The organism is Azospirillum sp. (assembly GCF_050789165.1).
Genome location: NZ_JBOZRT010000021.1, coordinates 1 through 55,721, shown reverse-complemented (window position 1 = coordinate 55,721; position 55,721 = coordinate 1). Strand labels below are relative to the sequence as shown.

53 protein-coding genes (1 of these 53 running past the window's edge) are annotated in these 55,721 nt (G+C 70.4%); 22 read left to right on the top strand and 31 right to left on the bottom strand.

The annotated features are described in order from the left end of the window. Window positions 1-93, top strand: the 3' end of a protein-coding gene (locus tag ACRWK7_RS04080) for an acetyltransferase (RefSeq protein ID WP_431854907.1). It extends 546 nt beyond the left edge of the window; 93 of the gene's 639 nt are visible here — the last part of the coding sequence; the start codon falls outside the window, past its left edge; its stop codon occupies window positions 91-93. A gap of 56 nt (window positions 94-149) precedes the next feature. Beyond that, the gene (locus tag ACRWK7_RS04075) at window positions 150-401 is read left to right on the top strand and encodes an acyl carrier protein (protein ID WP_431854906.1); all 252 of its coding nucleotides are present in this window, start codon (window positions 150-152) and stop codon (window positions 399-401) included. Between the two features lie 58 nt (window positions 402-459). Here the strand turns inward: ACRWK7_RS04075 and ACRWK7_RS04070 are convergent, their stop codons facing one another. From ACRWK7_RS04070 to ACRWK7_RS04060, 3 genes are read right to left on the bottom strand one after another with little or no spacing between them, the layout of a single operon-like run. Then, the gene (locus tag ACRWK7_RS04070) at window positions 460-2,895 is read right to left on the bottom strand and encodes a hypothetical protein (protein WP_431854905.1); all 2,436 of its coding nucleotides are present in this window, start codon (window positions 2,893-2,895) and stop codon (window positions 460-462) included. Next, entirely contained in the window at window positions 2,892-3,665 is a 774-nt protein-coding gene (locus tag ACRWK7_RS04065) for a hypothetical protein (RefSeq protein ID WP_431854904.1), read from the bottom strand. Before ACRWK7_RS04065 ends, ACRWK7_RS04070 begins: the two co-directional genes overlap by 4 nt. Beyond that, on the bottom strand, window positions 3,662-4,972 hold the full coding sequence (locus ACRWK7_RS04060; RefSeq protein ID WP_431854903.1) for a hypothetical protein: 1,311 nt from the start codon (window positions 4,970-4,972) through the stop codon (window positions 3,662-3,664). Before ACRWK7_RS04060 ends, ACRWK7_RS04065 begins: the two co-directional genes overlap by 4 nt. 110 nt (window positions 4,973-5,082) lie before the next feature. Between ACRWK7_RS04060 and ACRWK7_RS04055 the strand changes: the two genes are divergently transcribed. The 9 genes from ACRWK7_RS04055 (at window position 5,083) to ACRWK7_RS04015 (ending at window position 15,672) form a co-directional block, all read left to right on the top strand. Next, entirely contained in the window at window positions 5,083-5,745 is a 663-nt protein-coding gene (locus ACRWK7_RS04055) for a LamG-like jellyroll fold domain-containing protein (protein ID WP_431854902.1), read from the top strand. Window positions 5,746-5,748: 3 nt separating this feature from the next. Next, window positions 5,749-8,253 carry a hypothetical protein gene (locus ACRWK7_RS04050; protein WP_431854901.1) on the top strand — a complete coding sequence of 835 codons (2,505 nt, stop codon included), beginning with the start codon at window positions 5,749-5,751 and terminating at the stop codon, window positions 8,251-8,253. After that, window positions 8,253-9,575 (top strand): glycosyltransferase family 4 protein, encoded by a 1,323-nt coding sequence (locus ACRWK7_RS04045; RefSeq protein WP_431854900.1) that lies wholly within the window; start codon window positions 8,253-8,255, stop codon window positions 9,573-9,575. Before ACRWK7_RS04050 ends, ACRWK7_RS04045 begins: the two co-directional genes overlap by 1 nt. Next, the gene (locus ACRWK7_RS04040; protein ID WP_431854899.1) at window positions 9,572-9,988 is read left to right on the top strand and encodes a hypothetical protein; all 417 of its coding nucleotides are present in this window, start codon (window positions 9,572-9,574) and stop codon (window positions 9,986-9,988) included. The genes ACRWK7_RS04045 and ACRWK7_RS04040 overlap by 4 nt, the downstream gene beginning before the upstream one ends. Continuing rightward, complete coding sequence (locus ACRWK7_RS04035; protein WP_431854898.1) at window positions 9,985-11,091, top strand: DegT/DnrJ/EryC1/StrS family aminotransferase; 1,107 nt, start codon at window positions 9,985-9,987, stop codon at window positions 11,089-11,091. Before ACRWK7_RS04040 ends, ACRWK7_RS04035 begins: the two co-directional genes overlap by 4 nt. After that, window positions 11,088-11,858, top strand: coding sequence for a class I SAM-dependent DNA methyltransferase (locus tag ACRWK7_RS04030; protein ID WP_431854897.1), 771 nt, complete (start codon window positions 11,088-11,090; stop codon window positions 11,856-11,858). The genes ACRWK7_RS04035 and ACRWK7_RS04030 overlap by 4 nt, the downstream gene beginning before the upstream one ends. Beyond that, window positions 11,855-12,655: a sulfotransferase domain-containing protein gene (locus tag ACRWK7_RS04025; protein WP_431854896.1), complete on the top strand. Its 801-nt coding sequence runs from the start codon at window positions 11,855-11,857 to the stop codon at window positions 12,653-12,655. Before ACRWK7_RS04030 ends, ACRWK7_RS04025 begins: the two co-directional genes overlap by 4 nt. 4 nt (window positions 12,656-12,659) lie before the next feature. Further along, on the top strand, window positions 12,660-13,421 hold the full coding sequence (locus ACRWK7_RS04020; protein ID WP_431854895.1) for a methyltransferase, TIGR04325 family: 762 nt from the start codon (window positions 12,660-12,662) through the stop codon (window positions 13,419-13,421). A 67-nt stretch (window positions 13,422-13,488) separates the two neighbouring features. Next, window positions 13,489-15,672, top strand: a complete 2,184-nt coding sequence (locus ACRWK7_RS04015) for a tetratricopeptide repeat protein (RefSeq protein ID WP_431854894.1) — start codon at window positions 13,489-13,491, stop codon at window positions 15,670-15,672. Here ACRWK7_RS04015 and ACRWK7_RS04010 read toward each other — a convergent pair. The 9 genes from ACRWK7_RS04010 to ACRWK7_RS03970 form a co-directional block, all read right to left on the bottom strand. After that, entirely contained in the window at window positions 15,656-16,594 is a 939-nt protein-coding gene (locus tag ACRWK7_RS04010; protein WP_431854892.1) for a radical SAM/SPASM domain-containing protein, read from the bottom strand. The genes ACRWK7_RS04015 and ACRWK7_RS04010 overlap by 17 nt on opposite strands. Before the next feature lie 157 nt (window positions 16,595-16,751). Beyond that, window positions 16,752-17,705, bottom strand: a complete 954-nt coding sequence (locus tag ACRWK7_RS04005; protein ID WP_431854891.1) for a hypothetical protein — start codon at window positions 17,703-17,705, stop codon at window positions 16,752-16,754. A gap of 340 nt (window positions 17,706-18,045) precedes the next feature. Continuing rightward, window positions 18,046-19,092 (bottom strand): ABC transporter substrate-binding protein, encoded by a 1,047-nt coding sequence (locus ACRWK7_RS04000; RefSeq protein WP_431854890.1) that lies wholly within the window; start codon window positions 19,090-19,092, stop codon window positions 18,046-18,048. Then, window positions 19,089-20,228, bottom strand: coding sequence for an NAD(P)/FAD-dependent oxidoreductase (locus ACRWK7_RS03995; protein WP_431854889.1), 1,140 nt, complete (start codon window positions 20,226-20,228; stop codon window positions 19,089-19,091). Before ACRWK7_RS03995 ends, ACRWK7_RS04000 begins: the two co-directional genes overlap by 4 nt. Next, on the bottom strand, window positions 20,225-21,607 hold the full coding sequence (locus ACRWK7_RS03990) for an FAD-dependent oxidoreductase (RefSeq protein WP_431854888.1): 1,383 nt from the start codon (window positions 21,605-21,607) through the stop codon (window positions 20,225-20,227). Before ACRWK7_RS03990 ends, ACRWK7_RS03995 begins: the two co-directional genes overlap by 4 nt. After that, window positions 21,604-21,897, bottom strand: a complete 294-nt coding sequence (locus ACRWK7_RS03985; RefSeq protein WP_431854887.1) for a (2Fe-2S)-binding protein — start codon at window positions 21,895-21,897, stop codon at window positions 21,604-21,606. The genes ACRWK7_RS03990 and ACRWK7_RS03985 overlap by 4 nt, the downstream gene beginning before the upstream one ends. 8 nt (window positions 21,898-21,905) lie before the next feature. Then, entirely contained in the window at window positions 21,906-22,700 is a 795-nt protein-coding gene (locus tag ACRWK7_RS03980) for an ABC transporter permease (RefSeq protein ID WP_109120578.1), read from the bottom strand. A gap of 4 nt (window positions 22,701-22,704) precedes the next feature. After that, window positions 22,705-23,598, bottom strand: coding sequence for an ABC transporter permease (locus ACRWK7_RS03975; RefSeq protein WP_431854886.1), 894 nt, complete (start codon window positions 23,596-23,598; stop codon window positions 22,705-22,707). Continuing rightward, window positions 23,595-24,686, bottom strand: a complete 1,092-nt coding sequence (locus ACRWK7_RS03970) for an ABC transporter ATP-binding protein (protein WP_431854885.1) — start codon at window positions 24,684-24,686, stop codon at window positions 23,595-23,597. Before ACRWK7_RS03970 ends, ACRWK7_RS03975 begins: the two co-directional genes overlap by 4 nt. A 167-nt stretch (window positions 24,687-24,853) precedes the next feature. Here ACRWK7_RS03970 and ACRWK7_RS03965 point away from each other — a divergent pair, with 167 nt between their 5' ends. Further along, window positions 24,854-25,675: an IclR family transcriptional regulator gene (locus ACRWK7_RS03965; protein ID WP_431854884.1), complete on the top strand. Its 822-nt coding sequence runs from the start codon at window positions 24,854-24,856 to the stop codon at window positions 25,673-25,675. A 3-nt stretch (window positions 25,676-25,678) separates the two neighbouring features. Here ACRWK7_RS03965 and ACRWK7_RS03960 read toward each other — a convergent pair whose 3' ends face one another. The 4 genes from ACRWK7_RS03960 to ACRWK7_RS03945 all read right to left on the bottom strand — a co-directional run bounded on the left by ACRWK7_RS03960 (window position 25,679) and on the right by ACRWK7_RS03945 (window position 29,133). After that, window positions 25,679-26,755, bottom strand: coding sequence for a TAXI family TRAP transporter solute-binding subunit (locus ACRWK7_RS03960; protein WP_431854883.1), 1,077 nt, complete (start codon window positions 26,753-26,755; stop codon window positions 25,679-25,681). Next, window positions 26,752-27,687, bottom strand: coding sequence for a hypothetical protein (locus ACRWK7_RS03955; RefSeq protein WP_431854882.1), 936 nt, complete (start codon window positions 27,685-27,687; stop codon window positions 26,752-26,754). Before ACRWK7_RS03955 ends, ACRWK7_RS03960 begins: the two co-directional genes overlap by 4 nt. Window positions 27,688-28,113: 426 nt before the next feature. After that, window positions 28,114-28,302 (bottom strand): 4-oxalocrotonate tautomerase, encoded by a 189-nt coding sequence (locus ACRWK7_RS03950; protein ID WP_431854880.1) that lies wholly within the window; start codon window positions 28,300-28,302, stop codon window positions 28,114-28,116. 45 nt (window positions 28,303-28,347) lie between these two features. Continuing rightward, entirely contained in the window at window positions 28,348-29,133 is a 786-nt protein-coding gene (locus ACRWK7_RS03945) for a class II aldolase/adducin family protein (RefSeq protein WP_431854879.1), read from the bottom strand. A 370-nt stretch (window positions 29,134-29,503) separates the two neighbouring features. Here ACRWK7_RS03945 and ACRWK7_RS03940 point away from each other — a divergent pair, with 370 nt between their 5' ends. Beyond that, window positions 29,504-30,394 carry a LysR family transcriptional regulator gene (locus ACRWK7_RS03940; RefSeq protein WP_431854978.1) on the top strand — a complete coding sequence of 297 codons (891 nt, stop codon included), beginning with the start codon at window positions 29,504-29,506 and terminating at the stop codon, window positions 30,392-30,394. Window positions 30,395-30,555: 161 nt separating this feature from the next. Here the strand turns inward: ACRWK7_RS03940 and ACRWK7_RS03935 are convergent, their stop codons facing one another. The 3 genes from ACRWK7_RS03935 to ACRWK7_RS03925 are packed head-to-tail and all read right to left on the bottom strand — an operon-like array spanning window position 30,556 to window position 33,424. Then, window positions 30,556-31,329, bottom strand: a complete 774-nt coding sequence (locus tag ACRWK7_RS03935) for a hypothetical protein (RefSeq protein WP_431854878.1) — start codon at window positions 31,327-31,329, stop codon at window positions 30,556-30,558. Between the two features lie 26 nt (window positions 31,330-31,355). Continuing rightward, window positions 31,356-31,781 (bottom strand): DUF350 domain-containing protein, encoded by a 426-nt coding sequence (locus ACRWK7_RS03930; protein ID WP_431854877.1) that lies wholly within the window; start codon window positions 31,779-31,781, stop codon window positions 31,356-31,358. A gap of 23 nt (window positions 31,782-31,804) precedes the next feature. Next, window positions 31,805-33,424 carry a DUF2491 family protein gene (locus ACRWK7_RS03925; RefSeq protein ID WP_431854876.1) on the bottom strand — a complete coding sequence of 540 codons (1,620 nt, stop codon included), beginning with the start codon at window positions 33,422-33,424 and terminating at the stop codon, window positions 31,805-31,807. Between the two features lie 185 nt (window positions 33,425-33,609). Between ACRWK7_RS03925 and ACRWK7_RS03920 the strand changes: the two genes are divergently transcribed. Continuing rightward, window positions 33,610-34,014, top strand: coding sequence for a CoA transferase (locus tag ACRWK7_RS03920; protein WP_431854875.1), 405 nt, complete (start codon window positions 33,610-33,612; stop codon window positions 34,012-34,014). A 162-nt stretch (window positions 34,015-34,176) separates the two neighbouring features. On the opposite strand, the gene ACRWK7_RS03915 is transcribed toward ACRWK7_RS03920, so the two are convergent. Next, window positions 34,177-35,025, bottom strand: a complete 849-nt coding sequence (locus ACRWK7_RS03915; RefSeq protein WP_431854874.1) for an inositol monophosphatase family protein — start codon at window positions 35,023-35,025, stop codon at window positions 34,177-34,179. 272 nt (window positions 35,026-35,297) lie between these two features. Between ACRWK7_RS03915 and ACRWK7_RS03910 the strand changes: the two genes are divergently transcribed. Next, entirely contained in the window at window positions 35,298-36,422 is a 1,125-nt protein-coding gene (locus ACRWK7_RS03910) for an AbrB family transcriptional regulator (RefSeq protein WP_431854873.1), read from the top strand. An 81-nt stretch (window positions 36,423-36,503) separates the two neighbouring features. On the opposite strand, the gene ACRWK7_RS03905 is transcribed toward ACRWK7_RS03910, so the two are convergent. Further along, entirely contained in the window at window positions 36,504-37,196 is a 693-nt protein-coding gene (locus ACRWK7_RS03905) for a metallophosphoesterase family protein (protein ID WP_431854872.1), read from the bottom strand. Window positions 37,197-37,690: 494 nt separating this feature from the next. Here ACRWK7_RS03905 and ACRWK7_RS03900 point away from each other — a divergent pair, with 494 nt between their 5' ends. From ACRWK7_RS03900 to ACRWK7_RS03890, 3 genes are read left to right on the top strand one after another with little or no spacing between them, the layout of a single operon-like run. Next, a complete protein-coding gene (locus ACRWK7_RS03900; RefSeq protein ID WP_431854871.1) occupies window positions 37,691-38,947 on the top strand; it encodes a cytochrome c in 1,257 nt (418 codons plus the stop codon). Further along, entirely contained in the window at window positions 38,947-39,441 is a 495-nt protein-coding gene (locus ACRWK7_RS03895) for a (2Fe-2S)-binding protein (RefSeq protein ID WP_431854870.1), read from the top strand. The genes ACRWK7_RS03900 and ACRWK7_RS03895 overlap by 1 nt, the downstream gene beginning before the upstream one ends. Then, entirely contained in the window at window positions 39,438-41,690 is a 2,253-nt protein-coding gene (locus ACRWK7_RS03890; protein ID WP_431854869.1) for a molybdopterin cofactor-binding domain-containing protein, read from the top strand. Before ACRWK7_RS03895 ends, ACRWK7_RS03890 begins: the two co-directional genes overlap by 4 nt. 43 nt (window positions 41,691-41,733) lie before the next feature. Here ACRWK7_RS03890 and ACRWK7_RS03885 read toward each other — a convergent pair whose 3' ends face one another. Further along, a complete protein-coding gene (locus ACRWK7_RS03885; RefSeq protein WP_431854867.1) occupies window positions 41,734-42,033 on the bottom strand; it encodes a cupin domain-containing protein in 300 nt (99 codons plus the stop codon). Between the two features lie 475 nt (window positions 42,034-42,508). On the opposite strand from ACRWK7_RS03885, the gene ACRWK7_RS03880 reads away from it, so the two are divergent. Next, complete coding sequence (locus ACRWK7_RS03880) at window positions 42,509-44,218, top strand: hybrid sensor histidine kinase/response regulator (RefSeq protein WP_431854866.1); 1,710 nt, start codon at window positions 42,509-42,511, stop codon at window positions 44,216-44,218. A gap of 214 nt (window positions 44,219-44,432) precedes the next feature. Here the strand turns inward: ACRWK7_RS03880 and ACRWK7_RS03875 are convergent, their stop codons facing one another. From ACRWK7_RS03875 to ACRWK7_RS03845, 7 genes are all read right to left on the bottom strand, one after another. Next, window positions 44,433-45,101 carry a DsbA family protein gene (locus tag ACRWK7_RS03875; protein ID WP_431854865.1) on the bottom strand — a complete coding sequence of 223 codons (669 nt, stop codon included), beginning with the start codon at window positions 45,099-45,101 and terminating at the stop codon, window positions 44,433-44,435. Then, window positions 45,098-45,592, bottom strand: a complete 495-nt coding sequence (locus tag ACRWK7_RS03870) for a disulfide bond formation protein B (protein ID WP_431854864.1) — start codon at window positions 45,590-45,592, stop codon at window positions 45,098-45,100. Before ACRWK7_RS03870 ends, ACRWK7_RS03875 begins: the two co-directional genes overlap by 4 nt. Window positions 45,593-45,617: 25 nt before the next feature. Continuing rightward, window positions 45,618-47,006, bottom strand: coding sequence for a 4Fe-4S binding protein (locus tag ACRWK7_RS03865; protein WP_431854863.1), 1,389 nt, complete (start codon window positions 47,004-47,006; stop codon window positions 45,618-45,620). Window positions 47,007-47,013: 7 nt separating this feature from the next. Further along, window positions 47,014-47,763, bottom strand: a complete 750-nt coding sequence (locus ACRWK7_RS03860; RefSeq protein ID WP_431854862.1) for a c-type cytochrome — start codon at window positions 47,761-47,763, stop codon at window positions 47,014-47,016. A gap of 86 nt (window positions 47,764-47,849) precedes the next feature. Then, window positions 47,850-48,248, bottom strand: a complete 399-nt coding sequence (locus tag ACRWK7_RS03855) for a hypothetical protein (RefSeq protein WP_431854861.1) — start codon at window positions 48,246-48,248, stop codon at window positions 47,850-47,852. 189 nt (window positions 48,249-48,437) lie between these two features. Continuing rightward, the gene (locus tag ACRWK7_RS03850) at window positions 48,438-49,481 is read right to left on the bottom strand and encodes a hypothetical protein (protein ID WP_431854860.1); all 1,044 of its coding nucleotides are present in this window, start codon (window positions 49,479-49,481) and stop codon (window positions 48,438-48,440) included. Between the two features lie 24 nt (window positions 49,482-49,505). After that, window positions 49,506-49,697 carry a hypothetical protein gene (locus ACRWK7_RS03845; RefSeq protein ID WP_431854859.1) on the bottom strand — a complete coding sequence of 64 codons (192 nt, stop codon included), beginning with the start codon at window positions 49,695-49,697 and terminating at the stop codon, window positions 49,506-49,508. A 169-nt stretch (window positions 49,698-49,866) separates the two neighbouring features. On the opposite strand from ACRWK7_RS03845, the gene ACRWK7_RS03840 reads away from it, so the two are divergent. Continuing rightward, entirely contained in the window at window positions 49,867-50,427 is a 561-nt protein-coding gene (locus tag ACRWK7_RS03840; RefSeq protein ID WP_431854858.1) for a cytochrome b, read from the top strand. A 28-nt stretch (window positions 50,428-50,455) separates the two neighbouring features. Here ACRWK7_RS03840 and ACRWK7_RS03835 read toward each other — a convergent pair whose 3' ends face one another. Together ACRWK7_RS03835 and ACRWK7_RS03830 are read right to left on the bottom strand one after the other, a co-directional pair. Further along, window positions 50,456-51,553, bottom strand: a complete 1,098-nt coding sequence (locus ACRWK7_RS03835) for a sensor histidine kinase (protein ID WP_431854857.1) — start codon at window positions 51,551-51,553, stop codon at window positions 50,456-50,458. Window positions 51,554-51,886: 333 nt separating this feature from the next. After that, the gene (locus ACRWK7_RS03830) at window positions 51,887-53,197 is read right to left on the bottom strand and encodes a D-amino acid dehydrogenase (protein ID WP_431854856.1); all 1,311 of its coding nucleotides are present in this window, start codon (window positions 53,195-53,197) and stop codon (window positions 51,887-51,889) included. A 273-nt stretch (window positions 53,198-53,470) separates the two neighbouring features. Between ACRWK7_RS03830 and ACRWK7_RS03825 the strand changes: the two genes are divergently transcribed. Together ACRWK7_RS03825 and ACRWK7_RS03820 are read left to right on the top strand one after the other, a co-directional pair. Next, entirely contained in the window at window positions 53,471-55,009 is a 1,539-nt protein-coding gene (locus ACRWK7_RS03825) for a sigma-54-dependent transcriptional regulator (protein WP_431854855.1), read from the top strand. Window positions 55,010-55,204: 195 nt separating this feature from the next. After that, window positions 55,205-55,721: Ldh family oxidoreductase (locus ACRWK7_RS03820; protein WP_431854854.1), on the top strand; the 517-nt coding region annotated here is incomplete at its 3' end.

Sequence of the window (55,721 nt, the reverse complement as noted above, 5' to 3'; positions counted from 1 at the left end):
GGCGCGCGCGTGGCTCCCGGCGCGGTGGTTCACAGCGCTGTGCCGGCCGGTGTTCTGGCGCTCGGCAATCCGGCGTCGTGGCGGCGGAATTAACGGGAGCTTCACCGTACGCATGCGAACGTCGCAACCGGCCGACGGGAGAGAAGCTCTTGGCACTGGAACAAAGGTTGCGGCGCGTCTTCGCCGAAGTGTTCGAGATACCCGAGGACGAGGTCACGGCGGAGCTCGCCTACCGTGGGATCCCGCAATGGGACTCGGTGGCTCACATGGCCCTGGTCGCCGCCATCGACAGCGAGTTCGGCACGCTCCTCGAGACCGACGACGTCCTCGACCTGTCCAGCTTCGCCATGGCGGTCGGCATTCTCAGGGACCGGCATGGGATCGGCGATGGGGAGCGCTGATACGGCCGGCGCACGGATGCTGCCCTGACCGGCCGGCCGGGGCGCAGGCGGGGGCGGGTTACTGGGAGACGCAGCCGGTTCCCTGATCCTCGAACGCTACGGCCAGCGTGGTGATGGCGCCATCGGCCGCCACGGCCAGGAAATGCGGCAGACCTGCGGACTCACCCGGCCACAGGGCGCTGTCCACGGTGGCGGTGCTGAGGGCTGCCCCGGCCGGCAGCCGCACCGCCGGATCGGCCTGGGCATCGACCCGGGCCCGCTCGACGCGCACAACCAAGCCCTGCGGCGCCACCGGCGGAGCCTCCATGCCCGCCTCCAGCAGAACGACGGCGTCGAACGGTCCGCTGTCCGGCGCGGCGCCGACGAACAGGCGTCGGGGATCGCGGATACCCGCCGACGGCGGGCACGGCCGCGACGGCAGCAGGTGGACGCAACCGCCCAGAGTGGACAGCACGTCGGCCAGAGGATCGAATCCGTCGGCGACCACCGCAATGCGCGTACCGGCACCGGCCAATCCCCGCCGAAGCAGCCCCTGCAGCACGCGGACGCGGCTCCACCGCAGGGCTGAGCGCCGTGTCAGGTTGGTGGCCAACGGACCGTCGAAATGCCGGCGGGCCAGTTCGGCGAACTCCTCCTCCTCCCAATCCTCCAGCGTCGCCATACGCCAGGGACCGTCCGGCGGCGGTCCAGCCAGCACCGGCACCCCGATCCGCCCCGCCAGCCGCACCGACCCGCGCGCCGACGCGACCGCCCGGCGGGCTTTTCCCAGCCCCTCCGGCGGCGCGCCGCGGGCAAGACCCGGGTGGTCGAGCAGCGCCAGAAGGGCCTGCGCGTTGCGCGCGGCCTCCATCAGGCGGGCGGGCGGCAGGTCGTCGGCCAGGAGGCGGTCGGCCCAGCCCATCAGCCGCACCGCCTCGCTGACCGGGACGGGTTGCCGCCGCGCCAGCCGCCGCTCCAGCCAGACGGCGACGGCCGGCGCGGCGTAGGGCGCGAACTCTGGCGGCGGTGCCAGCGCATAGCCGTGCCGCAGCCGCGTGGCGAAGGGGATGCGCGCAGCGCCAATCAGGTCGAGGACCAGGGGCTCGAAACGGTTGTGCACGGCGTTGACGGCAATCAGCAGGCGCGGCGCACCGCCGCCGGCCATCGCCCGCCGCTCCGCCTCGGTGACCGTCAGCAGCGCGTCGCGCACGGGCGCCAGCGCCCGCAGGTCGTCGTCGCTCCAGGCACCGGGGCGGGACGAGTGCAGCGCCGGATCATCCTGGCTGCGGCAGCCGAACTCGAACACGACGACATCCGCGCGCTCGACCAGCCGGGGCAGCGCCACCGGCTCGACCCCGGTCGGCCCGACGCAGGTTTCGGGCACCTGCACCGCCCCGGTCCGGCCGAGCGCCCGCCATGCCGCCACGAACGCCCCGAGCATGCGGGGCCGCGCGCCGCACCAGCCGACGACGGTGTCCTCGGCGCGCTCGGCCAGCAGGTCCAGCAGATGTGCCAGCACCTGGTCCACCGGATAGTGGGGTTCGTCGGCGCTGTCCGGGTTGTAGACCGCCTCGACGGGCCGCGGATCGGCGCCGGCAAGGGCGCCCAGCCAGCGCCGCCGCCGGGCGCCGTCTAGGCGGATCTCCTCCAGCTCCGCGCCGGCGAACCCCCAGGTGTCGGCCTGATTGGGCAGGTCCGCGCGCTCGACGTCGCGGTAGAAGCGCTGGTAGTCGTTCTCGCTGCGGTCGTGGCGGTGCAGCCGCGACACCGCGCGGTGGTGCGCGCAATGGAAGGCGTCGATCTCACCCGCCAGCGACCCGACACGGCCCAGCCGCATCAGCAGGCGCAGCGACAGGTTGGAATCGACGGCCCAGCCGTTCAGCATCCGCTCGTCGAAGCCGTGCACGGCGAACAGGTCGTCGCGCCGCGTGAGCTGGAAGTCGCCGTGATTGTCGAACACCGCCGGCCCGGCCCCCCGCACGATCTCCCGCAGCGGCAGCTGGCTGGCCAGATCGGCCAGCTCGGCCATGGCGGCGTCCGGATCGGTGCGATCGAGCCCCTGCCACACCGCCTCGGGGAGTTCGTAGCGCGGCACATGCCAGCAGCCGGGCTCCAGGCCGGCGCACAGCGCCGACAGGCTCCGCGACCGGCCCGGCAGCGGAATCACGTCGGTGTTGGTGCTCAACACCCAGGAATTGGCCGGGTTGGTCCGCCGCAGGCCGGCGTTGCGCGCCAGCGGCTCCGGCACCGGCAGGTGGGTGCGGTGGCGCCAGGGCCCATGGTGGCGCGGGCGGACGCGGACGACGCGCAGGCGGCGGCGCGCCTCGCCGGTCAGGGTGTCGGCGATGGCCTCGGGAAAGGTCGGCAGTTCGTCGGGGGTGTTGTAATCGACGAAGACAATCTCGTCGTCCGGGTCGTCCAGCAGGCGGGCGAAGCCGTTGAGGCTGAGCGCCGCCCGCTTCTGGATTCCGGGGCTGTGGTCGTCGTTGCGGCCGTAGCAGAGAACCGAGATCATGGCACTGCCCCTTCCAGCCAGCCGCGGCGCGCCAGACGCCAGCGCACCCAGGCGGCCCGCGCCGCCCGCGCCGCGCGCCAGGGTGCCGGGCGCGGCAGATGCAGCGCCCGGCATCCCGCCGCCAGCGCCCGCGCCACGTCGTTCACGGGGTCGTCGCCGACGTGCAGCATGGCCGCGGGCGCCACGGCCTCGGCCGCCGCCACCGCGGCGAACAGGTCACCGCGCCGCTTGCTGGCCCCCACCTCGGAACTGACGTGCAGCGGTATGCCGGCCAGATCCGGAGCGGTCCAGGCGATCAGCCGCCCCACCTGCGCCGCCGACAGGTACATGTCGCTGGCGATGACAACGCGACGCCGGGCGCGCAGTTGATACAGCACAGCCAGCAGCGGCCGGTTCGGACGCAAGGCGCGGCGCTCGTGGTCCAACTCGGCCTCGGCCAGGATCGCGGCGGCGTCGGGCGTGAGGGCGCACAGCCGGCAGACCTCCGCCAGAATGTCGGCGTGGCGAACCTCTCCCGCGCCGGTCCGCCGGACCCGGTCGTAGGCCGCCTTGTGAGCCCGCAGCCGGCCCCGGTACAGGGCCTCCGCCCCCGGAGACGCCAGCCCGGCCGCCGTCAGCGCCGCGTGCTGAGCCCGTGCGGCGTCGCCGAAGCGCTGCAGTTCCGGCCGCGTGCCTCGCAGCAGCAGCGTGTCGAACAGGTCGAAGGACACCACCGGGCACCCCGCGTCCAGGATCGCCGCCAGCGTGCGCCGCTGCCCGGCGGGGGTCACCGGAACGCCTCCGCGCCGGGCCACAGAGTGACGTCGCCGGTCGTCGCGGCCAGAGGCTGCGGCCGGGCGACGGTCAGGTGGTCCTGATAGAGCCAGCCACCGAAGTGCCTGACCTCCTCCGCGGTCGGCGCCATGAGCAGCCGGGCCAGCCGGCGGCGGACCTCGGCGCGCCCCGCCGGACGGGCGTTGGCGAGAGCAGCGTCCTGCATCCGCAGCGTCGCTTCCCGCTGCCCGGCCGGGTAGTCCGGCGGCGAAAGCCGCGGCGCGGCGCGGTCATAGCCGGCCAGCGGCCCCAGCGGTGCCCCGAGCAGAAGTTCCAGCACGGCCCGCGCCCGGATCAGCGGCGCCGCGAGCCAGTCTGGCGCGCCGTACTGGACGGCGAAGCCCCTTACCATCGCATCCCGGCCCGCCGCCCACACCGCACCGGGCGACGTGCCCAGGTAGAGCCCCAGCGTACGCACCGGCGTGCCCTTCAGCGCGGTGATGCGGGTCAGGCAGCGCTGGATCGTGCCGCTGTAGCCGACGTCGATCAGGCCCACCATCGTGCCGCGCAGCGCGCCGGCCGCCTCCAGATGCTCCAGAATCGCCCGCCGCGCCGCGCCCGAGGCCGCCGCCACGCGCTCCGCCGCGGCCGGTGTTCCGGCAAGCCAGTCCAGCAGCCGCTCCAGCCCCTCGCCGGCCAGCGGCGCCGATGGGACAAGGCCCGGAACCCTTTCTCCGACAAGGCCGAGTTCGTCCAGCGCTTCCGCCACGGTCGCCGGGCGGCGGCGGGCACGCACCAGCAGGTTGCGCAGCGCCTCGCGATCGCCGGCATCCGCGACCGCGCCCAGCAGGCACAGGGACCGGGACAGCCACACCTCCGGCACGTCCTGGCCGGCACGCCGGGCGACCGCACGCCCTAGCAGGCCGCCATCGCGCATCACGGCGGCCAGGGTGGCGCCGCCGGCCAGGGGCCGCCATTGCCTCCAGGCCCAGTGCGCGAATCCCCCGACCACCGGGCCGAGCACCGACGCGCCGAACGCCGTGTAGACGTCGCCCCCGCCCAGTCGAAGCCTGGCCGGCAGGCCCGGAACCGATGGCATGGGAATCGTAGGACCTGCGATGGCGGTGCGCTCCAGGACGGCGGCGGCGGCGGGGTCCATGCGGACAACCCCAGGGCACAGCAGCTCGTACGGCGCCGCCGGCCGCACCTGCCCGGCGTAGGCCCGCGCGGAGGCGAAGGCCGCCGCGTCCACACCCGCCGCCAGACGCCGCTGGCCGGCCAGGACGCGGCCGACCTGGAGATACGCTTCCGGCGGACAGACCACGGCGCACCTCCTCCCGGCTCCGGCGACATTGGACAATATGGATAAATGCCTGACATTCTGTCATACGGAAAGCGTCCCGGCGACACGAGGCCGCGTCACGTCGGAGGGCCATGGCTGTGCACGGTGCGGACCCGCATTGGGGAGAGACGCTCCTTTTCATCCAGCCGATGGCCGGCGATGCCGGCGTCATCGACCGCACCGGGCGGCATCGGCCGGCGCTGAACGAGTACGCCGCGGTCACGAGCCACGGCCGGTGGGACGGCCACGCCGCCGTCGCGCTCGACGGGTACGGCGACTACGTGTCGGTGCCCGCCTCGGCCGCTCTGCACCTGGGCGGGGGCGCCTTCACCATCGAATGGATGGGCCGGCTGAACACCCTTGTCCGCACCCGCTGCCTGATCGCCCACTGGACGTTCCTGCGCTGGGAGGCCAGCGCCTTTTCCCTGCGGGTCGATCAGGGGGTGCCGACGCTGTGCATCCCGTTCGGCCAGACCATGGTCCGGGTCGCGGCCGAAGTCCCGGTCGAGGCCGGCGTGCCGCTCTACGTCGCGGCCACCGGCGACGGGGCCGGCGGCGTGCGGCTGTGGGTGAACGGCACGCCGGCCGGGGCTGCGACGCTGCCGGGGCCGCTGAACGTCTGCCCGTCGCCGCTCACCATCGGCGTCGAGGCGGAGACGGAGTTCTATCTCGACGGCGAGGTCCACGCGGTGCGCATCACCCGCGGCACGGCGCGCGGCATCGGCCCGCGCACCAATCCGTTTCCCTGCGGGTGAGTCATGCTGTCGATCGTCGTCTACGGCCGGAACGACACCCACGGGTACAACCTGCCGCGCCGCGCCGCGCTCAGCCTGAACTGCCTCGCCGCCGTGCTGGACGATCCGGACGACGAGATCGTCTTCGTCGATTACAACACCCCGGACGAACTGCCGACCTTTCCCGAGGCCATCGCCGACACCCTGACCGACGCGGCGCTGCGGCACCTGCGCGTCCTCCGCGTGCGCCCGCACCACCACGCGGGCGACGGCCGGGCGGTGGCCGAGCCGGTGGCGCGCAACGCCGGCATCCGACGCAGCAACCCCGCCAACCCCTGGGTGCTGTCCACCAACACCGACATGATCCTGCTGCCGCGGGCCGAGGGGGTGCGCAGCCGCGTCTGGCTGGATGGCCTCGAACCCAGGCTTCACCACCTGCCCCGGTTCGAGCTGCCGCAGGGTGTGTGGGAACGTCTGGACCGCGGCCGACCGGCGGAGGCGCTGGAGTTCCTGCACCGCTGGGGCGGCCGGATGGGCCTGCACACCGCGCTCAGGATGCACGACTTCCTGCTCTACGACGCGCCCGGCGACTTCCAGCTTTTCCCCCGCGCCGACATCCACGATCTCTGCGGGTTCGACGAGGAGATGCGGATCGGCTGGCACGTGGATTCCAATCTGGCGAAACGTTTCTCTCTGCTGCGCGGCCCGCCGCGGAGCTGCCTGGACCGCCTGTTCGGCTATCATTGCGAACACACCCGCCTGGCCGACCCGCTGCACGGCCACGACCACGCCGAAGACGACTGGCGCCGGTTCGTGGACGACGTGCGCGAGCCCGTCCTGGCGCGGCAGGCGGACAGCTGGGGCCTTGCCGGCACCGAACTGGAGGAGATCCGTCTTCCCAACGGCATGGCCGAGGGCTTCGCCGGCTTCGTCGCGGCGCTGAATAACGCGCCGCCGGACCTGCGCGAGGACGATTCGCTGTTCCGCTTCGACGCGCGGGCGTACGACCCGCGGACGGTGGCCCCCTTCCTCGCCGACCTGCTGGCCAGCATGGACCGCGGGCTCAGCGTCGGCTACGCCGGGATCGCGCCGGACACGCACGCGCTGTTCCGCCGGCTGTGGAGCGCCCTGGGCTTCACCGGAGCGGTCGCCGTCCACCCGCTGTGCCACAGCCTTCCCGACGCCGGGGCCGGAGATTTTCTCGCATCGTCGCTCTTCGTGGTCGAGGTCGGCGCGCTGCCCGACCCGCAGCAGGACGAAACCGCGCTGGCCGACCTGCACGACGCCGTCCAGACTATCGTCGCAGCCGAAGCCGAACGGGCCGGGCGGGGGCTCGCGCCACGCCGCCTCATCATCCTCAACGGGCACCGCAACCGCTTGTCGTCCTTCCTCGACGCCGCGGTGACGGCCAGCCGCAGCCCATCGGTGACGCGGCTGAAGCACGGCTTCGTCATGGGAGCGGACGGCACGGAAGCGCTCTCGCCCTGGTTCGTGATTCGCCACCTCGGAAGCGCCGGCGCGCGCAGGCAGGGCGTGCCGGTGACCGAGGCGGTCCGACTCCTGACCAACCTGCATGAACTGGCGACGGGCGAAATGGCCGGGGAGCGCGCGGAGACGATCCTGCACGGCGCCGCGTCGCTGGTGGCCCTGTGCCGGACAGGACCGGTGCGCGAACGGTACGGCGCGGCCGTCGCCGACCGCGTGCTGCGCTGGGTCGAGGACAACCGCGCCTCCAGCCGTCTGGCTCCCTGTCTCGCGCTTCCGGTGGTGGACCAGCCCGCCCGCCGCAACGGACAGGCTCCCTGCCGGCTCGCCACCACCGAGGATTGGGAGGACCCCACGTTCATCGCCGTCATCCGGTCGGCCCTCGCCGGCCGTTTCGCGGAGAACCAGTTGAAGCGCTGCCGGATCACCTGGAAGGTCGCGCACACGGTAGCGCAGCTCGATGCCTATGGCCTGCTCACCGCCGGTGCCCGCGTCCTGGTCGTCACCACGGACGGCAACGACCTGCCGGCGGTGCTGTCGCGCCACGTCGGCCAAGTGGATGTGCTGTCGTCGGACGGCGCGTGGGCGCCGGGCGGCGGGATCATCCGCCGCCCGGAGCGGATCCGGGTCGCCGCATCCGCCGACGATCCATCGCTCCGCAGCCCTTACGATGCCGTCTGCCTCACCACCGGCACACCGGAGAGCGTGGACGTACGGCTGCGGTTTGCGGGCGACCACCTCCGGCCGGGCGGGCTTCTGGCGCTGGCCGCCGAGGTGCCGCTGGATGCTCCGCGACCGCAGGATGCCGTAAGGGCGGAGGTGTTGTCCGGCGACGCGTTCCGCAACGACGTCCGCACCCGGTTCGGTCTCCTGCGCCTCGGCTGCGCGCCGCTGGCGATCAGCCGCACCTCGTTGGACATGTGCGTCGCCGAGCCGCAGGGGGCGGACCGGCCGCCGCATTTCGTCGCCCTGCGCGCGGGGCGCCCGGTGACGAGCGGCTGCTGGTTCTTCGAACGGGCCGGCGACAGGCGGGAGAGGGCGTGATGCGGGTGGGAATCGTGCGGACGACGCCCTGGTCGGTGGGCGGAGGATTCCAATACGAGGTGCTCCTGCTGGACGCGCTGGCCGAAGTCGCCCGACGCAGCCCGCACGACCTCGTCTGCCTGACCAACCCGGACCGGCACCTGTACAATCTGGTGGCGACCGGTGCGGTGAGCTACGCCGGGCTGCCCATGGCGACGCTGAGGGAACCGTGGCTGGACCAGCGGCCGCCCGAGGCGTACCTGGACGACCCCGCCACCGCCGGCCCGCAACCGGACTGGTTCACCCCGCACCTGGACCGCAGCCTGGAGCCGCGGCTGCACGCGCTTGGCATCGACTGGGTCTTCCAGCTGTCGCAGAGCCCGTTCGTCTTCTCGACGCACCGGCCGTTCGTGATGCCGATCCACGACCTGCAGCACCGCCTGCAGCCGGAATTCCCGGAGGTCGGCAGCCCGGCGGAAGGCGCCTTCCGCGAATACCTCTACCGCAACGCCTGCCGCTTCGCGACGCTGATCCTGGTGGATTCCGAGCAGGGCAAGGCGGATGTCCTGCGCTTCTACGGCGATCTGATCGACGAGAACCGCATCCGCATCCTGCCGTTCCACCCGCCCACCCGCGCGGTGGAAATGCCGGACGATGCGGAGTTGCGCCGCGTTGCGGCCGCCTACCGCCTGCCGCCGCGGTTCTTCTTCTACCCGGCGCAGTTCTGGCGGCACAAGAACCACCACCTGATCGTTCAGGCGCTGCGGCGAATCGCGGACCGGACCGGAGAGGCCGTTCCGGTCGTGCTGTGCGGCGCCTACACCGACGCCGTGCGCGCCGCCACCTTCATCGAGGTGATGGCGCTGGCCGACGAACTGGGGGTGCGCCGCCAGATCCACTACCTGGGATGGGTCCCCGATCGGGACGTGCCGGCGCTCTACCGCCTGTCCGCCGGCCTGGTCATGCCCACCTTCTTCGGCCCCACCAACATCCCGGCCCTGGAGGCGTGGCGCTACGGGCGCCCCGTCATCACCTCCGACATTCCCGGCCTGCGCGAGCAGACCGGCGACGCCGGCCTGCTGGTGGACCCGCGCTCCCCCGACCAGCTTGCCGACGCCATGCTGCGCCTGTGGCGCGACGACGCCCTCGCCACCGTCCTGGCCGAGCGCGGGCAGGCACGGCTGGCCGCCTACCGGTGGGAGGACTTCGTGGCCCGCGTGGCGGGCATCGTGGACGAGGCGAGCGCCCGCTTGCGTGAAGGGCTGAGCCCACGCTACTCTTCCAACGATTACGAACGGTTCAGTCTGACCTATTCCGCTCCTACGGAGGCCCAAGGGTCATGATCGAGCGGATCGAGTGCGCGGGAGACCTGCTGGCGCTCATCGTGCGCAGCGGTTTCCGGGAACCGGGGGTGCATTTCTTCACGCCGGGCCACCTGTCGCAGCAGCTTGCCTACATGCGCCATCCCGCGGGGCACGCGATCGCGGCGCACGTCCACAACCCCGTCGCGCGCGCCGTCCTGCACACCCAGGAGGTGCTGCTGCTGCGCCGCGGCCGGTTGCGGGTGGACTTCTACACGAAGGCCGGCGCCTATCTCGAAAGCCGCGTTCTGGAGGCCGGCGACGTGATCCTGCTGGCGTCGGGCGGACACGGCTTCGAGGCGCTGGACGAGATCGAGATGATCGAGGTGAAGCAGGGTCCCTACACCGGCGGGGCGGACAAGAGCCTTATCGGCGGCGCGGGACCCACGGCATGATCCCCGTCTGCGAACCGCTGCTCGACGACCATGCGCTCGCCAACGTCGCCGAGGCGGTGCGGTCGGGCTGGATCTCTTCCGAAGGCCGCTTCATCACCGAGTTCGAGCGCCGCTGGGCCGAGTACTGCGGGGTCGGGCATGGCGTGGCGGTGTGCAACGGCACCGCGGCGCTGGCCGTCGCCCTGCAAGCGCTGCGGCTGGAGCCCGGTTCCGAGGTCATCCTGCCCAGCCTGACCATCATCTCCTGCGTGCTGGCCGTGCTCGACGCCGGATGCGTGCCGGTGCTGGTCGACTGCGAACCGGACACCTGGTGCCTGGACGTGGCGCAGGTGGCGGCGCGGATCACGCCGCACACCCGCGCGGTGATGCCGGTGCACCTGCTCGGCCACCCGGCGGACATGGCGCCGCTCAGGGAACTTGCGGACCAGCATGGCCTCGCCATCGTCGAGGACGCGGCGGAGGCGCACGGTGCGGAATACCGCGGCCGTCGCGTCGGCGGCCTGGGAACGCTGGGCTGCTTCAGCTTCTACGCCAACAAGATCGTCACCACCGGCGAGGGCGGCATGGTGGTGACCGACGACGCCGATCTGGCTGAACGGATGCGGGGGCTGCGCAACCTGTGCTTCCGCCGCGACCGGCGGTTCCTGCACACCGAACTGGGCCGCAACCACCGCATGACCAACATGCAGGCGGCCGTCGGCGTGGCCCAGATCGACCGGATCGCCGACCATCTGGCGCGCAAGCGCCGCATGGCCGACCACTATACCGAGCGGCTCGGTGGGGTGGCCGGCCTTGCGCTGCCCGTCGAGCGGCCGGGCGTGCGCAACGTGCACTGGATGTACGGGGTGGTGCTGGACGACGCGGTGTCCTTCGACGCGGCCGAGTTCGCGCAGCGCCTGCACGCGCGCGGCGTGGACAGCCGCCCCTTCTTCCTCGGCATGCATGAGCAGCCGGCCTTGCGCGAGCGCGGACTGTTCGCCGGCGAACGCCATCCCGTCACCGAGCGGCTGGCCCGCCGCGGGCTCTACCTGCCCTCGGGCCTCACGCTCACCGAATCCCAGATCGACGCCGTCTGCGCCGCCGTGCAAGAGGCGCTGCGATGACCGACCCGTTCGGCGACGACTACGCCGCCGCCTACGACGCGCTCTACCGCGACAAGGACTACGAGGCGGAGTGCGACCTGATCGAGCGCCTGCTCGATGCACACGGCGCCGGCGGACCGCGGCGCCTGCTCGACCTCGGCTGCGGCACCGGCAACCACGCGATCCCCCTGGCGCGGCGCGGCCACGCGGTGGTGGGGGTGGACCGCTCCGCGCCCATGCTGGCGCAGGCGCGGGCCAAGGGCGCGCACACCCCTTCGCCACCGGAGTTTCACCTCGGCGACCTCCGGGACATCGATCTCGGGCGCCGGTTCGACGCGGTGGTGATGATGTTCGCGGTGCTGGGGTACCAGCATGGGAACGTCGACCTGCTGGCGGCGCTCGGCATGGTGCGCCGGCACCTGGAACCGGGCGGCCTGTTCGTCTTCGACGTCTGGAACGGCTTGGCGGTGCTGAACGACCGGCCGGGCCAACGCGTCCGCACCGTCCCCACCGCCGGGGGGCGCATCGTCCGCACCACCGACAGCCGGCTGGACGTGGTGCGCCAGCTCTGCCACGTCCGCTTCGGGCTGATGCGCATTGAGGGCGACCGCATCGCCTCCGAAGGCGAGGAGGTCCACACCATGCGCTTCTTCTTCCCGCAGGAACTCGATCTGGCGCTCGGCGCGGCGGGGCTGCGGTTGCTCGATCTGCGCCGCTTTCCCGACGGCGAGGCGCCGGCCGACGAGCAGGCCTGGACCGTCGTGGGCGTCGCGCGGGCGGACCCATGACGCGCGACCTGATCAGCCTGTCGGCGTTCCCGAAGTCGGGCGTCACGTACCTCAACTTCCTGCTGTTCCATTGCCTCTTCGGCGAGGACGCGGACGTCCACGACCTGGAGAAGCGCTACGCCATCGACATCCACGCCCATCCGGACGCGCCCTTCGCCGTGCCGGGAGCGCCGCGCCTCGTCAAGTCGCACTTCCCCTACGACCCCAGCCTGCCAACCGTGGCGCGCACGGCCAGGGCGGTCTACCTGATCCGCGACCCCATCGACGTGATGATGTCCGCCTGGGACTACGCCAACTTCGTGCGCCCCGACGGGGCGCCGCCAGGCGACCCGGACGCCAACCCGGCGTTCCGGCCCTTCGTCCGGGCGTGGCTGGAGACGGGCGGTGGCGGCTTCGACGTCGCCGGCACCTGGGTGGGGCATGTCCGCTCCTGGCTTGACCAGGACGCGGTGCCGGTCCATCGGGTCGGCTACCGCGCCCTGGTCGATCACCCGCGGCGCGAACTTGCCGCCATCCTCGCCTTCCTCGGCCTGGACGTTCCGGCCGAGCGGCAGGCGAGGGCGGTCGAGCGCAGTTCGATGGCGGTCATGGCCGCGCTGGAAGCCCATGAGGCGCAGACCGGCCGCGACGGCGTGTTCTTTCACCCGGAACTGGCCCCCGGCTACGGGCGCGGCCGCCGCTTCGTCAACCGGGGCTATCGGGACTGCTACCGCACCGTGCTCACCGATGCGGAACGGGCCGAGGCCGACCGCGCCTTCGGCCCCGTGCTGCGGGCCCATTTCCCGCAAGACGGATGACGCCATGGCGACGATCACCGAAACCTACCCAACCCACCAGGACGCCATGGCCGCCTGCGGCGCCGGCTACCACGCCGACGACATCGCCGCGGTCATCGCGCTCCGCACCAAGGCCATCGCGCAGGGCCTGCCCGGCCTGTACGTGCACCCGGACTACTGGGCGATGCTGGCGATGGCGGTGGGCATGGCCCGCCAACCGGCGACGCCGGTGCGCGTCCTGGATTTCGGCGGCGGTTGCGGGCTGCATTACCACTGCATCAAGGCGCTGGTCCCCGGCGTGGCGCTGCGCTGGTCCGTGGTGGAAACGCCGACCATGGCGGCGCGGGCGGCGGCCACCTTCCAGGAGGACGGCCTCACCTTCGTCACGTCGATCGAAGACGGCGTGCGGACCCTCGGCGGCTGCGACATCGTCCATGCGTCCGGGTCGCTGCCGTACGTCGCCGACCCGGAGGAGACACTGCGGCACCTCCTCGCCCCAGCGTCGCCGTTCTTCATCCTGGCGCGCTTTCCCGTCTATGGCGGAAGCCGGTGCGTCGGCGTGCAGACCTCCCTGCTCAGCCAGAACGGCCCCGGGCCGATGCCCCCCGGCATTCCCGACCGGGAGGTGCGCTATCCCGTCACCTTCCTGCCCGAAGCGGACGTCATGCCGGCCATCGCGTCACGGTACGGCCGGAGGGAAGAGGTGCCGACGACGACCTGGTACGCGGTGAAGGGGACGCAGGTCAAAGGATCGACGTTTCTGTTCTACGGCCAGAGCAACCGATGAGGACGCTGACGGCCCCGCGCCTACGGGAGTATGAAGTTCCAATGAAGACTTGGCCGAACGCGCCTCCATGACGACCACGCCCCGTGACACCGCCGTCGCACATCCGGCGGTCGCACCGCGATCGGAGGGAATGAAGCCGGCACCCGCGGCGGCGGTCGATGGAATCGCAGCCCTCAGCGGCGCGCTGGCTCTGTTCAAGGCGCAGCGCCACGATGACGCCCTGCGGGCGGCCCGGTCCGCCGCAGCGTTGGGTGCCCCGCCGCAGCACTGCGGCAAGCTTCTCAACAACATCGCGTCGGCGCTTGCGCAGGTCGGACGGCTGGGTCAGGCCGAGGCCGCCTTGCGGGATGCCGTCGCCCTCGCTCCCCGGACAGCCGACATTCAGGCCAACCACGCGAACGTCCTGTTCAACCTGTCCCGGATCGACGAGGCGTTCGCCGCCGCCCAGGCCGCCGTGGCCCTCGGCGCCGAACCGCAACAGTGCGCCAGTCTTCTCAACAACATCGCCCTGGCGCTGGCCGTGGATGGACGGCTGGAGGCGGCCGAAGCGGCCGTCCGCACCGCCGTGGGGCTTGTCCCACAGAGCGCGGATATCCTGTCCAACCACGCGAAGATCCTGTTCGACCTGGGCCGCTGCGATGAGGCGTTCGCGGCGGCGCAAACCGCGGCGAAGGCAGGGGCCGAGCCGCAGGAGTGCGCCAGTCTTCTCAACAACATCGCTCTGGCGCTGGCCGCGGATGGGCGGCTGGAGGCGGCCGAAGTGGCGGTCCGCGCCGCCGTGGGGCTTGCCCCGCAGACCGTGGATATCCGGTTCAACCACGCGAAAATCCTGTTCGACCTGGGCCGCTGCGACGAGGCCGTCGCGGCGGCGCGAGCCGCTGCGACGATGGGGGCCGAGCCGCGGGAATGCGCCAATCTGCTCAACAACGTCGGCGTCAGGCTCAACTTGGCCGGGCGACTGCTGGAGGCCGAGGCGATATTCCGGGAAGCCATCAGCCTCGTCCCCGAAGCGGCGCACATCCATTCCAACCTGCTGTTCACGCTGTGCTACCTGCCGGGCGTGGAGCCGCCGCGGCTGCTGGAAGAGCACCGCGCCTTCGGCGCCCGCTTCTCGCATCCGTTCGATCCGCTGGATTTCCCCAACGATCCCGACCCGACGCGCCGCATCCGGCTCGGCTACGTCTCGCCGGACTTCCGGGAGCATGTGGTGGCGGGCATGATGGGAGGGGTCATCGCCCACCACGACCGCCGCAGGTTCGAGGTGTTCTGCTATGCCGAGGTCCGCCGTCCCGACCACGTGACGGAGGCGTTGCGGGCCGTCGCCGATCATTGGCGCTCGACGGTGGGGCTGTCGGACCAGGAGGTCGCCGCCATGATCCGCGCCGACGGCATCGATGTGCTGGTGGACCTGGCCGGGCATACGGCGAACAACCGGCTGCCGGTGTTCGGGCTGAAGCCGGCGCCGGTGCAGGCGTCCTGGCTGGGCTATCCCAACACGACGGGGATGCCGGCGATCGACTATCTGCTGGTGTCCCTTCCGCCGGATCGCGCGGTCGAGACCCCGATTCCGGGACCCAGGCCGCTGTACACCCCTCCCGAGATGCTCCCCCTCCCGCCGCCTCCGTGTCTGGCCCGGGGATACGTCACGTTCGGGTGCTTCAACAACGCGTCCAAGCTGAACGACGACGTGATAGCGGTCTGGGCCGACATCCTCAAAGCCGTGCCGACCAGCCGCCTTGTTCTCAAGGCCCTCGGCTTCGCCGAGCCGCATGGGGACAACTGGGTCGTGCAGGCCTTTGCCGCCCATGGCGTGGCCCCGCACCGCATCGAACTGCGCGGGCGTTCCTCCTACCGCCAGTACATGCTGGAGACCGCGGACATCGACCTGTCCCTTGACCCGTTTCCGTATGGCGGTGCCAACACGACCTTCGACATGCTCCACATGGGCGTTCCGGTGGTCGGGCTGAAGGCGCCGGACCCCCGCTCGTCCATATCGTGGCTTCTGTACTGGGTGGGCCTGCGCGAACTGGTCGCCGAAAGCCGCGAGGAGTACGCGCGTTTGGCCATCGAACTAGCCAACGATGCCGACCGGCTGCGCGGGCTGCGGCGGGCCTTGAGAAGCCGTCTGGCGCGCGCGGGCTTCGGCGATGCCCGTCGGCTGACCGCGGAACTGGAAGACATCTGGCGCGGGGCCTGGGAACGCTGGACCGCAGCCAAGCGGCTCGAAGCGTCCGTTATGCCTTCTTCCTGAAGGCGTTGTCGTTGTCCGTGTAGCCGATGGAGCAGGTGGCGCAGCCGGGAAGTTCGGATCGCCTGCCCTGGCCCATCTTCTCCATGAACGCCAGCCGTTCCGGCCCGCGCCAGAGCTGCTCCAGGGTGCTGGTCGTGAGGTCGGCGTAGGCGGTGGATTCCTGCAGGTCCATGCAGCACTTGATGAGCTTGCCCGAGGTGGAGACCGCGGCCACGTTGGTCACGAACTGACAGTACCCCGGCTTCGGCATGGCGCCGCCGTCTCCTTCGACGGTGAAGGAGTCGTTCCATTTCACCGGGGTCCAACGGCGAACCCGGTCCACCCGGTCGAAGACCGCCTGCATGGCCGGATCGATGCGGACGGCACCGCACAGGGCGTCGGTCCCGTTGTTGATCTCGATCACCACCCTGTTGCCGCAGGCGTGGTTCGCATCGACCAGCGCATGGATGTGGGCCAGCAGCGTTTCGTACCTGGCACCCGGGCGCATCCGCTCCGCCGACTCCTTGTCGCGGCCGTCCAGGCTGCAGATGATCTGATGCACGACCCCGCTGTCCAGGACGACCTCGATCTTGTCGGGCGTGAACAGCATCATGTTGTCGTTGAGCAGGACCCAAGGCCGGAAGTTGGGATGATCCTCCATGGCTTGGCGCGTGATGTCTATGAACTCCCGCCAGCGCTTGTTCATGAAGAAGTCGCCACTGATCGGCCATTCCATGGTCTGGATGTCGTAGGCCGTGTTGCCGGCAATTTCCGTGATCAGCTTCCGGTAGATCGCCGGATCGAGATAGTGGGGGCGGCCGTTCTCCCGGTTGAGGAAGCAGTAGACGCAGCCGAGATTGCACACGGACGAGAACTCAATCGAGAGAATCTCTATTTCCTTCAGATCCGCTTGGCCTTGCCGCAGCCTCGTCGTCTGCCGCAACGCACGCCTCCGCATCACCCTTTCCCTTACGGCACAGGAAAGAGCGTACGGCCAGCCGGATCCCCGGCGCGCCGGTGTGATCCCGCGAAACGACAGCGTGCGTCGGCCACGTATGCCCATATCCTCGCCCATGGTGGTCCTTGGGCCCTCCTTCGTTTCAACGATCAGACCCGGAGCCAAGCCCTTCCTGCTTTCCGGCCCTGTCCCAGGAGCCCCTTCCCTGCATGTGCGCAAGCCAGCGGTCGCTGTAGAGGGGCATGCCGGGCTCAAGCCGCAGGGTTTCGCCACTGGAGACATCGACCACCGGCAGTCCCTTCATGAGGGCCAGACGGTCGAGGCCGGCGGCGAACGACAACCGCCCCTGGGCGTCGCGGCTTTCCCGGTAGCGCGAGGGAAGCGGTGCGCGGTTCGTCGGCGCGTCCGCGAAGCAGCGCCCGGCCAGATCCTCCCGCACCAGGAAGGCGTTGTTGCCGGCCCGGTTGCTCCCCAGAAGCACGTAGCCGCGGCGCTTGGCCCAATGGACGATGGCGGCGACGGAAGTGCCCCAGTAAAGATAGGAATGGTGGGCGTTCTCCCGGACGAACGCCTCGTCGTAGGGGACGCTGATGGGCAGGGCGTCGCCGAACACGGCATTGTATTCGCAAATGACGATCCATGGCTCGACGGAATGGATCGTGTCCAAGATCCAGTAATCGTTACCGTCGAGGTCGATGCTCAGGATGCCAATCTCGCCAGGGAACTGATTTTCCCGAATGATGCCGTCGATGTTGTCGCGGGTGATGAAGGCCGCGACGGCGCTGAGGTCATGCCGCCAGTGCAGGGGATGGGCGCGCACGGCCGCCATGTTGGCGGCGCTGCCGTCCATGATCAGGCCGCGCCAGTTGCGGTGCTGGAGCAGGAAGCGGCAGTTGGACTCCCTGAAGTCCTGCACGCCCAACTCGATGAAACGCTGCGGAATGCCCGGCAATCGGGAAACCAGCCATTCGATGATTCCGTCCTCGCCCCACTGCGAGAACACCTTGAATTCGACGTCGGGCAAGCCGGCCGGCTGGCGAATGGCGGCGAGCTGACGCGCGGCGATCGCCCCCTGCAGGAACAGGATGTCCTCCATGCGCACCCCTCTCGGTGGGCTCGGCCGGCGCCGAATTCGGAACCACGTCGCGTTCGAAAGCAGCAGGATTTCCCGGCGCCTCTGCCTGCCATCCCTTGTTCCTGTCCAAGGCGAAAAAGCCGGCGACACGAGCCACCGTACCATTGCCGATGGTTCGCGGAAAGGCGGCAAGCGGCGGTGGCGAGCGAGCGGGCTCCGTCAGGCCTCTCGCCAACTTGATCGAAGCGAAGACCACCGGGCGGAGGCTGGAAGGAGGACTGGCCGGCATTCGCCGGCGCCGCCCTCACCCCATCCCCTCTCCCATCCGGGGAGAGGGGGGCACAGTGAAACGGAATTCGCCTTAGCGCTCGATCTCCTTGTTCCAGCGCTGGTTCCACTCCGGCCGCTTCTCGTTGATGGCGTCCCAGTCCACCGTCACCGCGGTCTTCATGTAGCCCTGGAACTTCTCCATCACCTCGGCGCTCTCGGGCGGTGCCTTCGCCTTGGTGTTGGAGGGGATCTGCGCGCCGTACTTCAGCGCGGCCTCCTGCGCCTGGGTGCCCAGCAGGAAGGCCGCCAGTTGCTGCGCCGGCTCCGGGTCGGGGGTGTTGGCGACGACGCACTGCGCCACCATCAGGATCACCGAGCCCTCCTTGGGCTGCGCGTACTCGACCGGCACGCCCTTTTCCTTCTGCGCGCCGACGGCGGTCGGGGTCAGCGGGAACACCGCCGCCTCGCCGGTCTGCACCATCTCCGAGATCTTGGCGGAGCTGGGGATGTACTCCAGCACGTTGGGGCCGATGCTGCCCCTCCAGTTCTTGAACCCGGGCTCGACGTTGGCCTCGCTGCCGCCCTGGATGCGGTTGTACATCAGAAAGGCGTGCAGGCCGAAGGTGCTGCTGGCGGCGGACTGCACCACCACCTTGCCCTTGTACTTGGGATCGGCGAGGTCCATCCACGAAGACGGCGGCGCCCAGCCCTTCTCGTCGAACATCTTCTTGTTGTAGGCCAGACCCGTCATGCCCATGTTGACGCCGACCGCCATGTCGCCCTTCAGGCGCGACGAGGGATAGACCTCGTCCAGCACCGGCGACAGCGCCGTCTTCTGACACAGCCCCATGCCGATGGCGCGGTACATCAGCCCGTCGTCGAGGAAGACGACGTGCATCTGCGGCTTGTCCTTCTGCGCCTGCAGCTTGGCCAGGATGTCCGACGAGGTGCCGGGCACCACCACCACCTTGTGGCCGGTCGCCTTCTCGAAGGCGGGGAAGACGTGCTCGGTGTAGGTCTTCTCCATGGTGCCGCCGTTCATGCCGATGTACAGCGTCTTGCCCTGGGCAAGGGCCGGGCCGGCGGTGCCGATGGCGAGCGCCGCCAAAGCGCAGGCGGTGACGGTGGGACGGGTCATGCTGCTGCTCCTCCTCTGTCTTCTTGTTGCAGGAAACGGTCGATGCGGAAGGCGTCCAGGGGGGCCGACGAGCGGCCGTCGCGCACCAGCTCAGCCAGCGCCTCGCCGACCGCCGGGCCGATCTGGAAGCCGGCGCCCGAGAAGCCGAAGGCGTGGAACAGGCCCGACGTGGTGGCGCTGGGGCCGATGACGGGATTGCGGTCGGGGGTGTAGCCCTCGACGCCGCTCCAGCAGCGGATGACGTGCGCGCCGCCCAGCGGCGGGAACAGCTCGGCGGCGTCGGCCATCAGCGTCACCACGGCGTCGCGCTGCGGCCGGGCGCGGTCGGCGTCGAGCGCAAAGCCCCGGCCGCCGCCGACCACCACGTTGCCGCGCGCCACCTGCCGGCCGTAGACGCCGCCGCCCTCCACCCCGATGTTGACGTCGAGGAAAGCCGGCAGCGGCTCGGTCACCGCCATGCAGGGGTGCCCGGACTCCAGCGGCACCGGCTCGCCAAACGCCGCGGCGAGGCGGCCGGACCACGCGCCGGAGACGTTCAGCACATAGCGCGCCCGCACCTCCAGCCGGTCGCCGCTGCGCAGCACGAAGCGCGCGCCGTCGCGGTCCACCGAATCCACCGGCGTCTGCTCGCGCACCACGGCGCCGAGCGCCGCGGCGGCGCGGGCGAAGGCAGGGGAGACGAGGCGCGGGTTGGCGTGCCCGTCCTCCGGACACAGCGACCCGCCGAGCGCGCGCGCGCCCAGGGCCGGCCAGCGCTCGCGAAAAGCCCGTCCGGCGATGATCTCCAGCCCCAGCCCGAAGCCCTCGGCGCGGTCGCGGTAGGCGATCAGCGACTCCAGGTCGGCCTCGCTGCGCGCCAGTTTGAGGTGGCCGGAGCGCAGGTACTCGCAGTCGCTGCCGACCAGCTCGGGCAGGCGGCCCCACAGGGTGTGGGCGCGTTGCGCCAGCGGCAGCTGCTCCAGCGGCCGGCCCTGACGGCGCACGCCGCCGAAGTTGACGCCGCTCGCCTTGGAGCCGCACCAGTCGCGCTCCAGCAGCACGACGCCGAAGCGCATGCGGCGCAGGAACAGCGCGGCGGAGCCGCCGACGATGCCGCCGCCCACCACGGCGACGTCAGTGTCGAGATGCTCGATCATTCCGCGGCCTCGTCGTGGCTGACGCCGGCCGCCACCGGCAGCGGCTTCACCGGCGGCTGGCTGCGCAGGCGCCCCACCGCCTCCGGTCCGGTGCCGAGCGCGTGGGCCAGCAGCTCCGCCGCCGCCGCGCCGCACATGCGGCCCTGGCAGCGGCCCATGCCGACGCGGGTCAGCGCCTTCAGGCGGTTTATTTCCCGGGCGCTGCCATCGGTCGCGGCGGCGCGCAGTGTGCCGGCGGTGACCTCCTCGCAGCGGCAGACCAGGGTGTCGTCGGCGATGCCCTCGGCCCAGTCCGCGGGGAACGGGAAGGCGCGCGCCAGGGATTGTCGGAAGCGGGCGACGGCGGCCAGCCGCGCCTCGATCGCGGCTGAGCGGGCCGGATGGGCGGGCAGCCCGGCGTCCTCCAGCAGGGCCAGCGCGGCGCGCTCGCCGGCCAGTTCCGCCGCGTCCGCGCCGGAGATGCCGGCGCCGTCGCCGGCGACGTAGACGCCCGCCACCGAGGTGCGGCCGGCGGCGTCACGGTCCGGCAGCCACGCGCGGTCCATCGCGTCGAAGCGGAAGCGGCAGCCGGCGAGGTCGGCCAGCTGCGTCTCCGAACGCAGGCCGAGTCCGAAAGCGACGGCGTCACACTCGGTGCGTTCCTCCTTGCTTCCGCGCCGCCAGACCAGCGCTGTAACGCGCTCGCCGCCCTCGACGCGGACCGGGCGGACGCCGGTGCGCACCGGCACGCCGCGGGCGCGCAGCCAGCCGACATAGTAGAGGCCCTTCGCAAACGTCGTCGGGTCGCGCAGCAATCCCGGCGCGGCGCGCGCCTGGTCGAGCGTGGTCGATGTGTCGAGCACCGCCGCGACCTCGGCACCGGCCTTGGCGTACTGGTAGGCCACCAGATAGAGCAGCGGCCCGGTGCCGAGGAAAGCGACGCGGCGCCCAACCGTGCAGCCCTGGAACTTCAGCGCCACCTGGGCGCCGCCCAGCGTGAAGACGCCGGGCGTGGTCCAGCCGGGGAAGGGCAGCACGCGGTCGGTGGCGCCGGTGGCGAGGATCAGGCGGCTGTACGGCACCACCGCCGTCCGCCCGTCGCGCAGCACGTCGAGCGCGCCGTCCTCGACGTTCCACACCAGCGACCGCGGGCGGTAGTCGACGTCCGGCAGGATCGTCGCCATGGCGGCGTGCAACGCGCCGGCCTTGCCGGCCTCGAAGCCATACAGCGCGCGCTTCGGCCGGCGGAAGCCCTCGGGCGGCTGGCGGTAGATCTGCCCACCCCAGCGGGCGGCCTCGTCGATCACCAGCGGGCGCAGGCCGGCGGCGACCAGCCGCTCCGCGGCGCGCACGCCGGCCGGACCGGCGCCGACAATAACGGGGCGCAGCGGTTCGGTCACGGTGCGCCCTCCCCGCTCAGCAGGCGCATACCCTCGGCGAGGAAGGTCGAGCAGGCGCGCAGGCGCCCGCCGTCCTCGGTGCGCACCCAGCAGTCCTGGCAGGCGCCCATCACGCAGAAGCCGGCGCGCGGGCCATGCCCGAACTCGGAGACGCGCAGGCGGGCGCCGCTGGTCAGCATGGCGGTCATCACGGTGTCGCCCTCCAGCCCCTCGGCCGGCTGGCCGTCAAGGGTGAAGCGGACGGGGCGCCGGTCCGTCTCGGCAACGCGGTGGAGGAGGGGCGTGGTCACGGGCATCCTCAGTGCTGGCCGACCAGGACGCGGTCGAGGCCGTAGACGCGGTCGAGCAGCAGGACCGCCACCGCGGTCAGCGCCACGACCAGCGCCGACACCGCCGCCATCATCGGGTCGATGGATTCGGTCGCGTACATGTACATCCGCACCGGCAGCGTCACCGTGGACGGCGAGGTGATGAAGATGGACATGGTCAGCTCGTCGAAGCTGTTGATGAAGGCGATCAGCCAGCCGCCGGTGACGCCCGGCAGGATCATCGGCAGGGTGACGCGGCGAAACACGGTGGCGTCGCTGGCGCCCAGGGAATAGGCGGCCTGCTCGACGCTGCGGTCGAAGCCGGAGATGGCGGCGATCAGCAGCCGCATGACGTAGGGGGTGACGATCACCACGTGCGACGCCACCAGCCAGCCGAAGCTGCCCGTCGCCCCGACCAGCGCGAACAGCCGCAGCATCGCGACGCCCAGCACCAGATGCGGGATGATCAGCGGCGACAGGAACAGCGCGTTGAGGAACTCCCGCCCGCGGAATTCGTAGCGGGTGATGGCGATCGCCGCGGGCACCGCCGCCACGACCGACAGCGTCGCCGCCAAGAGCGCCAGCCACAGGCTGTTCCAGAACGACTGCACGAAGTCCGGGTGCGCGAACACCGCCTGGAACCAGCGCAGCGACACCCCGCGCGTCGGCAGCGACAGCGTGTTCTCCGGCGTGAAGGCGACGAGGCAGACGATGGCCAGCGGCGCCAGCATGAACAGCACCACCAGCGTGTGGAAGATCAGCGCGACGGGTCCGTTCCTCGCCATGGCCTCAGCCCATCCGCTTGCGGTAGTGGCCTTCCACGACGCGGTGGTAGGTCAGCATGACGATCAGGTTCGCAGCCAGCAGGATGACCGCCACCGCCGCCCCCAGCGGCCAGTTGAGGTCGCTGAGGTACTGGTCGTAGACGATGGTGGCGACCATCTTCAGCCGCCGCCCTCCCAGCAACCCGGGAATGGCGAAGGCGCTGGCGCTGAGGCCGAAGACGATCAGGCTGCCCGACAGGATGCCCGGCAGGATCTGCGGCGCCACCACGCGCAGCACCGCCGTCGGCCTGGAGGCGCCGAAGGACAGCGCCGCCTGCTCCACCGCCGGGTCGAGCTTCTGCAGCGACGTCCACACCGGGATGATCATGAAGGGCAGCATGACGTGCACCAGCGCCACCACCACCGTGCCCTCGGAATACAGCATCCGCTTCTTGCCGAAGCCGAGCACCGCCAGCAGGTCGTTGACCGGCCCCTCGGGACCCAGCAGCATGCTCCACCCGAAGGCGCGCACCACCACCGAGACCAGCAGCGGCGCCAGCACCACCAGCAGGAAGATCGAGCGCCAGGGCCGCCGCATGCGGCTCAGCACGTAGGCCTCTGGCACGCCGATCACCACGCAGATGCCGGTGGCGAGCGCCGCCACGCGGAAGGTGCGCAGGAAGATCTCCAGATAGTACGGGTCGCCCAGCACCGCGGCGTAGTGCGCCAGCGTGAAGCCGTGCGCGCGGCCCGTCGCGTACTCGAACTCGTTGAGCGACAGCAGCGCGGTGAGGATCAGCGGCGTCAGCACCAGCGCGGCGAACAGCAGCGTCGCCGGCCCGGCCAGCAGGTGCGGCACGGCGCGCGGCCGCGGCCCCGTCGGCGGCTCGGGAGCGGGGGTGGCGGCGACGGCGCTCATTCCAGCTCCTCCAGCGTCGGGGCGGAGGCCGGCAGGCCGCCGCGCAGCAGGCGGACCACCCGCGGCGACCAGTCGACGCCGACCGGCGCGCCCGGCTCCAGCGGCGCCTCGCCATCGTTGGGGGTCACGGCCATCAGCGTGCCGAGCGGCCCGTCCACGTGGTACAGCCACTGGCTGCCCAGGAAGAAGCGGTCGCTGACCAGCCCCGGCACCCTGCCCTGCCCCGGCGCGGTCAGGCGCAGCTTCTCCGGGCGGATGCACAGCACCACGTCCTCGCCGCCGCTCAAGCCCTCGCCGTGCACCGGCACCGGGATGCCGGCCAGCGATACGGTGGCACCACCCTCGGCGGGCATGGACACGGTGCCCGGCAGCAGGTTGGTCTTGCCGACGAAGCGCGAGATGAACTCGGTCTCGGGGTGCTCGTAGATGCGGTAGGGCTGGTCGATCTGGGTGATGCGCCCAGCCTCCATCACCACCACGCGGTCGCTGATCGAGAAGGCCTCGGCCTGGTCGTGGGTGACCATGACGGTGGTGGTGCCGACCTTGCGCTGGATGTCGCGCAGCTCGAACTGCATGGCCTCGCGCAGCTTGGCGTCGAGGTTCGACAGCGGCTCGTCGAGCAACAGCACCGGCGGCCGGATCACGATGGCGCGGGCCAGCGCCACGCGCTGCCGCTGCCCACCCGACAGCTCGCGCGGGTAGCGCTTGGCGTACGGGGTCAGGTGCACCAGCGCCAGCGCCTCTTCGACGCGCCCGGCGCGCTCGGCCTTCGGCACGCGGCGCATCTCCAGCCCGAAGCTGACGTTGTCGGCCACCGTCATGTGCGGGAACAGCGCGTAGCTCTGGAAGACGATGCCGAGGCCGCGGCTGTTCGGCTTGGCGCGGGTGATGTCGCGCCCGTCGAGCAGGATGCTGCCGGCGGTCACCTCGACGAAGCCGGCGATCATCTGCAGCGTCGTCGTCTTGCCGCAGCCCGAAGGGCCGAGCAGCGAGACGAACTCGCCCCGCTTCACCGACAGCGTGAAGTCCCGGACCGCGTCGAGGGACCCGTAGCGCTTCATGACGTTGCGCAGTTCGAGGAAGGACACGGTGACCGCTCCTCACGCAATTTCCAACTCTCCCGTTTCCAAGGGTCCGCCTGGGCACCCGTGCTGGTCAATCTGGTTTTCCGCCAGGAGGAAAGATTCTGCGAAAACTTCCATCATACGGAACATCATGGCATTCTCACGATGATCGGCTTCGAAAGGGAACAATCATGGGGGCGGACGATGCGGGCGCGAAATCGAGCCTGCAACGCGGGCTGGCGATCCTGCGGCTGCTGGCCGAGTGCAGCGAGGCCGGCGCGCGGCTGACCGACATCGCCCGCCAGCTCGGCCTGACGCCGCCGACGGTGCACCGCATCCTCAAGACGCTGGCCGATGAAGGGATGGTCGAAACCGACAAGGCGTCCAAGCGCTACCGCTTGGGGCTAGACCTGTTCGCGCTGGCGGCGCGGGCCGGCAACGCCGGCAACCTGCGCGACGTCTGCCGGCCGATCCTGCTGCGCCTCTCGGCCACGCTGCGCGACACCATCTTCCTGCTGGTGCGCAGCGGCTTCGACGCGGTGTGCCTGGACCGCAGCGAGGGGCCGTTCCCGATCCGCTCCTTCACGGGCGACATCGGCGGGCGGGTGACTCTGGGGGTGGGCCAGGGCAGCCTCGCCATCCTCGCGTACCTGCCGGCGGAGGAGCAGGAGGAGGTGATCCGCTTCAACCTGCCGCGCATGCAGGGCCTGGGCTTCCTCGACGAGGTGTACCTGCGCACCGAGATCGCCCGGGTGCGCGAGGTCGGTTACGCCAGCCGTTCGACCGGCCTGCTGCCGGGCATGTCGGGCGTCGCCGTGCCGATCCTCGACCGCGACGGGCACGCGGTGGCGGCGCTCAGCGTCGGCACCATCAGCGAGCGGCTGAACGATGACCGCCTGCCCGTCGTGGTCGACATCCTGAAGCGCGAGGCGGCGACCGTCGGGCGCCAGATCAACCCGTTCGACCCCGTCCTGCGCCGCCCCGCGTCCGTCCTCGGCGGGGCGTCGAGCTGACCCCTATCGCGGCGCCCGGGCTTGCCAGAGGAGGAACTGCTCAAACAGCTTCTCGGTCTGGTCGGGGGTCACGCCGCGCTCGGTGACGAAGGCTCGGAAGGCATCACGCTTGGTTACGTCGGTCGCTGCGGCGTCGGCCTGCCGCAGCCAGGCCTCGGCCGGTTCGAAGCGGCTCCAGCCGGGGAGCTCGGCGGCGAGGTTGACCTCGGTCCACTTGGGATGCCGCGGCGGCTTCAGGAACTCCGGGAAGCGGTTGAAGAAGGCCTCTACGAAGCGGGCAACCTTGCGGTAGCGCTCGCTGTCGCGGTTCCAGCCGTACACCGCCATCACGGCGCCGACGGCGACCGTGTCCACCGTCTCGCCCGCCTTGATGAGCCCCTCGTAGTCGCCGCTGGTGAGCCGCGACGGCAGATAGGTCTCCAGCAGTTCGCCGGTCAGCGGCACGGGGAGGAAGTGCAGGCCGCCGTCGGCCTTGAGGTCGCGGAACAGGCGGGTCGGCTTGCCGGCGACGTAGGCCATGGCCGAGATCTCGCCCCGGCGCAGCTTTTCCAGCGCCAGGGCCTGGTCGTCGCTTTGCGGCTCCACCCTGACGCCGAGCATCCCGAAGATGAGCGACGCGGTCATGTGGGTGCCGCTGCCCGCTCCGTCGATGTTGACCTTCCGGCCGGCGAGATCCTCGACGCGCGCCACGTCCGGACCGGCCAGGATGTGCAGCTCCTCGTTGTAGAGCTTGGCGATGTACTTGATGCGCGGCATGGCGCCGGCGATGGTCCGGTCGCGCTTCACGTAGGCCAGCACGTCGGATTGCACGATGCCGACGTCGACGCCCTTCAGGAACATGATGTCCTTGATGTTCTGCACCGAGCCCTTGCCGAGCATCGGCACGATCCGCAGATCGTCGCCGCTGTCGAGCACGGCCGCGAGGTCGCTGGCGATGCGCACGTAGGTGCCCTCGACCCCGCCCGACACGATGCCGACGGTGCCGCTGTTGGCGGTGGCGCCGCGCGCGTCCGCCGCCCAAGCCCCGCCGGCCGTGAGCCAGAGGCCGAGCAGCACGGCGCCGAGAATGCCCTTTGTCATGGAGATCCCCCCTGTTTCGCTGTCCCGCCGATCCAGGCCGACAGCTCTTTCAGCCGCCCCTCGGCCTCGCCGCTGCCGTTGGCGACGGCCCGGCGGTACCACGTGACCGCCTGATCGGCATCGGCGGGCAATCCGCGCACCTGCAGACGCTTGTGGACCAGCGGGTCGTAGGTGCTGCCCAGCGCCAGTGCTGCCGCTCCGCTGCCGGCGGAGGCGGCCTTCTCGTAGAAGAGCCGCGCTCCGGCCAGATCGCCCTGCGCGAACAACGCGTCGCCGCGCTTCATGAGCGCCTGCTCGGGAACGGCGTTCGGCTTGGCCACCGGGGACGGGGGCGGAGGCGGGATGGGCGCCGCCACGGCCGGAGTCACCTCCGGCGGCTTCGGGTCCGGAGGCGGAACGCTGCGCAGGGCCAGGGCCTCGGCCTGAACCGACAGGTCCGAGGAAACGGTGGCCGCCTTGGCCGCTTCGTTCGGCGCGAGGACGGGAATCTCCACCTCCCTGGTGTGCCGGGCCACGCGGCCCCCACCATGGTCGGTGACGGCGGTGACGCTCAGGGTGGCGGTCCCGGCGTGCTCGGCGGGAATGGTGATGGACAGTTCGGCCAGGTCGTCGAGCGAGAGCCGCCACGTGCCGTCGCCGAGATCCTGCCCCGGTGAGACCCGCGTGTGCGCCGGCAGGTTGGAGAGCACGACGTAGGTCTCCGGGTCGGGCCGGGACCCCAGCCGCCCCAGCGGCGGACTGACCACGACGATGAGCGGCGTCGGCTGCCCGACCCCGCGGGGGACCGCCGCCACGGCCATGAAGGGCGTAAGCGACCGGTCCTCGTCCTGGGATGCGGGCGCCGCCGCGGGCGGCGCGTCCTCGCGCTGCGCGAGCCACTCCTCCAGCGTCGATGCACGAAGGGGGAAGGCTCCGGCGACGAGCAGGAGCACGGTCGCTGTCGCCAGGGCGGGATCACCGCAGGATCGACACAGGGGGCGCAAGAATACGGAATACATTGCGCGCATGGCGATGCCCTCCCAGCCAAGTCCAGCGAGAGCCCGGAAAGGCGATATGCCGGGTATGGGCGCGTCTCCTGGAAACGCTCCTCAACAATTCACGCTGTCCGCTGAATTTTTCTGGCTTGCCCAGTTTGAATTCTGCAACGGAGGCTTATCTTACCGCCAACGCGGGGGCTTACAATTACACTTAGTGGTTGTCCATCAGCAATTCACGCTGGAGGAGTTACCGCGCCACTTCCGGAGGGAAGCCCCGAAAGGACGTGGCCTACCCTGTTTGCTCGGCACGCGCCGATTCGGCCAAGCGCATCGGCGGCGTTCGGGAGCGGGCCGGTGCACCGCCCCCTGCCCCGCAACGGCCTATTCGCCGTCCGAGCACAGCTTGCCGCCGCTCGCCCAGTCGGTCTTCTTCACGTCGGTGAAGATCACGTCGACGGCGGACGCGCTGCAGCCGAGGATCTCCACGGACGCCTCGGTCAGCGCCTTCGCGTAGGCGCGCTTCTGCTCGACGGTACGGCCTTCGAAGAGCTGCACGTTGATGATCGGCATCGGTGTCTCCATCCCTTGTGTGGTGGTGTCGGCGAGAGGCCCGGATCAGCGCCTGTAGTCGGGGCAGACCCGGTCCAGGTGTCGCAGCAGCGCCGGCCACTCCAGCTCCCCCTCGGGCTCCGGGTCGGCGGTCAGCTGCCGGAATGTCTTCTCGCACACATCGGGCGGCGGAAGCACCAGTTCCGCGCCGGTCGCCTGCGCCGCCAGCTGCATGCGGCACGCCTTGTCGAGCATGTCCATCAGGCAGAACGCCTCGGCGACCGTGCGGCCGGCGACGAGGCTGCCGTGGTTGTGCAGCAACATCGCCCGGCGCTGGCCCAGGTTTTCCACGAGGCGCGCCTTCTCGCCGTCCGTCAGGGCGAGGCCGTCGTACCGGTGATACGCAAGGTCGCGGTAGAACCGCAGGGCATGCTGCGACAGCGGCAGCAGCCCGTCCTTCAGCATCGAGACGGCGACCGCCGCCTCGTTGTGCAGGTGCATGACGCACCGCGCGTCGGCCCGCGCCGCGTGGACGGCGCCGTGGATCGCGAACCCGGTGGCGTTCACCTCGTACGGCGTGTCGCCGACGATGGCGCCGTCGATGGTGATCTTCACGAGGCTGGAGGCGGTCACCTCGTCGAACGTCAGACCGAACGGGTTGATCAGGAAGCGGCCCGGTTCGCCCGGCACGGCGAGCGACACGTGCGTGTAGATGAGGTCGCCCCAGCCGCGCCCGGCGACCAGCCGGTAGCACGCCGCCAAGTCGATGCGCGCATGCCATTCGGCCTCGCTCATGTTCCCGCCCGCGATGCGCCCCGCGGCGTGCACGAAACCCTGAGGTTCGGTCGTCACTGTCTGCTCTCCCACCGCCCTCCTGGATCCGCGCCACTCTCGCACGTCGCGCGCATGCCTACGATTTGCTCCAGAATCGTACTTGTTGCACAAGAAAAAGGCCGCTAGGCTTTCACCCGCGGCCCTGAGTCTAGGGAGGAAACGCCCAAGAAGGGCGATGTCGCCGAAGCGACAACCACAATAGTAATGCTGCGCCGCAAAAAGCCAACCCCCGCCGGGTTGGCTTTTGCATTCTGTGGCGCCGGCGCAACAGATATCCCGACCGGCCGCCCGCACGAGGAGACGGCAGAGGAAGGGAGGCGCGAACTGCGCTAGGAATTGGGGAGCGGAGCTCAAGGCTCCCGCGGTCAGGGGAGGGCCGGACGGAATGATGGACTGGGACAAGCTGCGGGTGTTCCATGCGGTTGCCGATGCGGGCAGCTTCACCCACGCCGGGGACGCGCTCAACCTGAGCCAGTCGGCGGTCAGCCGGCAGATCAGCGCCCTCGAGGAGAGCCTGGGCGTGTCGTTGTTCCATCGCCACGCCCGCGGTCTGGTCCTGACCGAACAGGGCGAGCACCTGCACCAGGCCGTCCGCCACGTCGTCACCAAGCTGGCAGCCACAGAGGCCCTGCTGGCCGAAAGCAAGGACGTGCCGAAGGGGCCCTTGAAGGTGACGGCAACGACGGCGTTCGGCTCGACGTGGCTGACGCCCCGCATCCCGGAGTTCCTGGAGCTCTACCCGGACGTGGAGCTCACCCTGCTGCTCGACGACAGCGAGCTGGATCTCAGCATGCGCGAGGCCGACGTGGCCATCCGGGTGAACACGCCGCGCCAGCCGGACCTGATCCAGCGCCACCTGATGACCATCCACTCGCATCTGTACGCGCACCAGAGCTACGTGAGCCGGCGCGGCGTTCCGCGGACGCGCGCGGAACTGGCCGGTCACGACCTCATCTCGTTCCCGCTCGGCATGCGCGCGCCGTTCGCCAACGTCCAATGGATCCTCGACGCGGTCGAGGGACCTCCCCGCCCCGGCCAGCCGGCGCTTCAGGTCAACAGCGTGTACGCCATCTACCGTGCCGTCGAATGCGGCATGGGGATCGCCGCCCTGCCGGACTTCCTGATGCACGACGCCCGCGATTTCGTCCGGGTGCTGCCGGAGATCGCCGGGCCGAAGATCGAGGCCTATTTCGTCTACGCCGAGGAGTTGCGCCATTCCAAGCGCATCGCGGTGTTCCGGGAATTCCTGCTGCGCAAGGTCGCGGAGAGCCGGTTCTGAGGAGTGGCCTTTAGACGGTTGTGAAGCCCCTCCCCCCTTGCGGGGGAGGGGTTGGGGAGAGGGGGCATGGCGCGCGGTGGCGCGCAGAAGTAACGCTTGCCACCCTCTCCCCAACCCCTCTCCCGTCAAGGGAGAGGGGCTTTGTGTGGCCCCGGTCACTCTCACCGCTGCCGGGCGCGGATCGCCTCCAGGCGGCTGGTCAGGTTGGTCGGCGCCGGCAGCGCCCCGGTCGCCGCCTGCATGGCCGACTTGATGTTCTGGTCGTCCTCCTCCGGCCGCGTCGGCTTCAACAGGCGGGCCTTGGCGTTGGCCACCTCGGCGTCGGCGAGCTCGCGCGACGCGCTGTCCCGCATGGCCTTCAGCGCCATGCCAAGGCCGCTGGTCGCGCCGCTCAGCCCCGCCGCCTGACGCGCCGCCTCGGCGCGTTGCTCGGCGACACTGCGCTGCTGGGCGGCGCGCGCCATGTCGCGCTCGGCGCGCGACAGTTCGCTCCGCGCCGTCTTCAGCTTCTCGCCCGCCGCCTGATAGGTCTGCTCCAGCATCCGCAGGAACTCCTCGGCGTCGGCGGCGTCCTGGGCCTCGCGGTCGACATCCGGCGCCATCTGCTCCAGCAGGCCGATCAGCGTCTCCAGGCTCTTCTCCAGCCCGGCCTTGCGCGCGGGATCGGCCTCCCCGTCGATCTGGCGCTGGAGGTGCTCGGCCGCGGCAAGGCGCTGGCGCGAGAGCTGCGCCACCGCGTCCGCCTCCTTCTTCTCGCGGTCGTAGGCCAGACGCGCCTCGGCGACCTGGTGGCCGAGCCGGTCCAGGTGCTCCTCCATGGTCCGCAGCTCGGCCTCGGTGGCCGATTTCGGGTCCCATTGCACCAGCGCCTCCACGGCGCCGCGGACCGCCTGGTCGGTCTTCACGCCGACGAGATTGCGAATGAAGCTGATCATGGGTGCCTCCCTTCCGATGTCCTGTGTCAGCCGGCCATGGCGCCGGCGTTGAGCAGCGCGATGGCGAGCTGCAACGCGGCCAGGGTGGTGGCCGCCGCGACGTTGCCGTTCTCGATCATCGTCCGCAGGTCGCGGAACAGCAGCACGGCGACGCCGAACGTCACGATCTGCAGGACGAGCGCAACCACCCCCCAGATCACGATGTCGATCAGCGTCAGGCTGGTGACCAGCGTCGCCGCCAACGGGATCGCCAGCGCCACCACGGTGCCGCCCAGCACGATGCCGGCGGCCTGGTTGCCGCTCGCCAGCAGCTCGCGCTCGCGCAGCGGCGTGACCGCCACATAGGCGGCGACGCCGCCGAGGAACAACAGGACCGTGGCGATGAAATGCAGCAGGAGCACCGGCAGGCCGCTGCCCAGTCCGGCGAGGATCAGCGAGGTGTTGCTTTCCAAGGCGAGGCCTCCTCTGCGGCGGTTCACGCGAGCGACAGCGTGGCGGGATTGGCGTCGATGCCGGCGAAGACCTCGACCCAGGCTTGGCCGGCGTCCTCGACCGCGGACACCAGGATGTATTCGGTCTCGGGCGCGGGCGCCGCCGCGCCGGTCGGGGCGGCGTAGAGCATGGCGTGCAGGCGGCGGGACCGGCTGCCGGCGGTGTCGGTGACGGTCTCCTCCAGGTCGCGCGGGGCGACCCGGGTCGAGCCCGGCGCCCATTGCCGCGCGTAGAGCTTGCCGTCCTTGGTCTGGAACTCGGGCCAGCCGATCATGCCCTCGGCCGGGTCGAGCCAGAACGCCCACTCCTCGCTGCCGGCCGGCGTCACCTCGTCGAGCGCGCTGAAATAGCGGCACTCGTCCGGGCGGCCGTCAGCGCCGAGATGCAGTTGGAAGAAGCCTGTGCGGCCGGGCAGGTACAGCCGGTGCAACGTGGTGCTCCCGGCCTGGAGCCGCCCGACCGCCTCCACGCTGGTGGTCCCGCCGGAGCCCTCGCCCGGCGCCGTCGCCTTGATGGCGCCGCCCGCCAGAATGAAGGGGGTGGGGTCGGTGGTCAGTGTCATCCCGACGCGGAACAGCGACGGCGTGTAGCGCTCGCCGGACACGGCGTTGCGCAGGATCCGGCCGGCCATCCCGGCGGGCCCCGGCGTCGGCGCCGCACCCGCCGGAAGCGGCGCGCGCCGCCGCCGCGCCAGCCAGAACAGGACGGCGCCACCGCCGCCGACCAGCAGGACGATGAGGACGAGGCCGGTGCCGATGCCTCCCGTACTGCCCGTTGTCGGCGGGGTGTCGCCGGTGGCCACCTCGCGCGGGGTGTCGGGGGGCAGATAGGACGGGTCGCGCGGCTGGTCCCGCTTCTCCGCCAGCTTGGCGTCGAGGTCGTCGAGCTTGGCGCGCAGCTCGGAGTCCCCCTGCGCCCGGCGCTCCGCCTCCGCCCGCCATTCCGAATAGCCGGGGTCGTCGCGGTGGTTGTGGAAGAAATCAACCGAACCGGCGCGCGTCAGGTTGTCGAGCAGAAACCACAGGAACAACCCGTTCCAGATGCCGAAGCGCGGCGGGGTGTTGTAGGCGTAGCCCGGCGGTGTCCAGCCGCGCCCCGGGGCCCAGCCGCCGCCCCAGTTGCCGCCCCAGCCGCCGCCGTTCCGATAGCCCGCCCACTGGTCGGCCTGACCGTGGCGCCGTGCGCCGGACGGGGGCACGCTGGACGGAGGAACCGGGCGTGTGGTCGCGACAGGCGGCTGCCGGTCGAGCCGGTAGCGCTCCAGCGCCTCGCCGCTCTGCCGGCGCGACAGCTCGCGGTCGGCGGGGCTGGACGGGCTGGGGGACGGACGAAGGGTCGGCGACGGGGACAGCGACGGCCGACGGTAGCCGCCGCTGCCCGCCGCGGGTGCGCGCGGCGCCGACGGCACGCTGAAGGACGGGGTGCGCGAGGGCGCGCTGGGGCGGCTGTAGCCGCCGCTCGACCGGCTCGACGGCGCCCGCGCCTCGGCCGGCGCGGGGTCGGCAAGGACCGCCACCCCGGCGCCGAGCAGGGCAGGAGCCAGCACGCCGGGCTGTACGGCGAGCGACAGGCCCAGCAGGGCCGAAGTCAGCCAGAGACGCATGGCGATCCCGGTTCACTGTTCCGGCCGGCGCGACGCCGTCGGCGGTCCGGCTCGTCGCACTGCTTGAACAGAGCCGTTGGAGCGGTGTTCCGGGAACACCGACGGATTCCCGCCGGCGCTGTCGTTGGAGCCAATGAATCTGTTCCATTATGTCCAACATGATGAGGGCGGAGGACGCGCGCGCGATGGAGCAGACGCAGGGCAAACCGGCGGGCGGGCCGCTCGCTGGGATCAAGGTGGTCGAGCTGGCGCGCACCATGGCCGGTCCGGTGTGCGGGCTGATGCTGGCGGACATGGGCGCCGGCATGATCACGGTGGAGAAGATCCCCGGCGGTGACGACAGCCGCCGCATGGTGCCGCCGAGCATCGAGGGCAAATCCGCCGCCTACATGATGATGAACCGCAACAAGCGCGGCCTCGCCCTGAACCTGAAGACCGATGAGGGCAAGGAGGTGCTGCGCCGCCTGCAGGAGGGCGGCGGGACCGGCGACGGCGAGGATCTGGTCGTGATCTGCTACACCAGCCACAACTTCCGCGAGGGCATGGAGCCCTTCCTGGCCAAGCGCCCGCCCCATTGGCGCGGGGAGTAGGATACCTGGGCAGGCCGATTGTCCACAGCGGGGTGGTGCAATACCAGCCTTGGCGTAGACGTCACTTGGGTGTGGTTCCACGCACACGGCTCGAGCACCGCACCGCCCGCGCTTCGCGCCTTTGCCATCTGGCGAGAAGCGGCCCGCATCGTCCAGAACCGCTCAGGATTGAGAGCGCTCGCGCTGCTCCAGCAGAGCCTCCCTGACAAGCCGCCAGCTCGCCTCGTCGGGGGCGCAGATGAGACCGCCGGTGCGATGGGTCGGGTGGTAGCCGGTGCCGTCGAAGTGGGCGCTGTAGCCGCCGGCCTCGCGGTGCAGCAGCCAGCCCGCCGCATGATCCCAAGGCATCAGCTTGTTGTAGAACAGGATGTCGCAGTGCCCCGCTGCGGCCATGCGGTATTCATGCGCGGCGCACCGCAGCCACGCGTTCATGCCCAGCCGCGCGAGGTTGCCGTTGACGGTCGTGCGCAGGGGCTCCGGCAGGAAGTTCGTCCCGATGATCGCGTGCATCTCACGGAGCGGCACCGCGTCGGCGACTCTCAAGTCAGTCCGCGCGCCTCCCTCGCCCTGGGTCCACGCCCCCTCGCCCCTGAGCGCGTAGGCGGTGTTGCGGCACACCGGATCGTGGATGGCGGCGAGCGCCACCTCCCCCCGCACCGTCGCCGCAACCATGATCCCGAACAGCGGCAGTCCGGAAGCGAAGTTCTTGGTGCCGTCAAGCGGGTCGAGCACGAAGGCGAGGTCGGCCGTACCGATGGCATCGAGCAGGGTGGGATTCGCAGCGGTGGCCTCCTCGCCGACGACGACCGCCCCGGGCCAAGCGGCCTCAAGCGCGGCGGAGATGCTGCGCTCGGCCGCTTCGTCCGCGTCCGTGACGACGTCGAACCGCGACGACTTTTCGCGCACCTGCCCGGCAACCAACTCGCCGAACCGAGGCATGATCTCGATCCGAGCAGCCTGGGACAGGATCTCGCCGATCCGAAGGGCGTCGGACAGTGTGAACTGCATCATGGCTCCCGATCGCCGTGTAGGGTGGTGTCGTTCACGTCACGGACAGACTGTTGTCCGAAACAGGTCCAAGCGTCGAGGCTGGCATAGATTCGATCAGCAAGGTCCTGCTGGCGGAGATGGAGGCAGGCGCCTACCAGATCAACATGTTCGTCATCGCACCGTGCTGGCCCGGCCGGTCTACGGCAGCTGACGCGGACGGCCCGGGGCGCCGTTGGCCGACGGCGCCCCGGGCCTATCTGTTGGGATCTCATGGGTGAAGGAGCGTATTGCGCATGCCTCGTGACGGCACGGAACGCGGAATCGGAGACGGCCCCCTGGCGGCACTCGGCCAGAGCACCGCCAGCGTCGCGTCGACGCTGGCCATCGGCGCGGCGGGCGGCGCGCTGTTCGCCTGGGCCGGCATGCCGGCCGCGTGGCTGGCCGGCGCGATGATCGCGGTGGCGGCGAGCGCCATCGGCACGCGGGTGCCGTTGCTCGTCCCGGCCTGGATGCGCGAGGTGGCGTTCGTGCTGATCGGCATGTCCATCGGCGCCGGGGTGACTCCCGACACCCTGTGGTTGATGCACACCTGGCCGCTCAGTATTGCACTGCTGGCGGTGTCGATCGCCGCGACGGTCGCCGCCAGTTCGGTCTATCTGGAGCGCGTGCACCGGTGGGATCGCGCCACCGCCCGTTTCAGCGCCATCCCCGGCGCCCTGGCCGCCGTCCTGGCGATGGCGGCCCGCGGCGGCGTGGACCTTCCGCGGGTCGCCCTGGCGCAGAGCCTGCGCCTGTTCATCCTGGTGGCTGTCATGCCGCTGATCCTGCGCATGACGACGCCACTCCCGGCACCCGATGCGCCACTGGCGGCGGCCGACGGTGACGGTATTCTGGGCGTGGTCGCGCTGCTGGCCGCCAGCGGCGCCGGCGCGTACCTGTTCCACCGCTTCCGCCTTCCCGGCGACGCCCTGCTCGGCGCCATGCTGGTGAGTTCTGTGCTGCACGGCGCGGATCTCGCGCACGGCCAGCTGCCATCCGGGCTCTTAGTCGCCGGCTTCCTGGTGGCGGGCGCCGTCATTGGCGCCCGCTTCCGGGGGGTGCCGATCGCGACCCTGCGTCGGGCGCTGGGGCCGGCCGTCGGCAGCGTCGCGATCGCCTTGTGCCTGTCCGCCGCCTTCGCCGGGGCGGGCGCGGCATGGCTGGGCGTGCCGTTCGGGCAGCTGTGGATCGCCTATGCCCCCGGCGGGCTGGAGGCCATGACCATCGTCGCCTTCGCGCTCGGCCTGGACGCCGCCTTCATCGGCACGCACCACGTGGTGCGTTTCCTCGGCATCGGCGTGCTGACCCCGGTTTGGCAGCCGCGGATCGGCGGGCTCGACAAGGAGCGTGCGAAGGAGACGGTTACGCGGTCAAAGTGACATGCTCCGGGACTGGGCGATCGGTCGGAGAATCGCCGGAAGCCGGTACGGGGCCGCTCCGCCTGGATCGGACATCGCCGTTCAAACCGAGCCGGTCTCGAGGATGGAGACAAGTTCGGATTCGACGTGGCCCGGCAACGCCAGTCCCCTGAGCTTTTCAACGGTCGCCTCCACCGGATAGCGGTAGGACTTGAGTGCGAACCGGCCGTCCTGCCAGACCGCATAGCTCGCGAGCGGGACACCTGTCCGGGGCTGTCCGAGGCTTCCCGGGTTCAGCACCACCTTGTCGCCGATCCTGCGCAGGAATGGCACGTGGGTGTGGCCGACAAGCAGAACATCGGCCGGGAGCGCATCGAGTTCCGCGGCCCACCCCTCCGCTTCCGTCGCGCACCGTCCGTAGAGCGGGTCCGAGGGCGTCGCATGCGTCAGGTGGAACAGGAGGCCGTCGCGCTCGGCTTGCGCCTGCAGGGGAAGACCGCGGAGGTAGGCCTTCTGCGCGTCGCTCAGGACGGAGGACGTGAATCTCCTGGTCGCCTCCGCTATCGGGCGATAACGCGCGCTCCACCGGGAGTCGTCGTCGTAAGCCACCGCGTTGTCGTGGTTGCCTTGCACGACCAGCGAGGCCTTCGCCATCACCTCCGCGACGACCTCCTTCGGCTGTGGCCCGTAGTTGACGAGATCGCCGAGCACCCAGAGCTCGTCATACTCCTCAGGCAAGGCACGCAAGGCGTCGTGGTTGCCGTGGATGTCGGAGATAATGACCAGCTTCATCATGGCCTCCGGGCACTACACGCGACGCCCAGGGCCAGGGCGACCCGAGTTCGGCCCGCAGGTTGGCGTTCCGGACCTGCTGCAGAGCGACGCCCACCCCCGGCGCCGAACACCAGGAGGCATGAAAATGCGGCCCAAGCGGCTGTCATCGCGTGCTCCTCAGGAAGCTCCTGGACGTTTGGATAGCAGGATTGGCCACCGTGGTCTGGAACGGATGTGATCTACCCCGCCCGGCATCGCCCCGGAGCGACGCCGAACGCGCGGTGTTCGCTCCAACGCTCCCGCACGCCCCCGTCCTCGGTTCGGCCACCAGCCTGCACCGCTATGGGCCGATGCTCGACGACGAGGGGTACCGCGGGCTGGCGGCGGTGCGGCCTCCCTAGGTCTTTTGACGGGCCTCGGTCGGCTGCAATCGACATAGGGACCGGACGCCGAGTTGGCGCGCCGGGGCCCTGGTCTAAATGAGGAAAGAGCCCCGGCCAACCTGCGGAATGCCCATGAACATGAGACGCTTCCTGCTCGGGCTCGTCGCACTGGTCGTCATCGTCGGCGCGGGCACCGTCGCGCTGGCGTGGCGACCCGCCATGGATCCTATCGATCCGGCCGCGGTGTCTCCACCCGACTCGGCGCGCATCGCCGCGGGGGCGCGGCTGGCGCTGATGGGCGACTGCGTGGTCTGCCACACCAGACCCGACGGCAAGCCCTATTCCGGTGGCGCACCGCTTCCCACCCCCTTCGGCACCATATACGCCACCAACATCACGCCGGACCCGGACACCGGCATCGGTCGCTGGTCGGAAGCGGCCTTCCGCCGCGCCATGCGCGAGGGCGTGGACCGCAAGGGCAGCCATCTCTACCCGGCGTTCCCCTACGACCACTTCACCCGCATGACCGACGAGGACATCGGTGCCGTCTACGCCTTCCTGATGAGCCGCGAGCCGGTGCGGCAGGAGACACCGCGCAACCAGCTGCCGTTCCCACTGGGATTCCGGCCGGTGCTGGCGGGGTGGAAGCTGCTGTTCCTCGACACCGGACCGTTCCGGACGGTGGCAGGGCAGAGCGCGGAGTGGAACCGCGGTGCCTATCTGGCCGAAGCCGTGGCGCACTGCGGCGCCTGCCACACCCCGCGCAACCGGCTGGGCGCCGAGCAGCGGGACAAGGCCTACGCCGGCGGCAGCATCGAGGGCTGGCACGCTCCGGCGCTGAACCGGGACGCTACCGCGCCGGTGCCCTGGACCGCCGACCGGGTCTTTGCCTACCTGCGCGGCGTGGACCCGCAGCACGGCGCCGCCGCCGGTCCGATGGCGCCAGTCACCCACAATCTGGCCCGCGCGGATGAGGCCGACGTGAGGGCCATCGCGGCCTACATCGGTTCCATGGCGCCGCCGGGACGCGCTCCATCGGCCGCTGCGGTGCCATCCGCATCCGGTGGGGCCGGGAACGCGATCTACGCCGCGGCGTGTGCGTCCTGCCACCGCGGCGACGGTCCGATCGCCGCACGCGGCGTGCCGCTGGCGCTCAGCAGCGCGGTCACCGGGCCGGATCCGCGCAACCTGATCCACATCGTCCTGGACGGCATCCACCCCGAGGTCGGCGAGGCCGGCGCGATCATGCCCGGGTTCGCCGCCGCCATGACCGACGCCCAGATCGCCGCTCTTGCCACGTACCTGCGTAGCGCGTTCGGCGGCGGCCCGGCCTGGACCGACGTGGAAGGGACCGTGCGCCGCATCCGCCAAGGGAAGGAAACGTCCTGATGGTCACCCTCACCGTCAACGGCAGGACGCACCGAGTCGATGCCGATCCGGCGACGCCGCTGCTCTACGTGTTGCGCGACGACCTGCAACTGAACGGCGCCAAGTTCGGCTGCGGCCTGGGACAGTGCGGGTCCTGCACGGTCCTGGTCGATGGCCGGGCGGTGTTCTCCTGCGTCACCCCCGTCCTGTTGCTGGAGGGGCGTGCGGTCACCACCATCGAGGGGCTCGGCACCGCCGAGAACCCCGGCCCGCTGCAACGCGCCTTCATCGAGGAACAGGCGGCGCAGTGCGGCTACTGCATCGCCGGCATGGTGATGCGCGCGCAGGGGCTGCTGCAGAGCAAGCCCAACCCGACCGACGCGGAGATCCGCGAACACATGAAGACCAATCTCTGCCGTTGCGGAACGCACATGCGGATCCTCAAGGCGGTGCGGCGCGCCGCCGGGTCGGTGCAGACCGCCGAGGCCCCCTCCGGGCGGGAGGAACGGCGATGAGCGCGTCGTCGCAGCACGGGCCTTCGCGCCGCGGCGTGCTGGCCGGCGGCGGCCTGGTGGTTGCCTTCTCCCTGCCCCCGCTCCGCCGCCTGCTCGCCGAGGAGGCGCAGAACGTCGGCAAGGAGCCGAACACCGCGCCGCGGCTGCCGGGCAGCCTGAAGGACTCGCCGATGCTGGATTCCTGGATCCGCATCGACGCCGACGGGACGATCACCGTCTTCACCGGCAAGGTGGAACTGGGGCAGGGAATCAAGACCGCGCTGATCCAGGTGGCGGCGGAGGAGCTGTCGGTCGATCCGCACGCCATCACGCTGATCACCGCCGACACCCAGACCACGCCCAACGAGGCCTACACCGCCGGCAGCCATTCCATGCAGGACAGCGGCACGGCGCTGCTCAACGCCGCCGCGCAGGCTCGCGCCATCCTCACCGATCTGGCGGCCCAGCGCCTGGGACTGCCGGCTGAACAGCTCACCGCACGTGGCGGTGCGATCGCGGCACCGGACGGGCGCAGCGTGCGCTATGGCGAACTGGTGACCGGGCAGGAGTTGCACCGCGCGGCGGCACCCACCTCGCCGCTCAAGGATCCCGGCGCCTACACCGTCATCGGGAAGGCCGTGCCGCGGGTGGACATCCCGGCCAAGGTGACCGGCGGGCCGGCCTATGTGCAGGACCTGCGGCTGCCCGGCATGGTGCACGCCCGCGTCGTCCGCCCGCCGACCCGCGGCGGCCGGCTGCGCGCCGTCGACACGGCGGCGGTCGAGCGGCTGCCCGGCGTGCTGACGGTGGTGCGCGACGGCAGCTATCTCGCGGTGATCGCCGAGAAGGAGTTCCAGGCCGTCACCGCCATGCGAGCGCTGGCCGACGCCGCGCAGTGGGAGCCCGGCCCGACGCTGCCCGACAGGGCGACGCTCTACGCCACCATCGAGGGCTGGCCGGCCGAGCACCGCACCATCCTCGACCGCGGCCCCGCGGCATCGGGCACGGCGAAGACGGTGGAGGCGACATTCCGCCGGCCCTACCAGATGCACGCCTCCATCGGCCCGTCGTGCGCGGTCGGGCTGATGGACGGCGGCAGGCTGACGGTGTGGACGCACACGCAGGGCGTCTACCCGCTGCGCAAGGCGATCGCCGAAATGCTGCGCATGCCGGCTGAAAACGTGCATTGCGTGCATCTGGAGGGGTCCGGCTGCTACGGCCACAATGCCGCCGACGACGCCGGGGCCGACGCTGCGCTCCTGGCGCGCGCCCTCCCCGGCCGGCCGGTCCGCGTGCAATGGATGCGCGAGGACGAGCACGGTTGGGAGCCTTACGGCCCAGCCATGGTCTCAAAGGTGCGGGCATCGCTCGACGCTTCCGGGCGTATCGCCGACTGGCGGTACGAGGTGTGGAGCAATCCGCACAACACCCGCCCGGGTGCCGCCGGCAACCTGATGTCCGCCCGCTATCTGGAGCAGCCGTTCCAACCGCCGCCGCCGAAGCCGCTGCCGCAGCCGGAGGGTGGCGGCGACCGCAACGCCATTCCGCTCTACACGCTGCCGGCTGCCCACGTCGTGCACCATTTCATCCCGGAAGCGCCGCTGCGCACGTCGGCGGCGCGGGCGCTCGGCGCCTATCTGAACATTTTCGCCATCGAGAGCTTCATGGACGAGTTGGCCGCCGCGGCCGGCGCCGACCCGGTGGAGTTCCGCCTGAGCCACCTGGACGACCAGCGCGCCCGTGACGTCGTGACGATGGCGGCGGAACGCTTCGGCTGGGGGCAGGCGGCCGCCCTACCAAAGGGCCGCGGGCGTGGCTTCGGCTTCGCGCGCTACAAGAACCTCGCGGCCTACGCTGCTGTGGCCGCCGAGGTGGAGGTGGAACGCGAGACCGGCCGGGCGCGGCTGGTGCGCGCCGTTGCCGCGGTGGACAGTGGACATGCGGTCAACCCCGACGGCATCCGCAACCAGATCGAGGGCGGCATCCTGCAGTCCATGAGTTGGACGCTGTACGAAGCGGTGGATTTCGGTTCCGAGGGGGTGCGCAGCCACGACTGGAGCACCTACCCGATCCTGCGCTTTCCCGCGGTGCCGGACAGCATCGAGGTGCACATCATCGACCGGCCCGGCCAGCCCTACCTGGGAACGGGAGAGGCGACGCAGGGCCCGACGTCGGCGGCTGTGGCAAACGCCGTCGCGCAGGCGGCCGGCGTGCGTATCCACGACCTGCCGCTGAGCGCGGATCGGGTGAAGGCTGCCATCGGGGTGTGATGTCGGATTCCGATTTCTCAGCCCCTCGGTCCCGCAGCCGGCGTTATGGTTTCTGGAGGAACTCGATCTCGACGAACACGATGTCCGCGCTTCCGTTGTTGATGACGTTGTGGCTCACACCGGCGTTGCGGAAATAGGACCGTCCGGGCTCCAGCGGGAACTGCCGCTCGGTGCCGTCCGGATCCACGATGTGAAAGGCACCGGACGTGACGGGCACGATCACATAGTCGTATGCGTGGACGTGCGCCCCCGTCTCGGCACCCGGAACAAGACGCCATTCGGTCACACGCGTGCGCTCGTTCTCAACGTGCGACACCGAAACAGCCTGCGGACGCGTCGTCATTGCCACTCCCTTGGATTTCCCAGTTCCTGAGCATGCAGGCTAACACACCAAAGAGCGACCATCACATCCTGAGCTTTGCCAAATCGCGCCGCAGGGTGTTCCACCACGCCGACTTTCGATGCCGGCAGTCCGGACCGCATCGGGCTCGGGGCGATGCAGATGGCCGGCGAGTGAATTTCGCAAATAGAGAGTGACGGCGGCAATTTCCGGCGCTGTGCGCGGAATTGCCACAGAAAGCGCGTTCTCCGCCCCGGGGAGCGGCAATATCTTTGGACAACCAACTTATTGAATGCGATACAATTGAACAGCACTTGCGAGTGCTTGCGTGTTCCCGCACCAATATGCTTTGGGAGAATGCTCGAAGAACAAACTATAACATCAGCGTGCGGGGATGTGTTAGCTTGGCTGCAGGGTATTACTCGGACAGCGGAGCGTCGCAGGAACGCGCCGATCAAGGACGGTAAAGGAAGCCGGGATGCAGCAGCCCATGCAGACCTCGATGCAGGACAATGTTGCGGCTCTGCGCGGGGACCATCGCGTCGCCGCGGTGGTCGACATCGTCGAGCGGCTGTCGTTCGCGGGAGATCTCCAGGGCATCATGGAGATCGTGCGCACCTCGGCCCGGCAGCTGACGGGTGCCGACGGCGTCACCTTCGTACTGCGCGAGAACGACCAGTGCTACTACGCGGACGAGAGCGCCATCAGCCCGTTGTGGAAAGGGCAGCGCTTCCCCATGCAGGCCTGCGTTTCGGGCTGGGCGATGCTGAACGGCCGAACCGTGGTCATCCCGGACATCTACAAGGACCCGCGTGTCCCGCACGACGCCTACCGGCTGACCTTCGTGAAGAGCATGGTCATGGTGCCGGTGCGGCCGGAGGATCCCGTTGGGGCCATCGGGGCCTACTGGGCCACCCAGCACGCCGCTTCGGAGGAAGAGCTCGCCATTCTCCAGGCGATCGCCCGCTCGACGGCGCTGGCCCTCACCAATCTCCAGCTGGTCGCCTCATTGCGCGAAGCCGCCCGGCGCGCCGAAGGGCATGCCGCTGAATTGACGCGCGCCAATGCGGCCAAAACGCAGTTTCTCGCCTCGGCCAGTCACGACCTGCGCCAGCCGGTCCAGTCGATCCTGATGCTCACCGAGGCCATCGGCTCGCATATCGCTGAGGGCGGCCAACCGCATTACCTGCAGCTCCAGCAGAGCCTGGGCGTGCTGAAGGGGCTGCTGGACAGCCTCCTCGATGTGTCGAAGATCGACGCTGGGCTGGTGGAACCCAAGGTGAAGGACGTTCCCCTGGCGTCGGTGTTCGATCAGATCGAAGCCACGTTCCGGCAAGGCGCGGAGGCCAACGGATTGGCGTGGTACGTCGTGCCGTCGGCGGCCGTCGTCCGGACCGATCCGCTGCTGCTGCTGCGCATCCTTCACAACCTGGTCGAGAACGCTGTCCGCTACACCGACGAAGGCCGCATCCTGATCGACAACCGCCGCAAGGGCGAGGTGATCCGCATCGAGGTCCAGGACAGCGGCCGGGGCATCCCGGCCGAGGCGCAGGACGAGATCTTCAACGAGTTCTACCAGGTCGGCAATCCGGAGCGCGACCGCAGCTACGGGCTCGGCATGGGCTTGGCGATCGTGAAGAAGCTGGCCGGGCTCCTCAAACACGAGGTCGGCGTCGCATCGCGCGCAGGCGAGGGTTCGACCTTCTGGATTGAGATTCCCGTCGCACCGGGGCAGCACTTGCCGGTTGTGCGTGCGCGGCCGCAGACGCTTGACGGCGCCGGGCGCCTCATCGTGCTCGTCGAGGACGACGTCATCGTGCGCATGGCACTGCAAGCCATGTTCGAAGGATGGGGCTTCAGGGTCATCGCTGTGGAGTCCGGTGAGGAGGCGGTCGAGCAGCTGCGCGCCAGCGGGGAGGCGCCCAGCATCATTCTGGCCGACTACCGGCTGCGCCAGCGGCGTTTGGGGACGGACGCCATCCGCTGCATCGAGGCGTTCCTGGGGCGGCCGGCTCCCGCTCTCGTTCTGACGGGCGAAATCGGCGGTGCCTGCGACAAGGACGCCGCGGCGAGCGGGTACCCCGTGCTTCGCAAGCCGGTCACACCGGATCAGCTTCAGGCCGCGATCCTTCAGAGGATTGCCGAGGTGAGCCTTGGCGGCACGGCCAGCGCTCAACAGGTGAACTGAGGCAGGCGAGCCGCGTCCGGCCGGTTCGGTCATAGCGAGTGTAAGTCTAACCCACCCCAACGTGTCCGTCATGGCCGGGCTTGACCCGGCCTTCCACGACCACGGCTCTCCCGAAGGTTCCGGTGCGTGGATGCCCGGGACAAGCCCGGGCATGACGAGGAAAGGTGTGTCAAGACTATCGTCCGCCGGGATGATAGCCCAGGCCACCTCCGGCTCAGCTGCCCTTGGCGGCTGAGGCCCGCGTCGCGCGCACCTCGCTCTCGACGAGGTTGTAGAGTTGCTGGGCGCCGAAGCTCGGCAGGTGCTTGCCGTTGACCAGGAACGTCGGCGTCTTCTGCGCACCGACCGCCACCGAGTCGCTGCGGTCCTGCTCCAGGACCGCCGTCACCTCCGGCGACATCAGCGCGGCGCGCGCCTTGGCAAGGTCGAGCCCTGCGGTCCCCGCCGCCTCCCACGCCTTGTCGAGGCGCGGCGCACCGTGGCTCGCCCATTGCGGCTGGGCGCGCAGGATGGCCTCCAGCACCGGCTCGAACTTCCGTTGCAGGCGCGCGGTTTCAAGCAGGCGGACCACCTCGTCCGAGCCCTGGTGCAGGGGGGTGTAGCGGATCACCAGTCGGACCTCGCCCGGGAATTGCGCCATGATCTCCTTGACCACGGGATAGAAGGCCCGGCAGGTCTCGCAGGCCGGGTCGAAGAACTCGGCGATGGTGACGGGGGCTGCCTTCGGACCGAAGACCGGCGAATGCGGCCGCACGAGCACGGCGGCGTCGGCCACCTGCGCGCCCGCATTTCCCGCCTGCCGGGCGGTGAACCACCAGCCGGCGGCCGCGAACACGACGACGGACGCGATGGCCGTCAGAACGACGAGGGTGCGTTTGGTCATGGGGTGGATGTCTTCCGGACAAGGTGCATGAGAACGCCGATGGCGCCGAACGCGCCAACCGACAGGAGCGGGAGCGGGACGCCCCCGAGGATGGTCATGTTGTCGCTGGAGCAGGACGGGCCCGCCCCGCAGGGTTCCAGCGCGGCCGGCGCCACCCCGGTGAAGACCAGCGTGTGCCAGACGGCGATGACGGCGCCGATGGCGGCCAGCGGCAGGGCGTAGCGCCACACCGCACCATCCGTCCGATAGCAGGCGACGGCGAGGATCACCGCCAGCGGGAACATGAAGGCCCGCTGGTACCAGCACAGCACGCACGGGGTCTGGCCCATGATCTCGCCGATGAACAGCACGCTCAGGGTCGAGCCCAGCGCGATCAGCCATGCCGCGAAGAGCAAGGTCCAAAGCCGTCCGTCCGGCGCCGCCTCGGCCACGGGAGGCTGAACGGCGCTGCCGCCACCCTGCCGCCGTTTCGGCCGTGTCCTGTCTGTCATGTCGTCACTTCCGTCTTGTTCGATGTCACAGGCCGAAAATCGCGGGCCACCAGCCCGCCGCGACCACGAGGCTGCCCAGCGCGCCGGGCGCCAGCGGCAGCAGACGCGGCAGGCCGGGGCGCACACCCTGCTGCCGCAGGATGCGGTCCCCCAGCCAGAGGCTCCAGACCAGGCCGAGCAGGAACAGGCCACCCTTCGCCGCCCCCACGGCGGGCGCCCCCGCCAGAAGCTGAAGCGGGATGAACAGCTTGCCGCCGAGCCCGACCACCAGCGACACCATGGCGACGGGGGCGTACTGGTAGGCGAGTTCGGTGAAGCGCTGCCGGAAGCCGCCGTCGCCTGCGCCGCCCCGGCCCGCCAGGGCCGCGGCGGCGGCCGTGGTGGCCGACAGAGCGGCCGCGGTCGCCAGCATCACCGCGACCATGAAGCCGCTGATCATCGCGAAATCCAGCCACAGATAGACCTCGCGCCGCTCGGGATGGACGCTCATCAGCCAGCCCGGACCGGGGCGGACGACCCCGTACCAGCCCTGCCCGATCGCCCATTCCCCGGCCATGGCGCGCAGGTCCTGCCACAGCGGCAGGATGCCCCACAGGAAGCCGCCCAGCGCGATGCCGGTGCCGAGGAACAGGAACCACACCTCGACGGGGTTGGCGTGGTGGTTCCGGATGCGCTCCACCTCCGCCCCGGGCCGGCGCAGGACGACGGTCATGCCGCCCTTGGCGCCTGGGTTGACGCAGCGGAAGCACTCGATGCAGTGCCGCGATTCCTCCTTGCGCGGCAGGTCGATCATCATCGGGCAGACGCCCTTGTCGGTGTAGGCGTCGCCGCCGGGCAGGCGCACCACCGGGCGGAACTCCACGGCCCCGAGGCGCGAGAAGATGCCGAGCAGCAGGCCGATGGGGCACAGGTGGCGGCACCACGCCCGGCGTCGGCGCCCGTAGACGAAGCCGACGACGATCGCCAGCAGCATGGTGCCGCCGAAGATCTGCGCAGCGGCCTCCGCGTGGGTCCGCACGCCCACGGTCTGCCCGAGGATGGTCACCACCACGAAGCTGGCGATGGGCATACCCTCCCACCGCATCCAGGCCGGGACGGGGCGTTGCGGCCCGATCCGGTTGCCCCATTCCGCCGCGGCGCCCATGGGGCACAGCAGCCCGCACCACGACCGCCCGGTGACGATCACCGACAGCAGCACCAGCGGAAACCAGAGGCCCCACAGGACGTAGTTGGCGAACGGCCCGACGTGGAAGGCCGACGCGTCCCCGACGGCGAGCGGGCCGACGATGAGCGCCAGGAAAGCGACGAACATGGCGGCGTGGACGTAGATCAGCCGGTCGCGGTGCTGGACGAAGAACGCCTCGATGGCCGTCGCGATGCGCGCCCGCGGCGGCGGTCCGAAATCCAGGGGCATGGCCGCCTCACTTGTCCGGAAGGGTCTGCGCGTAGGCGGCGACGTCGGCGATCACGTCGATCCCCACCCAGATGTTGGCCGGCATGGCCTCGCCCGGATGACCGTTGCGGGCGGTGTGGATCAGCAGGAGGGGGGTGTCCCTGGCGACCGTGCCAATGTACATCGGCGCCTTGCTGCTGGCGAAGTTCTGCGCCTTGCCGTCGTAGCCGTGGCAGACGGCGCAGAGGTTCTGGAACACGGCCTTGCCCCGCGCCGGGTTGCCGTTGACCGAGCGCGTCTTCGCGTCCACCACGCGCCCGGCGTCGTACTGGCCCTTGACCAGGAACAGGGCCAGACGTTCGGCGGCCTTGTCCGGGATCATGGCCGGCGTGTAGCGGTGACGGTCGTCGCGCAACGCCTTCACCACCCTGGCGGGATCACCACCCGCCAGAGGGCGCAGATCGGTGGCCTTGTTGCCGCCGACGCCCTTGTAGTCCCAGCCGTGGCAGGTGGGGCAACGCCAGATGTCCGGCCCCTTGGCGAGCGGCCCGTCGCCATAGCCGCCACCGCCGGCGCGCGGCTTGCCGGGCAGGGTCTGGTCGAGCACCTCGGCCCATTGCGAGTACATCCGCCCGCCGTAGGCGATGAGCCATTCCTCGGAGGGGTCGGCGGGTTCCGTCCTGATCCACTGTTCCTGGTAGGTCGCGCGGGAGTCCTGGGCCGTGGCGGAGCCCAGCAGGGCGAACACGGACATGAAGGCGGCGATGAAGGCGCGCATGGTCTCTCTCGAACAGGTTGCATGGGGCCGACCAGAAGCACGGGCAAGCCGATGCCCGGCCCGGCCAGCGGAGGATGCAACCGCGTTCAGATCAGGAGAACGACCGTGCGCCGGGATTGGAGGCGAATGTCGCGGTCGGTCGCCGCAGCCCGCAGGGGGGCGCCCATCCGTGGCGGCGCCGGCGCCATGGCGCTTGCCGGGAGAGCCGGGCCGCCGCCGGTCGGCGTCGGAACGGCATGGGCGGTGTCCCGCTTGCCCTGCTGGACGGTGGCCTCCATGGCGCCGCCCACGGGGGTATCATCGCAGCGCGGCCCCGACGTGAGGCCTGCACCGTCCGGCGAAAGGGCCGGGCCGCAGGGAGCATGCCCCATCACCTCGACGGCGCGATGGTCGCCGGACATGCACAGGGCGAAGGCTTGCTGCCCGGCCAAGCCGAACAGCAAGGTCACGACGATCCCCCAGCACGCGAGCACCCTGCGGTTCATCCGACCTGCATCCTCAACTCATGCCCCGTTTCCAAGAACGAGACCACCGCACTCCCGTCTTTGGGAATGGCCCGGCGGCCGAAAGCGGGCTCTCCCGCCATACACGGCCGTCCAGGATGATGTCGGCTGATATGAAGCAATAAGCGTGCCCGTCTCCGGCCATCGCTGCGTGCAGTGGCGGCGCCCGGTTCAGCCCAGGGCGCCGCGCCGCCGGGCGAGGAGCACGATCACCAGCACATAGGCGGTCGCGACCGCTTGGCCCGCGAGGAAGCTGCCTGCGATGCCGCCGGGCACGGCCGCGGCCATGGCCGCGCCGAGCGTCGCGACGACCCCGGCCAGCGGGACGAGCGTCAGGGCGGCCCAGCGGCGCATCGGTGCCCAGAGGGCCGGGATCAGGAAGGCCGCCCAGCCGACGGCGAACGCCCAGAGCGTCGTCTCGACGCGGGTCGCGTTGGCGTCCTTCAGGGCATCGTCGATCATCACCGCGGCATCGACGGCTCCGTTCGCCAGGAGCGCCACGTTGTCCCCGTCGATGCGGACCGGCACCAGTTCCTGGCCGGTCTTGTCGACCGCCGCGATCACGCTCAGGGGACCGTCCCGCAACGCCCGGTACATCAACCGGCGGTCGCCGTCGGCCAAGTGCTTCGCGGGGTCGGAGGTCCGGGCCTTGGCGCTGTTCACATGGTATGCGGCCCAGGGATCGCTTTCGGACAGCATCATGCCCGCTGGCAGGCGGTAATCCGCCCCCGGGCGCATGGGTTCGAGGACCGAAGGCGCCGCGGCGAGGAGTGGCTCCGTCAGCGACCAACCGCCGAGGCGCACGCCGGGGGACGGCAGATGGCGCATCTCGTCCGGATTCCAGCCGGCGTTCCGCCCGCTGCGGAACCGTTCCACGATGCGCTGGACGGTGAGCGCCCTCTCGAAGGTGACTCCTATGCTGGTGTCGGCGACCGGCTGTCCGACCGTCGCCGTGCCTCGCACATGAACGACGCGCCCGGCCAGATCCGGGGACGGCGAAGCGGGCTCGCTGCTGACGAGGAGGGACCGGAGCGCCCCCACCCGTGCGGCCTGCACCGCGGCGTCGGTGTAGAACCAGGCGTAGAGGCTGACGAGCACGAAGCTCAGGAAAAGGAACCCCACCGACGCCGCCATGAACGGAACTATTCTCTGGTTCCAGGACAGGCCCTGTGGCGGAGCGCCCGTGGCGGTCGTCGATTCGCTTTTCATGGTCATGGCAGGGTCCAGTCGCGGGGTGGCTCAGTCCGCGAGAAAGTGCAGGATCACGACGGCGATGAAGCCGAGGGTGGCCAACGCGCCGCACACTCCGCTGAAGAGGATCATCTTGTCGGTGTGGAACGGGTCGGCCACGACGGCAGCCCCGCCGTCCGGTTGCGAAGGCTGGGGCACCGCTTCGGAGGTTTGGTCGGCCTGGTGCGGTTCGGAGGACATCGCTGGGGTTCCGGAATGCCTGAACGGGATGGCGAACCCTACCCTGCAGGTCCCGCCCATGAATTGATTTTGGGCAAGCGGGCCGGTGGCCGTGCGCCGTACGGGCGATGATGCGGGTGGTCCGGGCGGCGACGCGGCCCAGATCACTGGCACAGGACGGGAGGACTCCATGCGGCATAACGATCTTTCCTCCGGCGCGGAGTTCGCCGGGTACACGGCGGTGGCGGTGATCCTGCATTGGGCGATGGTGCTCCTGCTCGCCGCCCAGTACGCCATCGGCTGGAGCATGCCGGAGATCCGCCGCGGCACGCAGCCGGAGACGCTGATCAACCTCCACCTGTCGGCCGGCGCGCTGATCCTGCTCCTCCTGGCGGTCCGGCTTGCGTGGCGGCTGACCCATTCCGCACCGCCGCCCCCAGCCGGCCTGCCGGGATGGCAGAACCGGGCGTCGTCGCTGATCCACGGGGTGCTCTATCTTCTGCTGGTCGTTGTGCCAGTGCTCGGCTGGATGAACGCGTCGGCGCGGGGCTGGACGGTGACGCTGTTCTCGCTGGTCCCGCTGCCGGCGCTGGCGGCGCAGGGCGCACCGCTGGGACGATCGGCCGGCGACGTGCACGTGGTGCTCAGCTACATCCTGCTGGCGGCGGTCGCGGTCCACGTCCTTGCGGCCTTGTATCATCGCTTCGTGCTGCGCGACGAGGTGATGCGGCGCATGTTGCCCGGTCTTTGACCATCCTCGGCGCAGTTCATGGGGCACCTCAGGACGCGCGTGCCACGCTCGCCGGCGGCGCGGCGGTCACGCCTCCGGCGGACGGCAGGGAGAGCGTCACGACCGTGCCCTCCGCACTGCTGCTCACCGACAGGGAGCCGCCGTTGCGCTGCACCAGTTCCTGCGACAGCGGCAGGCCCAGCCCCGTCCCGCCCTCGCCAGCGGTGCCCTCGGTCGATTGATTCTCGCTCAGCGCAAACAGGGTGGGGATGCGCTCGGGCGGGATGCCGACGCCGGTGTCGACGACCTCGACCACGGCCTGTGCGGTGCCAGCCGTCACCCGCACGGTGACGCTGCCGCCCTCGGGCGTGAACTTCACCGCGTTCGACAGGAGGTTGCGCAGCACCACCTCGATGCCCGGCGCATCGACAACGGCGAGGGCCGGCGCCGCATCGAGCCGCAGGTCCACGCCCTTGATCAGCGCCGCGCCCCGCGCGGTCTCGACCGCCGAGGAGGCGAGCGCTGCGAGGTCGGAGAGCGCCGCTGCCGGGCGGTTCGCCATTTGCGCACGCCCCCAGGAGGTCGCCGTATCGACGAGGTCCGTGACCCGCTGGACCTGCACCATCAGCAGGTGCGCGTAGTCCCCGCGCTGCCCACCGGCGGGCGCGGTCCCCGCCACCAGATGCGCGAAGGTGGTCATCGCCTGCAAGGGGCTCTTCAGATCGTGGCTGATGACGGAGAGCAGCTTGACCTTCTCATGGTTCGCCCGGGCCAGACTCTCGCGGTCGGCCGCCAGCAGCGCCGTGGCACGCTTGTATTTGTGGAGCATGACGGCCATCACACCGAACAGCGCAGCCGCGACCACGCAGTTGGCGAGGCCGATGCGCCAGTCGAACCGACCGCCGATGTTGGCCTCGTCGCTCAGCAGGAAACCGGTGAACGCCAGCGCCATGGCAATGGCCGCGTAGCCGTAGGGCGCGCACGGCCGCTCCTCCGACAGCGAGAACAGCACCACGACGAAATACGGATAACCGTCGAGGATTCCTTGCGGTACGGCAACGTCGAGCAGCAGCAGGCCGAAGGCGGCGAGCATCGCCAACAGGCGCGGGACCCGCGGGCTGCGGGAGGTGCCGTCGATCCGGATCATGCCGATGCGCCCCGGTTGCGTGGGTCGGCCGATCCTAATGCGCACGCCCGGCGCCCGAACATTACAACGCGTTCATGAAAGCGGCTGGCGGCCGGATCAACGATCAGCAACGACAGGCCCGCACCGTTTCAGTCCGGTGCGGTCGATCAGCAGCTGAAACGGTCCGCCGCCTGGGCCCGGCGCACGACGGTGGACGATGACAGACCAGACCGGGAGCGGGGCTTCCGATCAGGAAGGGAGGTAGCCATGCCGCCCCCCCGCCGACCGAAGCCCTGCGTTTCCTGCGCTTCCCAAGGTCTTCCCGTGGCGAGGGCCGACCTTGCGACCAAGCCCTTATGCTCGTTTCGCCTCTGGCAACCGGTCACCGCACACCGGGCCCATGCCCGTCTGACGGAGGTATCGATCCATGGTCAACCCTTCCATGTCGATCTCCGCTCGACGACCGCTGACAACGTCGGCGACAACCCGGCCGGAACCGGCCGCCATGGTCCAGCCCAGCGTTCCGTGCCCGGTGTTGAGGAACAGGTTACGCACCGCCGTTGGACCGACGATGGGCGTGCCGTCGGGCGTGTTGGGGCGCAGGCCCGTCCAGAACTCCGCCTTCGACAGATCGCCGCCTGTCGGGAACAGGTCGCCCACGACGTGGTCTAGCGGGCCGCGCCGCTCCGGGCGCAGGGTCAGGTCGTAGCCGGTCAGCTCCGCCGTGCCGCCGACCCGGATGCGGTCGCCGAGACGGGTGACCGCGATCTTATAGGTCTCATCCATGACCGTGGATTCCGGGGCGCCGGCCGCATCCACGATCGGCAGCGTAAGTGAGTATCCCTTGACGGGATAGACCGGCAGCTTCAGCCCCAGCGGCCTGACCAGCATCGGCGAATAGCTGCCGAGCGCCACCACGTAGGCATCCGCCGTCAGCGTGCCGACGTCGGTCAGCACGCCCGTGATGCGCCGCCCATCGCTCTCCAGACCCTGGATGCGCACGCCGTAGCGGAACTCCACGCCCAACCCGGCGGCCAATTGCGCCAGCGCGTTGGTGAAGCGGAAGCAGTCGCCAGTTTCGTCACCCGGCAGTTGAAGGCCGCCGACGATCTTGTCATGGACCAACCCCAGCGCCGGTTCCGCCGCCACGCAGCCGCTGCGGTCCAGCAAGGAGTACGGCACGTTGAAGCGATCGAGCACCGCCATGTCGGCGGCCGCAGCATCGACCTGCTTCTGGGTACGGAAGACCTGAAGCGTGCCCTTCGTCCGCTCGTCGTAACGGATGCCGGTCTCGTCGCGCAACGTGCGCAGGCAGTCACGGCTGTATTCGGCCAGCCGCACCATGCGGCCCTTGTTGATGCCGTAGCGACGCTCGTTGGCGTTGGCGAGCAGGCTCAGGCACCAGGCCCACATGGCCGGGTCCAGCTTCGGCCGGACAACCAGAGGCGAGTGCTTCATCAGCATCCACTTCACGGCCTTGCCGATCAGTCCAGGCGCCGCCCAGGGGGAGGCGTAGCCCGGCGACACCTCGCCCGCGTTGGCGTAGCTGGTCTCCAGCGCCGCCCCGTCCTGCCGGTCCACAACGGTCACCTCGTGGCCGGCCCGCGCCAGGTAATAGGCAGTGGAAACACCGATGACGCCGCTGCCGAGGACGATGACGCGCATGAGGAACTCCCGAGGTGGCAGGTATGCTTGCCCAGCCATTAGCAAATCGGAGGCCAACCTTCGGTCCCGCGAAAACCCTCGTTCCGACGGTGAATCAGGATTGAGATGCGTACACGGACGTTTACGGTGGGGGTAGAAGCGAAGGCTGAGGACGCGAAAGCAGCTAGGATTCCCATTGCCTGCAACAGGCTGTAAACAATTCAATACACTGTAAACATGCATGGACGCTTTCGCGGGACGTGGTACTCTGGCCTGTCCGTCCGTGAGGTCGCCATGCGCATCGACGTCGTGTTCGCCGACCGGGTCGGCATTGCCCATGAGATCCTGGCGGTGTTCGCCCGCCGGCAGTTGAATGTCGTCGCCGTCGAGGTGGATCCGCCGCACATCCACATCGATGCGCCGGAACTCGAAGCCCCGTCGCTTGATCACCTCGAGGCGGAGTTGCGCCGTGTGGTCGGAATCCTGTCGGTCACCCCCATCGACATCCTGCCTGGCACGCGGCGGCGGCTTCATCTCGACGCCCTTCTCGGGGCGCTGCCCGACCCTGTGCTCGCCGTGGATCGGGCGGGCCGGATCGTGGTGGCGAACGCGGCCGCGGCGGACGTGGCCGGGCAGGCCGAAGCGGCGTTGAGCGGGACTGATTTCGGCCGCCTGTTTGGTGACCCGGAGTTGAGCAACGTGGTGGTGGAAAGCGGCTTCCGGCTTCCGGGGCAGGAGGTGATGCTGAATGGGCGCCCGTTCCTCCTGGATGCGACCCCCATCGTGGAGGACGGCCGGGTGGCGGGGGGCGTGGTGACGCTGTTCGCGCCCAGCCGATTGGGCGAGCGTCTCCACGCTTTGCAGAACTTCGATGAAGCCGGCTTCGACCGCATCCTCGGCGACTCCGGGCCCATGCACGCCCTGAAGGCCCGCGCCGCCCGGGTCGCCATGGTGGATGCTCCGTTGCTGATCCTGGGCGAGACGGGCACGGGCAAGGAACTGGTCGCCCATGCCTGCCACCGGGCCAGCCTGCGGCGCGGCAAGCCCTTCCTGGCCCTGAACTGCGCCGCGCTGCCGGAAAGCCTGGCGGAGAGCGAGCTGTTCGGCTACGCCCCGGGCGCCTTCACGGGGGCGCAGCGCGGCGGAAAGCCGGGGTTGCTCGAACTGGCCCACGGCGGCACGGTCTTTCTGGACGAGATCGGCGAGATGTCCCCCTATCTCCAGGCGAAGCTGCTGCGTTTCCTCAGCGATGGCCGCTTCCGCCGCGTCGGCGGCGACCGCGAGCAGAGCGTGGACGTGCGGGTCATCAGCGCCACCCACCGCGACGTCGACGCCATGGTGGCGGAGCACAGCTTCCGTGAGGACCTGTTCTATCGCCTCAATGTCCTGAACCTGCAGGTGCCGCCCCTGCGTGAGCGCGGCGAGGACATCCTGCTCCTGGCCCGGCACTTCGTCGCCCGTGCGTGTGCCCAGGCCCGCCGTCCGCTCTGCCGCCTCACCGTGGCCGCCAGCGCCGCCCTGCTCGCCAACCCGTGGCCCGGCAACGTGCGCCAGCTCGAAAACGTGATCTTCCGCGCCGTGACCATGAGCGACGGCGCCTATCTCGACGCCGCCGACCTGGAACTGGCCGGCGCCCGCATGGACGCGGGTGACGGTGGCGACAGCGCCAACGCGGCAAGCTGGAGCGAGGCGCTGGAGCAGTTCGAGCGCACGCTGCTGCATCGACTGTATCCACGTTTCCCCTCCAGCCGAAAGCTGGCGGCGCGGCTGAGCACCTCGCACACGATGATCGCCAACAAGCTGCGCAAGTACCGGATCCCGGATGGGGCGTGACGCCGAGCGATGATTGCGGTCCCTGTCGCTCTGGCGCGCGCTCGCGGCGGCCAGCATCTGAGCTTGACGCTGGCCGCCGCGACAGGCGAACTGGTCGCCGGGATCGCCGCCGGCCCGACGGCCTCCATGCCGCTCGCCCCCCTTCCAGGCCGGGCGCTTCCGCAGCCTCTTCCAACCCATCAACGGTGCCAAGCCATGACCGCCCCCTCCCCGACCGGTGAAAGCCTGATCCCCTACGCCGAATTGGTGGCCCTGCTGGCGTGCATCTTCGAGCGCCATGGCTGCTCGGACACGGTTGCCCGGATCCTTGCCGAGAACTGCGCAGGCTGCGAGCGTGACGGTTCCTTCAGCCACGGCGTGTTCCGGATCCCCGGCTACGTCGGCTCGCTGAAGAGCGGCTGGGCGGACGGCAAGGCGGTGCCCAAGGTGGAGGAGGCCGGCCCCGCCTTCCTGCGGGTGGACGCCGCCAACGGCTTCGCCCAGCCCGCCCTGCTGGCGGCGCGTCCACGGTTGATGGAGATGGTGCGGGCCGGCGGCATGGCCCTGCTGGCGATCCGCAATTCCCATCATTTCAGCGCGCTGTGGCCGGATGTGGAGCCGTTCGCCCGCGACGGGCTGGTGGCGCTGTCGGTCGTCAACAGCTTCGCCTGCGTGGTGCCGCACGGCGGCCGTTCGGCGGTGTACGGCACCAACCCCATGGCCTTCGCCACGC

Coding starts and splice junctions, on each gene's coding strand:
- ACRWK7_RS04070 (WP_431854905.1), bottom strand. CDS start 2,895: ATGATCTCGGTTCTCTGCTACGGCCGCAACGACGACCACAGCCCCGGA.
- ACRWK7_RS04055 (WP_431854902.1), top strand. CDS start 5,083: ATGGCTGTGCACGGTGCGGACCCGCATTGGGGAGAGACGCTCCTTTTC.
- ACRWK7_RS04050 (WP_431854901.1), top strand. CDS start 5,749: ATGCTGTCGATCGTCGTCTACGGCCGGAACGACACCCACGGGTACAAC.
- ACRWK7_RS04045 (WP_431854900.1), top strand. CDS start 8,253: ATGCGGGTGGGAATCGTGCGGACGACGCCCTGGTCGGTGGGCGGAGGA.
- ACRWK7_RS04040 (WP_431854899.1), top strand. CDS start 9,572: ATGATCGAGCGGATCGAGTGCGCGGGAGACCTGCTGGCGCTCATCGTG.
- ACRWK7_RS04035 (WP_431854898.1), top strand. CDS start 9,985: ATGATCCCCGTCTGCGAACCGCTGCTCGACGACCATGCGCTCGCCAAC.
- ACRWK7_RS04030 (WP_431854897.1), top strand. CDS start 11,088: ATGACCGACCCGTTCGGCGACGACTACGCCGCCGCCTACGACGCGCTC.
- ACRWK7_RS04025 (WP_431854896.1), top strand. CDS start 11,855: ATGACGCGCGACCTGATCAGCCTGTCGGCGTTCCCGAAGTCGGGCGTC.
- ACRWK7_RS04020 (WP_431854895.1), top strand. CDS start 12,660: ATGGCGACGATCACCGAAACCTACCCAACCCACCAGGACGCCATGGCC.
- ACRWK7_RS04015 (WP_431854894.1), top strand. CDS start 13,489: ATGACGACCACGCCCCGTGACACCGCCGTCGCACATCCGGCGGTCGCA.
- ACRWK7_RS04005 (WP_431854891.1), bottom strand. CDS start 17,705: ATGGAGGACATCCTGTTCCTGCAGGGGGCGATCGCCGCGCGTCAGCTC.
- ACRWK7_RS04000 (WP_431854890.1), bottom strand. CDS start 19,092: ATGACCCGTCCCACCGTCACCGCCTGCGCTTTGGCGGCGCTCGCCATC.
- ACRWK7_RS03995 (WP_431854889.1), bottom strand. CDS start 20,228: ATGATCGAGCATCTCGACACTGACGTCGCCGTGGTGGGCGGCGGCATC.
- ACRWK7_RS03980 (WP_109120578.1), bottom strand. CDS start 22,700: ATGGCGAGGAACGGACCCGTCGCGCTGATCTTCCACACGCTGGTGGTG.
- ACRWK7_RS03975 (WP_431854886.1), bottom strand. CDS start 23,598: ATGAGCGCCGTCGCCGCCACCCCCGCTCCCGAGCCGCCGACGGGGCCG.
- ACRWK7_RS03965 (WP_431854884.1), top strand. CDS start 24,854: ATGGGGGCGGACGATGCGGGCGCGAAATCGAGCCTGCAACGCGGGCTG.
- ACRWK7_RS03960 (WP_431854883.1), bottom strand. CDS start 26,755: ATGACAAAGGGCATTCTCGGCGCCGTGCTGCTCGGCCTCTGGCTCACG.
- ACRWK7_RS03950 (WP_431854880.1), bottom strand. CDS start 28,302: ATGCCGATCATCAACGTGCAGCTCTTCGAAGGCCGTACCGTCGAGCAG.
- ACRWK7_RS03940 (WP_431854978.1), top strand. CDS start 29,504: ATGGACTGGGACAAGCTGCGGGTGTTCCATGCGGTTGCCGATGCGGGC.
- ACRWK7_RS03935 (WP_431854878.1), bottom strand. CDS start 31,329: ATGATCAGCTTCATTCGCAATCTCGTCGGCGTGAAGACCGACCAGGCG.
- ACRWK7_RS03925 (WP_431854876.1), bottom strand. CDS start 33,424: ATGCGTCTCTGGCTGACTTCGGCCCTGCTGGGCCTGTCGCTCGCCGTA.
- ACRWK7_RS03920 (WP_431854875.1), top strand. CDS start 33,610: ATGGAGCAGACGCAGGGCAAACCGGCGGGCGGGCCGCTCGCTGGGATC.
- ACRWK7_RS03915 (WP_431854874.1), bottom strand. CDS start 35,025: ATGATGCAGTTCACACTGTCCGACGCCCTTCGGATCGGCGAGATCCTG.
- ACRWK7_RS03910 (WP_431854873.1), top strand. CDS start 35,298: ATGCCTCGTGACGGCACGGAACGCGGAATCGGAGACGGCCCCCTGGCG.
- ACRWK7_RS03905 (WP_431854872.1), bottom strand. CDS start 37,196: ATGATGAAGCTGGTCATTATCTCCGACATCCACGGCAACCACGACGCC.
- ACRWK7_RS03900 (WP_431854871.1), top strand. CDS start 37,691: ATGAACATGAGACGCTTCCTGCTCGGGCTCGTCGCACTGGTCGTCATC.
- ACRWK7_RS03895 (WP_431854870.1), top strand. CDS start 38,947: ATGGTCACCCTCACCGTCAACGGCAGGACGCACCGAGTCGATGCCGAT.
- ACRWK7_RS03890 (WP_431854869.1), top strand. CDS start 39,438: ATGAGCGCGTCGTCGCAGCACGGGCCTTCGCGCCGCGGCGTGCTGGCC.
- ACRWK7_RS03885 (WP_431854867.1), bottom strand. CDS start 42,033: ATGACGACGCGTCCGCAGGCTGTTTCGGTGTCGCACGTTGAGAACGAG.
- ACRWK7_RS03880 (WP_431854866.1), top strand. CDS start 42,509: ATGCAGCAGCCCATGCAGACCTCGATGCAGGACAATGTTGCGGCTCTG.
- ACRWK7_RS03875 (WP_431854865.1), bottom strand. CDS start 45,101: ATGACCAAACGCACCCTCGTCGTTCTGACGGCCATCGCGTCCGTCGTC.
- ACRWK7_RS03870 (WP_431854864.1), bottom strand. CDS start 45,592: ATGACAGACAGGACACGGCCGAAACGGCGGCAGGGTGGCGGCAGCGCC.
- ACRWK7_RS03865 (WP_431854863.1), bottom strand. CDS start 47,006: ATGCCCCTGGATTTCGGACCGCCGCCGCGGGCGCGCATCGCGACGGCC.
- ACRWK7_RS03860 (WP_431854862.1), bottom strand. CDS start 47,763: ATGCGCGCCTTCATCGCCGCCTTCATGTCCGTGTTCGCCCTGCTGGGC.
- ACRWK7_RS03855 (WP_431854861.1), bottom strand. CDS start 48,248: ATGAACCGCAGGGTGCTCGCGTGCTGGGGGATCGTCGTGACCTTGCTG.
- ACRWK7_RS03850 (WP_431854860.1), bottom strand. CDS start 49,481: ATGACCATGAAAAGCGAATCGACGACCGCCACGGGCGCTCCGCCACAG.
- ACRWK7_RS03845 (WP_431854859.1), bottom strand. CDS start 49,697: ATGTCCTCCGAACCGCACCAGGCCGACCAAACCTCCGAAGCGGTGCCC.
- ACRWK7_RS03840 (WP_431854858.1), top strand. CDS start 49,867: ATGCGGCATAACGATCTTTCCTCCGGCGCGGAGTTCGCCGGGTACACG.
- ACRWK7_RS03835 (WP_431854857.1), bottom strand. CDS start 51,553: ATGATCCGGATCGACGGCACCTCCCGCAGCCCGCGGGTCCCGCGCCTG.
- ACRWK7_RS03830 (WP_431854856.1), bottom strand. CDS start 53,197: ATGCGCGTCATCGTCCTCGGCAGCGGCGTCATCGGTGTTTCCACTGCC.
- ACRWK7_RS03825 (WP_431854855.1), top strand. CDS start 53,471: ATGCGCATCGACGTCGTGTTCGCCGACCGGGTCGGCATTGCCCATGAG.